The sequence below is a fragment of the Streptomyces sp. V3I8 genome, from assembly GCF_030817535.1.
Taxonomy (GTDB): domain Bacteria; phylum Actinomycetota; class Actinomycetes; order Streptomycetales; family Streptomycetaceae; genus Streptomyces.
Genome location: NZ_JAUSZL010000002.1, coordinates 5,186,200 through 5,243,870, shown reverse-complemented (window position 1 = coordinate 5,243,870; position 57,671 = coordinate 5,186,200). Strand labels below are relative to the sequence as shown.

The following is a 57,671-nucleotide window of genomic DNA, read 5'->3' as shown; positions in this document are numbered from 1 at the left end:
AACGCCGTGCCCTCCCCGCCGGACACCAGCGCCCCGGTGTTGCAGTGCGTCAGGATCCGGTGGTTCCCGCCGGGCAGCAGCTCGTCGAGCAGCGCCAGCCCGTGCACGGCCATACGCGCGCTGGCCTCGGCGTCTTCCCTGTGGAGCGCCCGCGCGGCAGCCAGCGCGGCCTCGGCGGCCCGCTGCTGGTCGCCGCCGGCCCGCAGGACGGCGAGGTGCGCCTCCTGGGCCCGGCGCACTCCGTACGCGAGGTTCACCGCGGTGGGCCGCGCACTCGAGAGCGCGGCCGCGGCGTCCTGGACGTCGAAGCCCCGGACGGCGGCGAGCGCGACCCCGTACGCCCCCGCGATGCCGAGCAGCGGGGCCCCGCGCACGGCGAGCGAACGGATCGCCTCCACCAGCGCGGGCGCGTCGGTGCACACCAGCTCGACCTCTTCGGCGGGCAGCCGGGTCTGGTCGAGGAGGACCAGCACGGGTCCCTCCGGCGGCTCGTCCCAACGGATCGCGGGTGTCCCGATGAGCCGGTTGTCCTCGTGGAACTGCGCGTACTGATCAGCCATTCACTCAGTCTGCCCCGTACGGGCCGGACAATTGAAGGTGTGCAGCCCATACTGCGGCCGGTCACTTCCCGGCCGCACCGTGGCACGATGGCAGCCAACCTGCCGCCGCGACCGCGGACGGGCACCGTGAAGGAGCGACGATGAACGACACTCCGGGCTGGGCATCGCCCGGATCCGCCTCCTCCGACGGGCAGAACGGACAGGACGGACAGGCCGGACAGGACCCGGCGGCTCCCGGCCCCGTCCGGCCCGCGGACCGGCCCCGTCCCGCGGAGCCCGCGGAGCCCGCGGACGGGACCAACCCGTCCGGTCCGGGCCCGAAGTGGTCCAAGGAGCAGCCCCCGCCCGCCCAGTGGCCCTCCCCCGGCGCCCCCCAGGACACCCCGCCCCAGGCCCCGCCACCGCCCCAGCCCGGCCCGGGCCGGGGCGGACAGCCTCCCGGCGGCCCCGGCGGATACGGACCTCCCGGCGGCTACGGCGGCTGGGGCCAGGCCCCGGGCGGCCACCCCGGCTGGAACCAGGGTCCAGGCGGCCACCCGGGCTGGGGCGGCGGCTGGGGCGGTCCCCCGCCCGCGGCCAAGCCCGGCGTCATCCCGCTCCGCCCGCTCGGTGTCGGCGAGATCCTCGACGGCGCGGTGTCGACCATGCGTACGCACTGGCGCACGGTCCTCGGTATCTCGCTGACCGTCGCGGTCATCACCCAGATCGGCGTGATCCTGCTCCAGGGATTCGTCCTGGACGACAGCGCGACCGCGGACACGCTCGACGACCCCAGCGCCACCGCCGAGGAACTGACCCGCGCCGTCGGCACCACCCTCGGCAGTTCCGGCGTCGTCCTGCTGATCACCCTGCTCGGCACCATCGTCGCGACGGCCCTGCTCACGACCGTGACCAGCCGTGCCGTCCTCGGCAGGTCGGTGACCACCGGCGAGGCCTGGCGGGACGCCCGGCCCCAGCTGCTCAAGCTCTTCGGCCTGACCTTCCTGCTCCCGCTCATTGCGGTCGGGATCGTCGGCGTGGGCACCCTGCCCGGCATCCTCCTGGGCCTCGCGGGCGGCGGCGACGGCGCCGTCGCGCTCGCCGTCCTCGGTGGCCTCGCCGCGGGCGTCGTCGCGCTCTGGCTGATGATCCGCTTCTCGCTGGCCTCGCCGGCCCTGATGCTGGAGAAGCAGAGCGTCCCGAAGTCGCTGGGCCGCTCCGCGAAGCTGGTCCGCGGCTCCTGGTGGCGGGTCTTCGGCATCCAGCTCCTGGCCACGATCATCGCGAACATCATCGCGTCGATCATCGTGATCCCGTTCACCTTCCTCGCCGCCGCGCTCAGCGGCGACGGCATAGGCGGCTTCCTCGACGGCGGCTCCGGCGACCTCGGCTGGACGTTCCTCGTCGTCAGCGGTATCGGCTCGGTGATCGGCTCCATGCTCACCTTCCCGATCACCGCCGGAGTCAGCGTCCTGCTCTACATCGACCAGCGCATCCGCCGCGAGGCCCTCGACCTCGACCTGGCCCGCGCGGCCGGCGTCCAGGGATACGGCTCCGGCACTCCCGGACCGACCCCGGGGAGCTGACACCGTGGGTCCGGCGGGGGGAGTTCTCACAGCGATACCGGCATGGCCGCGCCTCGGCGACGCGATCGTGCCGGCGCTGTCGCGCGCCGACGGCGAACCACCGGTGACCGTCCCGCGCGATCCCGCACGGGAGGCCGCCCGGGACGAGCTGTCGAAGCGGATGTACCACGAGAACGATCCCAGCCTGTTCCAACGGGCCCTGAACGCGTTCTGGGAATGGGTCGGCAGACTCCTCGACGCCGCCTCCTCGGCGACCCCCGGGGGCGGGCTCGGCCTCCTGGTCGTCGTCCTGGCGGCCGTAGCGCTCGTCGGTGCCCTCTGGTGGCGCCTCGGCACCCCCCGCAGGAGCCCCACGTCCGCCGCCCCGCTCTTCGACGACCGGCCGCGCAGCGCCGCCGAACACCGCGCGGCCGCCGAGGCGCAGGCGGCCCGGGCCCACTGGAACCAGGCCGTCCAGGAACGCATGCGCGCCGTCGTCCGCTCCCTGGAGGAACGCGCCCTGCTCGAGCCGCGCCCCGGGCGCACCGCCGACGAGGCCGCCGCCGAAGCGGGCCGCACCCTCCCGGCCCACACCGACCGGCTGCGCGCCGCGGCACGGGACTTCGACGACGTGACGTACGGCGGACGAACGGCCACGCCGGAGACGTACCATCGCCTCGCCCGGCTCGACGGCGACCTGGAACGCACCAGGCCGGTCCTCACGAACAGCAGCACCGGTGCCGGTGCCGGCACGGCCCGCGGCGCCCACCAGGAGGCCGCCGAATGACCTCCGGGACCACCACCGCCCCGCCCCCGGCCGCCCTGCCGCCCACCTCCGACTCGCCCACCGTCCGCCAGGTGTGGACCCGTTCGCGCGGTGTCCTGCTCGCCCTCGTGATCCTCCTGGCGGCCGCCGTCACCATCGCCGTCGTACGCTCCGGCACGCAGCACGGCAGCCTCGACCCCCGCTCCGCCGATCCCTACGGCAGCCGCGCCGTCGCCGAACTGCTCTCCGACCGGGGCGTCTCCACGCGCGTGGTCACCACCCTGGACGCGGCGAGCGCCGCGGCCGGCTCCGACACGACCCTGCTGATCGCCCGCCCCGACCTGCTGACCGGCCGTCAGCAGGACAGCCTGCACTCCGCGTACCGGAACTCCGGCGGCCGCACCGTCCTCGTCGCCCCCGGCACCCCGTCCGTCGGCACCCTCGCCCCCGGGGTCGAAGCCGACGCCACCCCCAGCTACGACTCCGCGCTCCCGCCCGGCTGCGCCCTGCCCGCCGCGCGACGAGCGGGCACCGCGGACACGGGCGGCCTCCGCTACACGACGGATGCCCCCGACGCCGACTCCTGCTACCCCAGCGAGGGCCTGCCCACCCTGCTGCGCGTCCCGGCAGCCGAAGGCAACGGCGACACCGTCGTACTCGGCGCCCCCGACCTCCTCCAGAACAACCGGCTCGACGAGCAGGGCAACGCCTCCCTCGCCCTCCAACTGCTCGGCTCCCGCCCCCATGTGGTCTGGTACCTCCCCTCGCTCTCCGACGACTCGGCGACCGACGCCGGCGACAGCGGCTTCCTCGACCTGATCCCCTCCGGCTGGCTCTGGGGCACGCTGCAGCTCTTCTTCGCCGCGGTCCTCGCCGCCCTCTGGCGCGCCCGCCGCCTCGGTCCGCTCGTCCCCGAACGGCTCCCCGTCGCGATCCGCGCCTCCGAGACCGCCGAGGGCCGCGCCCGCCTCTACCGCAAGTCCAACGCCCGCGACCGGGCCGCCGGAGCCCTGCGCTCCACCACCCGCACCCGACTGGCCCCCCTCGCCGGTGTCTCCCCCGCCCAGGCGCACACGCCCGAAGCCCTGCTCCCCGCCCTGTCCGCCCGGCTCCGCCGGGAAGGACAGTCCCTGCACGCCCTCCTCTTCGGGCCGCCGCCCCGCGACGACGCGGCCCTCGTCGCACTAGCCGACCAACTCGACGCCCTCGAAAGAGAGGTACGCCGTCCATGATGGCCCCGACCACTGACAACGCCGGGAACACCGGGGATCCGGGCGCCGCCCGCGCCTCCCTGGAGGCCCTGCGCGCCGAGATCGCCAAAGCCGTGGTCGGCCAGGATCCCGCCGTGACCGGTCTCGTCGTCGCCCTGCTCTGCCGCGGGCACGTCCTGCTGGAGGGAGTTCCCGGAGTGGCCAAGACGCTCCTCGTCCGGGCCCTCGCCGCGGCACTGGAACTCGACACCAAGCGCGTCCAGTTCACCCCCGACCTGATGCCGAGCGACATCACCGGCTCCCTCGTCTACGACGCCCGCACCGCGGAGTTCTCCTTCCAGCCCGGCCCGGTCTTCACGAACCTCCTGCTGGCCGACGAGATCAACCGCACCCCGCCGAAGACCCAGTCGTCCCTCCTGGAAGCGATGGAGGAGCGCCAGGTCACGGTCGACGGCACCGCCCGCCCGCTCCCCGAGCCGTTCCTGGTCGCCGCCACCCAGAACCCGGTCGAGTACGAGGGCACGTACCCCCTGCCGGAAGCCCAGCTGGACCGTTTCCTCCTGAAGCTGACGATCCCGCTCCCCTCCCGCCAGGACGAGATCGACGTCCTCACCCGCCACGCCTCGGGCTTCAACCCCCGCGACCTGCGCGCCGCCGGTGTACGCCCCGTCGCGGGCCCGGCCGACCTGGAAGCCGCCCGCGCGGCCGTCGCCAAGACCACGGTCTCCCCCGAGATCACCGCCTACGTGGTCGACATCTGCCGCGCCACCCGCGAATCGCCGTCCCTGAACCTCGGCGCGTCCCCCCGCGGCGCGACCGCGCTCCTGGCGACGGCCCGCGCCTGGGCCTGGCTGACCGGCCGCGACTACGTCATCCCCGACGACGTGAAGGCCCTCGCGCTGCCGACCCTGCGCCACCGCGTCCAGCTCCGCCCGGAGGCCGAGATGGAGGGCGTGACCGCCGACTCGGTCATCAACGCGATCCTCTCCCACGTCCCCGTCCCCCGCTGATGGCGCTCACCGGCCGCGCGGCCCTCCTGGCGGCCCTCGGCACCCTCCCCGTGGGCATCCTGGAACCCGGTTGGACCGGCATCCTCGCCGTCAACGCCCCCCTGGCCCTCGCCTGCGCCTGCGACTTCGCGCTCGCGGCACCGGTACGCGGCCTCGGCCTGACCCGCTCCGGCGACACGTCCGTACGTCTCGGTGAGACCGCCGACGTCACCCTCACCGTCACCAACCCGTCCGGCCGGCCCCTGCGTGCCCGCATCCGCGACGCCTGGCCCCCCAGCAGCTGGCAGCCCGGCACGGAGGTCGCCGAGTCCCGCCACCGGGTGACGGTCCCCGCGGGCGAACGCCGCCGTGTCACCACCCGTCTGCGCCCCACCCGCCGCGGCGACCGCCGAGCGGACCGCGTGACCATCCGCTCGTACGGCCCCCTCGGCCTCCTCGCCCGGCAGGGCAACCACAAGGTCCCCTGGACGGTACGCGTCCTGCCGCCCTTCACGAGCCGCAAGCACCTGCCCTCGAAGCTGGCCCGCCTGCGCGAGCTCGACGGCCGCACCAGCGTCCTGACCCGCGGCCAGGGCACCGAGTTCGACAGCCTGCGCGACTACGTCCCCGGTGACGACACCCGCTCGATCGACTGGCGTGCCACCGCCCGGCAGTCGAGGGTCGCGGTACGCACCTGGCGCCCCGAACGCGACCGGCACATCCTCCTGATCCTCGACACCGGCCGCACGGCCGCGGGCCGGGTCGGCGACGCCCCCCGCCTGGACGCCTCCATGGACGCGGCACTCCTCCTGGCGGCCCTCGCCTCCCGCGCCGGCGACCGGGTGGACCTGCTCGCGTACGACCGCCGCGTACGCGCCCTGGTGCAGGGACGAGCCGCGGGCGACGTCCTTCCCTCGCTGGTCAACGTCATGGCCCACCTCGAACCGGAACTCGTCGAGACGGACGCCCGCGGCCTCGCCTCCACCGCGCTCCGTGCGGCCCCGCGCCGCTCGCTGATCGTGCTCCTCACGACCCTGGACGCGGCCCCCATCGAGGAGGGCCTTCTTCCGGTGCTCTCCCGCCTCACCCAGCGCCACACGGTCCTGGTCGCCTCGGTCTCCGACCCGCACATCGAGCGCATGGCCACGGCGCGGGGAAACGCAGAGTCCGTGTACGAGGCGGCCGCCGCGGCCCAGGCCCAGGCGGAACGCCACCGCACCGCCGAACAACTGATGCGTCACGGCGTCACAGTCGTCGACGCGACACCGGACGACCTGCCGCCGGCGCTGGCGGACGCATATCTGGCACTGAAGGCAGCAGGCCGACTGTGAACAAACAGGGAGAGCCCTTCACGTCATGGGCTTTCCCTGCAAACCCCGAAACGCAAGAAAGCCCCCGCACCGAAGTGCGGGGGCTTTCTCGTAAAAATAGTTCGGCGGCGTCCTACTCTCCCACAGGGTCCCCCCTGCAGTACCATCGGCGCTGTGAGGCTTAGCTTCCGGGTTCGGAATGTAACCGGGCGTTTCCCTCACGCTATGACCACCGAAACACTTTGAAACTCTGATTCAAACACCCGCACCACACCCCCCGTGGCCACACTAAAAGGGGTATGGGGTTGTTCGTGGTTTCAGAACCAACACAGTGGACGCGAGCAACTGAGGACAAGCCCTCGGCCTATTAGTACCGGTCAGCTCCACCCCTTGCAGGGCTTCCACATCCGGCCTATCAACCCAGTCGTCTACTGGGAGCCTTAACCAATCAAGTTGGTGGGAATACTCATCTCGAAGCAGGCTTCCCGCTTAGATGCTTTCAGCGGTTATCCCTCCCGAACGTAGCCAACCAGCCATGCCCTTGGCAGGACAACTGGCACACCAGAGGTTCGTCCGTCCCGGTCCTCTCGTACTAGGGACAGCCCTTCTCAATATTCCTACGCGCACAGCGGATAGGGACCGAACTGTCTCACGACGTTCTAAACCCAGCTCGCGTACCGCTTTAATGGGCGAACAGCCCAACCCTTGGGACCGACTCCAGCCCCAGGATGCGACGAGCCGACATCGAGGTGCCAAACCATCCCGTCGATATGGACTCTTGGGGAAGATCAGCCTGTTATCCCCGGGGTACCTTTTATCCGTTGAGCGACGGCGCTTCCACAAGCCACCGCCGGATCACTAGTCCCGACTTTCGTCCCTGCTCGACCCGTCGGTCTCACAGTCAAGCTCCCTTGTGCACTTACACTCAACACCTGATTGCCAACCAGGCTGAGGGAACCTTTGGGCGCCTCCGTTACTCTTTAGGAGGCAACCGCCCCAGTTAAACTACCCATCAGACACTGTCCCTGATCCGGATCACGGACCCAGGTTAGACATCCAGCACGACCAGACTGGTATTTCAACGACGACTCCACACGGGCTGGCGCCCGCACTTCACAGTCTCCCAGCTATCCTACACAAGCCGAACCGAACACCAATATCAAACTATAGTAAAGGTCCCGGGGTCTTTCCGTCCTGCTGCGCGAAACGAGCATCTTTACTCGTAGTGCAATTTCACCGGGCCTATGGTTGAGACAGTCGAGAAGTCGTTACGCCATTCGTGCAGGTCGGAACTTACCCGACAAGGAATTTCGCTACCTTAGGATGGTTATAGTTACCACCGCCGTTTACTGGCGCTTAAGTTCTCAGCTTCGCACACCCGAAAGTGCACTAACCGGTCCCCTTAACGTTCCAGCACCGGGCAGGCGTCAGTCCGTATACATCGCCTTACGGCTTCGCACGGACCTGTGTTTTTAGTAAACAGTCGCTTCTCGCTGGTCTCTGCGGCCACCCCCAGCTCAAGCAGCAAGTGCTCTCACCAGTGATGGCCCCCCTTCTCCCGAAGTTACGGGGGCATTTTGCCGAGTTCCTTAACCATAGTTCACCCGAACGCCTCGGTATTCTCTACCTGACCACCTGAGTCGGTTTAGGGTACGGGCCGCCATGAAACTCGCTAGAGGCTTTTCTCGACAGCATAGGATCATCCACTTCACCACAATCGGCTCGGCATCAGGTCTCAGGCTATGTGCTGTCCGGATTTACCTGGACAACGCCCTACACCCTTACCCCGGGACAACCACCGCCCGGGATGGACTACCTTCCTGCGTCACCCCATCACTTACCTACTACAGGTCTGGACCGTCGGCTCCACCACTTTCCTTTCCCCGAAGGGTCCGGAACGGCTTCACGGACTTAGCATCGCCTGGTTCGATATTTGACGCTTCACAGCGGGTACCGGAATATCAACCGGTTATCCATCGACTACGCCTGTCGGCCTCGCCTTAGGTCCCGACTTACCCTGGGCAGATCAGCTTGACCCAGGAACCCTTAGTCAATCGGCGCACACGTTTCTCACGTGTGTATCGCTACTCATGCCTGCATTCTCACTCGTGAACCGTCCACCACTAGCTTCCGCTGCGGCTTCACCCGGCACACGACGCTCCCCTACCCATCCGTACTCCCGTTGGGGATATGTGTACGAATGACACGACTTCGGCGGTACGCTTGAGCCCCGCTACATTGTCGGCGCGGAATCACTAGACCAGTGAGCTATTACGCACTCTTTCAAGGGTGGCTGCTTCTAAGCCAACCTCCTGGTTGTCTGTGCGACTCCACATCCTTTCCCACTTAGCGTACGCTTAGGGGCCTTAGTCGATGCTCTGGGCTGTTTCCCTCTCGACCATGGAGCTTATCCCCCACAGTCTCACTGCCGTGCTCTCACTTACCGGCATTCGGAGTTTGGCTAAGGTCAGTAACCCGGTAGGGCCCATCGCCTATCCAGTGCTCTACCTCCGGCAAGAAACACACGACGCTGCACCTAAATGCATTTCGGGGAGAACCAGCTATCACGGAGTTTGATTGGCCTTTCACCCCTAACCACAGGTCATCCCCCAGGTTTTCAACCCTGGTGGGTTCGGTCCTCCACGACCTCTTACAGCCGCTTCAACCTGCCCATGGCTAGATCACTCCGCTTCGGGTCTTGAGCGCGCTACTGAATCGCCCTATTCGGACTCGCTTTCGCTACGGCTTCCCCACACGGGTTAACCTCGCAACACACCGCAAACTCGCAGGCTCATTCTTCAAAAGGCACGCAGTCACGACCCACAGAGTAAACTCTGTGAGCGACGCTCCCACGGCTTGTAGGCACACGGTTTCAGGTACTATTTCACTCCGCTCCCGCGGTACTTTTCACCATTCCCTCACGGTACTATCCGCTATCGGTCACCAGGGAATATTTAGGCTTAGCGGGTGGTCCCGCCAGATTCACACGGGATTTCTCGGGCCCCGTGCTACTTGGGTGTCTCTCAAACGAGCCGTTGATGTTTCGACTACGGGGGTCTTACCCTCTACGCCGGACCTTTCGCATGTCCTTCGCCTACACCAACGGTTTCTGACTCGTCTCACAGCCGGCAGACTGTGAAAGAGAGATCCCACAACCCCGTATGCGCAACCCCTGCCGGGTCTCACACACATACGGTTTGGCCTCATCCGGTTTCGCTCGCCACTACTCCCGGAATCACGGTTGTTTTCTCTTCCTGCGGGTACTGAGATGTTTCACTTCCCCGCGTTCCCTCCACACACCCTATGTGTTCAGATGTGGGTGACAGCCCATGACGACTGCCGGGTTTCCCCATTCGGAAACCCCCGGATCAAAGCCTGGTTGACGGCTCCCCGGGGACTATCGTGGCCTCCCACGTCCTTCATCGGTTCCTGGTACCAAGGCATCCACCGTGCGCCCTTAAAAACTTGGCCACAGATGCTCGCGTCCACTGTGCAGTTCTCAAACAACGACCAACCACCCATCACCCCCGGACTACTCCGGAGTGCACTGGGGCCGGCACTGAAGGCAACCTTTACGGCCATACCCTCAGACACCCAACAGCGTGCCCGACACCCCCGACCCCCAGATCAGCTTTCCACGCCCCGAAGGACAGTACTTGCAGCCTGAGCAGACTGAGAATGCCGAATAATCAACGTTCCACCCTTGAGCAACCAGCACCGGACATTCGCCGATGAACTGGCCTCTGGACCGTCAGGTAAACCTGCCGGCCAAGAAATGCTCCTTAGAAAGGAGGTGATCCAGCCGCACCTTCCGGTACGGCTACCTTGTTACGACTTCGTCCCAATCGCCAGTCCCACCTTCGACAGCTCCCTCCCCACAAGGGGGTTGGGCCACCGGCTTCGGGTGTTACCGACTTTCGTGACGTGACGGGCGGTGTGTACAAGGCCCGGGAACGTATTCACCGCAGCAATGCTGATCTGCGATTACTAGCAACTCCGACTTCATGGGGTCGAGTTGCAGACCCCAATCCGAACTGAGACAGGCTTTTTGAGATTCGCTCCACCTTGCGGTATCGCAGCTCATTGTACCTGCCATTGTAGCACGTGTGCAGCCCAAGACATAAGGGGCATGATGACTTGACGTCGTCCCCACCTTCCTCCGAGTTGACCCCGGCAGTCTCCTGTGAGTCCCCATCACCCCGAAGGGCATGCTGGCAACACAGAACAAGGGTTGCGCTCGTTGCGGGACTTAACCCAACATCTCACGACACGAGCTGACGACAGCCATGCACCACCTGTCACCCGACCACAAGGGGGGCCGTATCTCTACGGCTTTCCGGGCGATGTCAAGCCTTGGTAAGGTTCTTCGCGTTGCGTCGAATTAAGCCACATGCTCCGCTGCTTGTGCGGGCCCCCGTCAATTCCTTTGAGTTTTAGCCTTGCGGCCGTACTCCCCAGGCGGGGAACTTAATGCGTTAGCTGCGGCACCGACGACGTGGAATGTCGCCAACACCTAGTTCCCACCGTTTACGGCGTGGACTACCAGGGTATCTAATCCTGTTCGCTCCCCACGCTTTCGCTCCTCAGCGTCAGTAATGGCCCAGAGATCCGCCTTCGCCACCGGTGTTCCTCCTGATATCTGCGCATTTCACCGCTACACCAGGAATTCCGATCTCCCCTACCACACTCTAGTCTGCCCGTATCGTATGCAGACCCGGGGTTAAGCCCCGGGCTTTCACATCCGACGCGACAGACCGCCTACGAGCTCTTTACGCCCAATAATTCCGGACAACGCTTGCGCCCTACGTATTACCGCGGCTGCTGGCACGTAGTTAGCCGGCGCTTCTTCTGCAGGTACCGTCACTTTCGCTTCTTCCCTGCTGAAAGAGGTTTACAACCCGAAGGCCGTCATCCCTCACGCGGCGTCGCTGCATCAGGCTTTCGCCCATTGTGCAATATTCCCCACTGCTGCCTCCCGTAGGAGTCTGGGCCGTGTCTCAGTCCCAGTGTGGCCGGTCGCCCTCTCAGGCCGGCTACCCGTCGTCGCCTTGGTGAGCCACTACCTCACCAACAAGCTGATAGGCCGCGGGCTCATCCTTCACCGCCGGAGCTTTCAACCCCCACCCATGCGAGTGGAAGTATCATCCGGTATTAGACCCCGTTTCCAGGGCTTGTCCCAGAGTGAAGGGCAGATTGCCCACGTGTTACTCACCCGTTCGCCACTAATCCCCACCGAAGTGGTTCATCGTTCGACTTGCATGTGTTAAGCACGCCGCCAGCGTTCGTCCTGAGCCAGGATCAAACTCTCCGTGAATGTTTTCCCGTAATCGGGACAACACCATGAGAGCGGAACAGTCGACCGGAATAAGGAAGACTGTTCACAGCGTCCTCGCTGATGCGCCTACCAGGCGTTAACCCGGCAGGACTTTTTCAAAGGAACCTCCACCCGCCACCAAACGGTGACGGACGGGGTATCAACATATCTGGCGTTGATTTTTGGCACGCTGTTGAGTTCTCAAGGAACGGACGCTTCCTTCGTACTCACCCTCTCGGGCTTTCCTCCGGGCTTTTCCCTTCGTGTTTCCAACCTTACCAGATCCGTTTTCCGTTCCGTTTCCGGTCGGAATTCATTTCCGGTGGCCAGTTGGTAGGCCTTGCCTTATTTGATTGCCTTGCGGCTCTCTTTCGGCGAGTCCGACTTTATCAGAAGTTTTCGACCGGCCTGACCGGCCATTCGTTTCTGATGTATCGGAAGGTGCTTCACCGGAATTGCATTCCAGGAAGCTGACAGATGCTCACTGCCACCGCCGAGCTTGTCCAGCTCTAGGCAACTGTTCGAATCTACCGCCCCACACGTCCCGTGTCAACGGTTTTTGTGGGGCGAGGAGGAGACTAGCAGCCTGACGGGTGTGCCTGCACATCAGGCGGCGGTCGGCACGGAAGCGCTGCGTTCGGCCTCCTCGACGTCGCCCGTCTCCCCGGCCCGTACGGCACGGCCGCCCAGCACGTAGACGTAGGCGAGGAAGAGCAGCTCGGCGGCTGTGCCGATGCCGATGCGGGCCCAGGTCGGGAGGCCGGACGGGGTGACGAAGCCTTCGATGGCGCCGGACACGAAGAGGACCAGGGCGAGTCCCATCGCCATGCCCAGGGCGGCACGCCCCTCCTCCGCGAGAGCCGCACGACGCGTACGCGGGCCCGGGTCGATGACGGTCCAGCCGAGGCGCAGACCGGTGCCGGCCGCCACGAAGACGGCCGTCAGCTCCAGGAGCCCGTGCGGGAGGATCAGGCCGAGGAAGGTGTCGAGGCGGCCCGCCGAGGACATCAGGCCGAGGCCCACGCCCACGTTGAGCATGTTCTGGAAGAGGATCCAGACGACCGGCAGGCACAGGAAGCCGCCGAGTACCAGGCACATCGCGGCCGCCTGGGCGTTGTTCGTCCACACCTGCGCCGCGAAGGACACCGCGGGGTGGCTCGAGTAGTACGTCTCGTACTCACCGCCGGGGCGCGTGAGTTCCCGCAGCTCGGCGGGGGCCGCTATCGAGGACTGGACCTCGGGGTGCGTTCCTATCCACCACCCCAGGAGGACGGCGAGGGCCGTGGACAGGAGCGCCGTGGGCACCCACCAGTGGCGTGACCGGTAGACCGCGGCCGGGAAACCATGGGTGAGGAAGCGGGTCACATCACGCCAGGAGGCACGGCGGGTGCCCGTCACGGCACTGCGCGCGCGGGCCACGAGCTGGCTGAGGCGGCCGGTGAGCTGTGGGTCCGGGGCACTGGACTGGATCAGTGAGAGATGGGTCGCCGTGCGCTGGTACAGGGTGACGAGTTCGTCGGCCTCCGCGCCGGTCAGGCGACGCCGGCGGCCGAGGAGCGTGTCGAGGCGGTCCCATTCGGCGCGATGGGCGGACACGAAGACGTCGAGGTCCATCGGGTTGGCTGCTCCTCGGCTGCTCGTCGTGTGGTCAGCTTGTCGCACTGCGGCGCGATGTGTCTCAGCTTGGCAGACTGGCTGGTCTCAAGGCAGTTCGGGGAAGGACGGCGGGCGTGAGCGAGCTTGTGACGGGCGAGGCGGTGGCGTTGGAGCTGCGGCCCGCGAAACTGCCGAGCCGGGTACTGGCCGTGGTGCTGGACCTGACGGTGGCGGTGATCGCGTATGTCGTGGTGCTGGTCGTCCTGGTGCTGTCGACGGCCGCTCTCGACGAGGCCGCGCAGGCTGCCGTGTCGATCGCCGCGTTCCTCCTGCTGCTGGTCGGCGGGCCGATCGCGGTGGAGACGCTCACCCACGGGCGTTCGCTCGGAAAGCTGGCGTGCGGGCTGCGGGTGGTGCGGGACGACGGCGGGCCCATCCGGTTCCGGCACGCGCTGGTGCGCGGGGCGGTCGGGGTCGTGGAGATCCTGATGACGTTCGGCGTCGTGGCGTGCGTCGCGTCGCTCGTGTCGGCGCGGGGACGGCGGCTCGGTGACGTGTTCGCCGGGACCCTGGTCGTACGGGAACGGATACCCGCCGGGCGTACGTCGTTCGTTCCCCCGCCGCCGCCGTGGCTCTCGGGGCGGTTCGCCGAGCTCGACCTGTCCGCTGTGCCGGACGGGCTGTGGCTGGCCGTCCGGCAGTATCTGACGCGGATGCAGCAGTTGGATCCGCAGGTCGGCTGGGCGATGGCGCAGCGGCTCGCGGCCGATGTCGCCGAACGCACCGGGACCCGGCCGCCGCCCGGTGTTCCGCCGGCGGCCTTTCTGGCGGCCGTGATGCAGGAACGGCAGGCGCGCGAGGCCCGGCGGGCGTTCGGCGGCGGGGCCGCCGGCGGTCAGGGCGGGTATCCGGGCGGGGGCCGTCCCGGTGCGCCGTACGGCGCGGTTCAGCCGCAGGGTCCGGCGTACGGGCCTGTCCCCCGGAATCCGGCCCCGGGGCCGTTCCAGGCACCGTCCCAGCCGCCGTTCGAGACGCCGGTCCACGCTCCGGCCCACCCGGTGGCTTCCCCTCCCGCAATACCCGCGATGCCTCCCGCCGCCCCTGCCACCGTGCCGGTCCCGCCGGTCGTGCGGGATGCCGGCGCGGAGCGTCCCTCCACCGGGTTCGCGCCGCCCGCCTGATCCCGTCGTCAGGCGAAGACCGAGGGCGGTGACTCAAGGTCCTCGAGCTCGATGCCGGGGGCCGAGAGCACCACGTCGCCGGCCAGGTGCACGGTGTGCTGCTCGCCGGTGTCCAGGGCTGTGACCTGGTACTCCTCCACGGTCAGGGGGCCGTTGTCAGTGGCGTGTGCTTCTCTCGTGAGCAGGGCCCAGGACTGGTCGAGGGTGCGCGGGGCGAGGACCGGGTCGGTGAAGGCGACGAGGCGTACACGTGTCGCGGAAGCACGGGGGGCAGGGGCGGCATGGGGAGCGCCGGGGGTATCGAGGGCGTCGGGGGTGTCGGGGGTGAGACGCAGCAGACGTGCGGTGGCGACGAGGAATGCGGGGGACGAGCCGGTGAAGGCGTGGGCGCGGACGTTGCCTTCGGTGGCGTGCTCGCCCGTGGGGTCGGTGCGGACCCAGGTGACGCCGTCGAGGGCGGCGGCGCGGATCTGCCAGCCCGAGGCGTGCAGTTCGAGGCGGATGGGCCGGCCGCGGTCGTCGAGGGCGAGGTCGACGGAGCCGGCGGGGGTGCCGGAGGGAGTGGACAGCTGCGAGACGTAGCGCCAGCCGGAGGGGCCGGGGGCGCAGTGGAACCGTTCCTCGGCGAGGGGGGTGTGGTCGTGCGGGTCATGGAGCGAATAACGGCCGCGGGGCATGGTGGCTCGGGTCCTCGATAGGGGGCAGGCCCCCGCCGGTGAGGGCGAGGGCCTGCTGACAACCGTCCGGTGAGCGCCGGGCTCAGTAGCGGTACTGGTCCGACTTGTACGGGCCCTCGACCTCGACACCGATGTACGAGGCCTGCTCGGGGCGGAGCGTCGTGAGCTTCACGCCGAGCGCGTCCAGGTGGAGGCGGGCGACCTTCTCGTCGAGGTGCTTGGGCAGCACGTAGACGCCGGTCGGGTACTCCTCGGGCTTGGTGAACAGCTCGATCTGGGCCAGCGTCTGGTCCGCGAACGAGTTGGACATCACGAACGACGGGTGACCGGTCGCGTTGCCCAGGTTCAGCAGGCGGCCCTCGGAGAGGACGATGAGGACCTTGCCGTCGGGGAACTTCCAGGTGTGGACCTGCGGCTTGACCTCGTCCTTGACGATGCCGGGGATCTTCGCGAGGCCGGCCATGTCGATCTCGTTGTCGAAGTGGCCGATGTTGCCCACGATCGCCTGGTGCTTCATCTTGGCCATGTCCGAGGCCATGATGATGTCCTTGTTGCCGGTCGTGGTGACGAAGATGTCGGCCTTGTCGACGACCTCGTCGAGGGTCGTGACCTGGTAGCCGTCCATCGCCGCCTGCAGCGCGCAGATCGGGTCGATCTCGGTGACGATCACGCGGGCGCCCTGGCCGCGCAGGGACTCCGCGCAGCCCTTGCCCACGTCGCCGTAGCCGAAGACGACGGCGGTCTTGCCGCCGATCAGGACGTCGGTGGCGCGGTTGATGCCGTCGATCAGGGAGTGGCGGCAGCCGTACTTGTTGTCGAACTTCGACTTGGTGACGGCGTCGTTCACGTTGATCGCCGGGAACAGGAGGGTGCCCTCGCGCTGCATCTCGTACAGGCGGTGGACGCCGGTCGTGGTCTCCTCGGTCACGCCGCGGATCTCCGAGGCGAGCCGGGTCCACTTCTGCGAGCCGCCCGAGATGGTGCGGTTGAGGAGCTCCAGGACCACCCGGTGCTCTTCGTTCTCGGCGGTGTCGGCGGACGGGACCTTGCCGTCCTTCTCGTACTGGACGCCGTTGTGGACGAGCATCGTGGCGTCGCCGCCGTCGTCCAGGATCATGTTCGGGCCGCCGGTGGGGCTGTTCGGCCAGGTCAGCGCCTGCTCCGTGCACCACCAGTACTCCTCCAGGGTCTCGCCCTTCCAGGCGAAGACCGGGATGCCCTGGGGGTTGTCCGGCGTACCGTCCGGGCCGACCGCGATGGCGGCGGCCGCGTGGTCCTGGGTGGAGAAGATGTTGCAGGAGGCCCAGCGGACCTCGGCGCCCAGGGCGGCCAGGGTCTCGATGAGGACGGCGGTCTGCACGGTCATGTGCAGCGAGCCGGTGACGCGGGCGCCGGCGAGGGGCTGCGCCTCGGCGTACTCCCTGCGGATCGACATCAGGCCGGGCATCTCGTGCTCGGCGAGCGTGATCTCCTTGCGGCCGAAGTCGGCCAGGGAAAGGTCGGCGACCTTGAAGTCCTGTCGGTTGGCGACAGTGGTCATGCGAGCTGCTCCTCGGGTTGGGCGAGGTCGGATTTCGGCTGGTCTGCGCGGCGGCGGGCACGGTGTGCGCCCACGGGGCACACGAATGCCCGGTGCCTTGCGCAGCGCAGTCCGTCGGAGGCCCTCTCTCCCTCGGCCGGCCCGCCTGGGCCGCCCGACCGCCATCAGCAGCGACGTCTGGCTCGGTTACGAATCTACACCGATCGGCGCAGTGGGCCCCAGTCCGTCGGTGAACAACCCGGGCGGATGTGCGGACTTCCGCCGGAGTCAGAGCCGGAGTCAGAGCCGGAACCGAAGCCGAAGCCGAAGCCGGAGCCGGGGACGGAGCCGGGGACGGCGAGGGCCCGCCGGATCGTCCGGCGGGCCCTGGTCGCGTACGGGTCGGTGTACGGGGGTCAGTGTGCGGCGGTCGGAGCGGGACCGCCCGGTGAGGCCTCCGGGTCCGCGCCCTTGGCGGCCTCGGCCCGGTTGTAGATGTCGGGCTCGAGGTAGATGACGCGGGCGATCGGGACGGCCTCGCGGATGCGGGACTCGGCGGCGTTGATCGCCGAGGCGACCTCGGCGGCCGTGTCGTCGTGCTGGACGGCGATCTTCGCGGCGACGAGGAGTTCCTCGGGGCCGAGGTGGAGCGTGCGCATGTGGATGATGCCGGTGACGGTGTCGCCGTCGACGACGGCGGCCTCGATCTTCCGGACCGCTTCGGTGCCGGCGGACTCGCCCAGGAGCAGCGACTTGGTCTCGGCGGCCAGGATGATCGCGATGGCGATGAGCAGGATGCCGATGCAGAGGGTGCCGATACCGTCCCAGACGCCGTCACCGGTGGCGAGGGCCAGGCCGACGCCGCCGAGCGCGAGGACCAGACCGACCAGCGCGCCCAGGTCCTCCAGGAGGACGACCGGCAGCTCGGGCGCCTTGGCGTGGCGTACGAAGTCCGTCCAGGACTCCTTGCCGCGCGTCTGGTTGGACTCCTTGATGGCCGTCCGGAAGGAGAAGCCCTCGGCGATGATCGCGAAGACGAGGACGCCGACCGGCCAGTACCAGTGCTCGAGCTCGTGCGGGTGCTTGATCTTCTCGTAGCCCTCGTAGATCGCGAACATGCCGCCGACCGAGAACAGGACGATCGAGACGAGGAAGGCGTAGATGTACCGCTCGCGGCCGTAGCCGAAGGGGTGCTGGGAGGTCGCCTCGCGCTGGGCCTTCTTGCCGCCGAGGAGCAGCAGGCCCTGGTTGCCGGAGTCGGCGAGCGAGTGCACGGACTCGGCGAGCATCGACGACGAACCGCTGAAGAGGAACGCCACGAACTTCGCTACCGCGATGGCGAGGTTGGCGGCGAGTGCCGCCACGATCGCCTTGGTGCCGCCTGACGCGCTCATGTGTTCCCGATGTCCCTTCGTCTGCCACTCGTCTGTCACCGGCTGCCCCGCCCGGCTGCGGTCAGGCTGCCGTTCCGCACTTTGCCTGCCCTTTGCGGTGGGCCATTGTTGCAGCCCGGGGCGGCCGTCGAGAGCCAGGCCGTCGCAGTCGTTCCGTCAGACCACGACCGTGGCGCGGAAAATCGTTCCGCTTCCGGAGACTTCCGCCTTCTCGCCCGCCGGTACGAAGACGGATCCGCCGGGGGCGAGGACCTGGTCACCGGCCCGTACGGAGCCCGTGGTGCACAGCAGGATCTGCGGGGTGGGGCGGGTGAGGTCGTGGGCGGGGCCGCCCTCCGGGAGCACGTACCGGGAGAGGCGGAACTCGTCGATGGGGGTCGCGTAGACCTCTTCGCCGTCCGGGGCGGCCTCGGGGCGCAGTACGCCCGGGTCGCCGGCCTCGAAGCGGACGATCCGCAGGAGTTCGGGGACGTCGACGTGCTTGGGGGTGAGTCCGCAGCGCAGCACGTTGTCGGAGTTGGCCATGATCTCGACGCCGAGGCCGTTCAGGTACGCGTGCGGGACGCCGGCGCCGAGGAACAGGGCCTCACCGGGCTGCAGTCGTACGTGGTTGAGGAGCATCGCGGCGATGACACCCGGGTCGCCGGGGTAGTGGTGGGCGATCGCGGCGTAGGGGGCGTGGGCGCCGCCGAGCCGGGCGCAGGCCGCGGCGGCCTCGGTGACCGTGGTCGCCATCAGCTCGGGGTCCGCAGTAAGTACTGCGGTCAGCACCTCGCGCAGCGCGGCCTCTTCCGGGCGGGCGTGCAGCAGGTCGACGTACGGCTTCAGGGAGTCGACCCCGAGGGCCGAGAGCAGCTCGGCGGCCTCCAGCGGGGCGCGGAATCCGCACAGGCCGTCGAACTCGGTGAGCGCGCAGATCAGTTCGGGCTTGTGGTTGGCGTCCTTGTAGTTGCGGTGCGGTGCGTCGACCGGGACGCCGCGGCGCTCCTCGTCCTCGTACCCCTCCCTGGCCTGGGTCAGGTCGGGGTGGACCTGGAGGGAGAGGGGGGCGCCCGCGGCGAGGATCTTCAGCAGGAACGGGAGGCGCGGGCCGAACCTGGCGACCGCCCCGGTGCCCAGTTCGCGCTCGGGGGCCGCGTCGATCACCTCGGTGAGGGGGCCGCGGGGGGTGAGCGAGGGCGCGCCCGGGTGGGCGCCCATCCACATCTCGGCCTGCGGTTCGCCGGTCGGCTCGGTGCCGAGGAGCCGCGCAATGGCCGTGGTGGAGCCCCAGGCGTAGGGACGGACGGTGTTGTCGAGGCGGTCCATGCTCTGTCTTCTTCTCCGTACGTGTGCTGGTACGTGTGCCGGCGCGCCGCGTACCGGTCGACGGGTTCCGCGGGGCGTCGGGCGGGATCAGGCCGTCGAGGCGAGCGCGAGGTAGACGGCGGCGAAGTCCGTCGTGGCGATCAGCTCGGCGAGCGTCACGAGGTCGTCGCCCTCCTCCGGTTCCAGTTCGCTGATCGGCGTGTCGTGGCCGAGGGCCAGCTCGCGGGCGGCCGGGGCGGCGGTGCGGCCGCCGGCCGGGCGGTCCCGCAGCAAAACCACGCGCGCGTGCAGGACCTGTGCGTCCTCGACGCGGTCGCGGAAGAAGTCGTCGGGGTCGGCGCCCGCGGCCAGCGTGCCCGCCAGGAGCACGCTGTGCGCGGCCAGCGCCTCCGGCAGTTCGGCGGTGAGCGCGGGGCGGCCGGCGAGCTCGGCCAGGGCGGCGACGAAGCGGCGGCCGGCCGGGCCCGCGGAGTCGCCCTCGGTCCAGATCACCGGGAGTGCCTCGGCGAGCTCGGAGGCAAGGGTCTTGGCGGGGTTGCTGTAGGTCGCGATGGCGGGGCCGCAGCGCTCGGCGACCCGGTCGAGGCGGTCGGCGACCTTCTGCAGGGCGTCGGGCGGAGCGGCCAGGAGGCCGGTGCGGTCGAGCAGCGCGAGCAGCGGGGTGAGCAGCGCCCACAGGGAGCCGGGCGCCGAGGCGGCGGCCGGGGCCTGCGGCTCGTAGGGGGCGGTCGCCATCGGTACGGAGAGGCCGTGGGCGCCGGCGACCGTGTCGGTGAGCGGGGCGCGGGGCGGGCAGACGGCGACGACGGTGAGGCCGCGCCGGTAGGCCTGCTCGACGAGGAGCGAGAGGCCGGGCTCGCTGCCGTCCGGGGTGGCGATCAGGAGCAGGTCCACCGGGCCCGCCCAGCCCGGGAGTTCCCAGAGCAGGGCGCCGGCGGCGGGGGCCACGCCGCGGGGGGTGAGGCGGGTGACGGGGCAGGCGGCGCCGGCGAGCGTGCCGAGCAGGTCGGCGACGCAGGTGGCGGCCAGGCCGGGGCCCGCGGTCAGGATGGCGCGCGGGCGGCCGTCGGGCTTGAGCTCGGCGATCCCGGCCTCGGTGGCGTGCCGGGCGGCGGTGCGTACGCGGGCGCCGGCCTCGGCGGCGCCGCGGAGCAGTTCCCGCCGGTCCGCGCGGGCCAGCGCCTCTTGGTCGTCGAGGAGTGATTCGTCGAACATGGCGAGCGGCCTCCGGGCACCTGGCGGGAGTGGCTTTGCGTGGTCGGCGGGAGGCTACGCGGGGCGGCGGGCCTCGTCCACGAGGAGGACCGGGATGCCGTCGCGGACGGGATAGGCCAGGCCGCAGTCCTGGCCGGTGCAGATCAGTTCGGCCTCCTGCTCCTTGAGGGGGGCGTGGCAGGCCGGGCAGGCGAGGATCTCCAGGAGGCCGGCTTCTAGCGGCATGTCGGGTCCCTTCGGGGGTGGGTGCGGATCACCGGGGATGTGGCCTGGTCAGGGTACCGCCGCGGGCCGGTGGGCACCGAGGGTGCTCGCCGCGGGTCCCCTGTCGTGCCTGCGCGCCCGCCCTCGGACGCCAGATGCCGGACGCCAGATGCCGGATGCCGGATGCCGGATGCCGGACGGTTCCGGGGGAGTCAGCCCCTGATGATCGCCAGTGCCTCGTCCCGGACCTCGGTCATCGTCGCCTCGTCGCGGGCCTCCGCGTTCAGGCGCAGGAGCGGTTCCGTGTTGGAGGGGCGGACGTTGAACCACCAGTCGGCGGCCGTGACGGTGAGGCCGTCGAGTTCGTCGAGGGTGACACCCTCGCGGCCCTCGTACGCCGTCCTGATCGCGGCGATGCGGCCCGCCTGGTCGTCGACCGTGGAGTTGATCTCGCCCGAGCCCGCGTAGCGGTCGTACTGGGCGACGAGCGCGGAGAGCGTGCCCTCCTGGCCGCCGAGGGCGGCCAGGACGTGGAGCGCCGCGAGCATGCCCGTGTCGGCGTTCCAGAAGTCCTTGAAGTAGTAGTGCGCGGAGTGCTCGCCGCCGAAGATGGCGCCGGAGGCGGCCATTTCGGCCTTGATGAAGGAGTGGCCGACGCGGGTGCGGACCGGTGTGCCGCCGTTCTCCCGGACGACCTCGGGGACCGACCAGGAGGTGATCAGGTTGTGGATGACCGTGCCCCTGCCGCCGTACCTGGCCAGCTCGCGTGCGGCGACCAGGGCGGTGACCGCGGACGGGGAGACCGGCTCGCCGCGTTCGTCGACGACGAAGCAGCGGTCGGCGTCGCCGTCGAAGGCGATGCCGAGGTCGGCGGACTCCTCGCGGACGCGCTTGCGCAGGTCGACGAGGTTCGCCGGGTCCAGCGGGTTCGCCTCGTGGTTCGGGAACGTGCCGTCCAGTTCGAAGTACATCGGGACGAGTTCGAGGGGCAGGCCGGCGAAGACGGTCGGGACGGTGTGCCCGCCCATGCCGTTGCCCGCGTCCACCACGACCTTCAGGGGGCGTATCGAGGACAGGTCGACGAGGCCGCGCAGGTGCGCCGCGTAGTCCTCCAGCGTGTCGCGCCGGCCGACCGTGCCCGGCGTCGCGTCCGAGGACGGGGCTCCGGAGTCGGTCCAGGACTCGACGAGCTCGCGGATCTCGGTGAGGCCGGTGTCCTGGCCGACGGGGGCCGCGCCCGCCCGGCACATCTTGATGCCGTTGTAGCGGGCCGGGTTGTGCGAGGCCGTGAACATCGCGCCGGGCAGGCCGAACGCCCCCGACGCGTAGTACAGCTGGTCCGTCGAGCAGAGGCCGATCTCGGTGACGTCGACGCCGCGCGCCGCCGCCCCGCGCGCGAAGGCCCGCGACAGACCCGGCGACGAGGGGCGCATGTCGTGCCCGGTCACGATCGCGGTCGCTCCCGTCACCTGGGCGAAGGCCGCACCGAACAGCTCGGCGAGCGTCTCGTCCCACTGGTCCGGGACCACTCCGCGTACGTCGTACGCCTTGACGAGCTGTGACAGATCAGCGGTCACGGCCAACCTTCCTGGAGTCCTCGACGGTGACCCCAAAAGTACCCGCCCGGGCCGGCACCGGGGCACGCGGGAGCCGGGGGGTCGCACACGGGCACCGGACACGGGCCGCGTACGGGTCCGCGCGGGCCGCATGCAGGTCCGCAGGGACCGCGTACGGGGTTACGGGAGCATCCAGTCCAGGACCGGCGAGCTCTGTCCGACGACGATCAGGCACATGACCAGCAGGAGTCCGAGGCTCCAGGGCAGCACCTTGCGCAGCAGGTCCCCCTCGCGGCCGGCGAGCCCGACCGCCGCGCAGGCGATCGTGAGGTTCTGCGGCGAGATCATCTTGCCGAGGACGCCGCCCGAGCTGTTGGCGGCCGCCAGGAGCTCGGGGGACAGGCCGGACTCCCTCGCCGCGGTCACCTGGAGGGCGCCGAAGAGCGCGTTGGCCGAGGTGTCCGATCCGGAGACGGCCACACCGAACCAGCCGAGGACGGGCGACAGGAAGGCGAGCCCCGCGCCGGCCGCCGCCACGAAGTGGCCGATCGTGGCCGCCTGTCCGGACAGGTTCATCACGTAGGCGAGCGCCAGGACGGAGGTGACGGTGAGGATCGCGAACCGCAGTTCGTGGACGGTGGCCGCCCATTCCCTGAGCGCCACGCGCGCGTGCACCCCGAGGACGACCGCCGTGCCCATCCCGGCGAGCAGCACCAGGGTGCCGCCGGTGGACACGGCCGGCCAGGTGAAGACGTTGCCGCCGACGGGGTCGCCGTCCGGGTTCACGACGTTCAGGAAGGGCCAGTCGAAGACGCGGGTCGCCTTCGCCAGCAGGTCCTTGACGGGCGGGATCTGGGCGATGGAGAAGATCACGACGATCAGCGCGTACGGGGCGTACGCGCGCAGTACCTCACGGCGCGGGTCCTCCTCGTCCAGGTCCTCGCTGCGGGTGCCCGTCAGGACCGCGGCCCGTACGGGTTCGGCGGCGGGCCTGCGCGCGTGCGGCACCGCCATCAGCGCGCCCGCTCCGGCCAGGGCGGCCCCGATGTCGGCGAGTTGGGGCGAGAGGTAGTTGGAGGCGGCGAACTGGGCCACGGCGAAGGCGACTCCGCACGCCAGCGCGGGCACCCAGGTCTCGCGCAGGCCCCGCCGCCCGTCCACCAGGAAGACCAGCACCAGGGGCACCACCAGGGCCAGCAGCGGGGTCTGACGGCCCACCACGGAGGCGACGGTGTCCAGGGGCAGGTCGGTGACCTGGGCCAGCGTCACGACCGGTGTGCCCATCGCTCCGAAGGCGACCGGGGCGGTGTTGGCGACCAGCGCGACCACCGCGGCGCGGACGGGGTCGAAGCCGAGCGCGACGAGCATCACCGAGCAGATGGCGACGGGCGCACCGAAGCCCGCGAGGGCCTCCAGGAGCGCGCCGAAGCAGAACGCGACGACGAGCGCCTGGATGCGCGGGTCGTCGGAGAGCCGTCCGAAGGAGCGGCGCAGGATGTCGAAGTGCCGGGTGCGGACGGTCATCCGGTACACCCAGAGGGCGTTGACGACGATCCACAGGATGGGGAAGAGGCCGAACAGCGCTCCCTGCGCGGCGCTGGAGAGCGTCTGGCCGGCCGGCATGCCGTACACGAGCGTGGCGACCAGGACGGCCGCCGCGAGGCCGATGAGGCCGGCCAGGTGCGCCTTCATGCGGACCCCGCCGAGCAGGACGAGGACGATGACGAGGGGCAGGGTCGCGACGAGCGCGGACAGACCGAGCGAGTCGGCCACGGGCTCGAGTTCCTGGACGTACACGGAGCCTCCCCCGGATTCCGCCATGCGGAAATCAATTTCTCATGGGCCGGGGAAAATGGTCGTGTCCGCGACAAGGGCGCGTCAATGGCCGTGCATCGTCGAATGAAACGCGCAGGGAGCACGCAGGGAACGCGTACGCAGAAAAGTCCCCTTCACGGGGCGGGCCTTGCGGAGCCGCGGCGCGTGCGCGCCGGGCTCAGGAGTCCGGGGAGCGCAGGACCCGCAGGTGGCCGCGGCGGGGCACATCCGTCGGGTCCGCGCCGCGGGCGCCGCCGTTCGCCCGCGCCGAACGCTCCGGCGGGCGGGCCGCCTCGCGGACCGCGTTGGCGAGTGCTTCGAGGTCGTCGCCGGTGGGGCGGGAGGGGGCGGAGGCGTCGGCGAGCCTGACGACCTCCCAGCCGCGCGGGGCGGTGAGGCGCTCGGAGTGCTCGGCGCACAGGTCGTAGCAGTGGGGTTCGGCGTAGGTGGCGAGCGGGCCGAGGACCGCGGTCGAGTCGGCGTAGACGTACGTCAGCGTCGCTACGGCGGGACGGCCGCAAGCGGTGCGCGAACAGCGACGTACAGGGCTCACGATGTTGGACGGTACCGCACTCTTGAACGGGCCGCGACGACCCACCCCCGGCCGCTCCGCCGTGTCGCCCTGTGACGCCCGCCACAAGGGCTCCCGGCGAGCCGTCTTGACCTGGGGGTACGCCTGTTGGCGAGATGCCGGACAAGCGCGCGAGTGATCGCGATTCGGTGTAAATCCTGTCAATCACCGTGCTTCCCGTGGTCCGTGAGGATACGGAAACGAGCCACAGCTTGGCCGGAACGGCCATTTCGCGCCCCGCCGGGGACGAGGGCCGTGCCGTCGACTGGACGTGTGCCATGTGCGGGCGGGCGCGGTGCGCGGGGATTACGCTTCGTCGGTGATGGACAACCCCGTACCGCCCCCTCCCGCCGAGCCCAGGCCCCGCCGTCGTGACCGACACGGGCGGGGCATGCGTGGACCGGTGGCACCGCCCCAGGTGCCCCTCTCGGCCAGCCGCGGCGAAGTCTTCGCCGATCTGGTGCAGGACTCCGTGGAACGGCTGGAGCGGCGGTGGCCGCAGCTCACCGAGATCGAGTTCATGGTGCTGGAGGTGCCCCGGTTCGGTCCCGCCGGCGACGACGGCTGGGGCGACGAGGCGGTGCCGCTGGGCGGCACGACCCCGGCGCACGAGGACCGGCCCGCGCGGGTCGTCGTCTACCGGCGTCCCGTGGAGATCCGTACCAAGGGACGCGACGAGCGGGCCGCGCTGGTGCACGAGGTCGTGGTGGAACAGGTCGCCGAGCTGCTGGGGCTGACCCCCGAGACCGTCGATCCCCGGTACGGCGAGGACTGACCCGGGGCGGGACCGGGCGTGGACCGGTCCGGGGGTCCGGACGTCCGGACCCCCGGCGGGCGCCTACTTCATCAGCACCGAGAGGTCCTGCTCCGCCTCCGGGACCTTCACCGTCCCCCGGTCGTCCGGGAGGGTCTGCACGGTGAACATCGGCACCCCGTCCTCGGGCGCCTCCAGCAGGCGCGCCGCGTGGACGGGACCGCCGGACAGCGGCTCCACCGTGAGCGCGTACATGCCCTTGAGACCGCTCGGCACGGGCAGTGGCACGTTCTGCGTGGTGCCGGCCTTGAGCTTGTACGTCTTCGAGGCCGCCGTGCCGCCGCCGCTGCCCGCGGAGGCCGTGACCCTGACCTCGGCGCCCCGGCCGGGGGCGGCCAGGGAGAGGGTGGAGCCCTTGGAGCGGTTGCCGGCCGCCGTCGCGCGGGCGCCCACCGCCGCCGTGGCCGGGATGAACGCCGTCTCCCGGCTGTCGCCCTTGCCGCGGACCACCCGCAGGGCCGCGACGACGGGGGCGGACTTCCCGGTCGGTGTCAGCACCAGGGAGCCCGCCTCGCCGCGCGTGACGTCGCCGAGGTCGACGGCGGCCGTCATGCCCGCCTTCACGTGCAGCGTCTCGTGTCCGGCGGGGGTGATCGACCCGGTCGGCGAGGCGAGCCGCACCTTGAGGTCGGCGTCGGCCTCACCGGGCGCGAAGGCGACCAGGCGTACGGAGGTGGCGTCCTTCGGGATGCCCGGCAGGACGAGGCTGTCCGCGGGGGCGGCGGAGGGGGCGAGCCAGTCGCCGCCGAGCGTGTCGTCGAGGGCCTGGACGGCGGCGGCCACCCGGCCGCTGCGGACCGTGACGTGCACGGTGAGGTCGGTCTCCGGTTCGTCGATGAGCGTCGACAGGAGCACCGACTCGCCGGCGTGCGGCGGGATCTTGATGCCCTCGCCGACCGTCGACTTGAGGGTCCCGTCCTTGCCGTACAGCTCGATGTCGGCGACGGCCGCGGAGTCGTCCGGGTTGGTCAGGTGCGCGTAGTCCGTACGCTCCTTGGCGGTACTGGCGCCCGGGAACCAGAAGTCCGTGTCGGGGGCCGAGCAGGCGGTGCCGAGCAGGCCGCGGCCGGTGCCCGCCTCGACCTGGGTGGTCTGCTGGACGGCCCAGCCGGGTGCGAACCGGCCCTCGGCCGTACCGAGGAGCGCGGGCGACTCGGCGCCGGAGGACTCGCCGGTGACCGGCTTCCCGGGCTCCTTCGACGTCAGGAAGGACTTCCCCTTCTTGCCGCCGGCCTCGCCGTCCGCCTCGTCATCTGTCTTGTCGTCCGTCTTGTCGCCCTTGTCGTCCTTCTGCGCGCCCGCGGTCACCAGCGCGGCCCCGCCGCCCGAGCCGGTGCCCTCGGTGACGGGCGTGAAGGACGTGTACGCCGTCTCGGCCAGGTCCGAGGTGCTCGGCACGGGGCAGAGCAGGCTGGTGCGCTCCACGGGCAGCTGTGCGGCCGCCTTCGCCGTGTCCGGGGCGGCCGTCCCGGGCTCCGACATCGAGGCGAAGCCGGTGACGGCGGCGAGCGCGGTCACGCCGGCGATCAGGGACACGGTGGTGCGGTTCACTGCTGGCTCCCGTCGGGGCGCTCACTGTCGGTGCCGTGCGACGGCTGTTGCTGCTGCTGTTGCTGTTGCTGTTGCTGCTGTTGCTGCGTCGGGTCGTACTGCGGGTCGTAGCCCTGCCCGTACGACTGCGACGGGTCGTAGCCCGCGTTCCCCTGGTCGTAGGCCGCGTACGGGTCGTAGGAGCCGGCCTGGTACGGGTCCGCCTGGTACTGCTGCTGCTCGTACGTGCCGGCCGGGTACTGCGGGGCGCCCTGGTACTGCTCGCCGCCGTAGGTGCCGTACTCCGCCGCGTACGTCGCCGAGTCCCACTCGTCGTAGGCCTGCTGCTGCGGGACCGCAGGCGCCGCGGGAGCCTCCTGCGGGGCGGGCGGGGAGCCGGGCGCGAACGCGTCCGGCTGCTCCTCCGGTGCCTGCCCGGCGCCTTCGGCCCGCTGGGTCTGCTCGGCCTCGGCCTCCGCCCGGTCGCGCAGGCGGCGGGCCCTGCGGCCGTCGCCCGACGCGGTCTCGACGGGTGCGGCGGTCTCCTCCTCGGGAAGGTCGTCGTCGACGTCGCGGCGCCGGCCCGGCAGCGCGAGGATCACGAGGAGGACGGCGAACGCGCCCTGTCCCCACAGCCGGCCGGTGTGGCTCAGCGGCGCTTCGAAGGTGACGTCCAGGCGGCCGGCCGCGGCGGGCAGTTCGAAGCCCTGCGCCCAGCCGTCGAGGGTGGTCCTGGTGAGCGGCTTGCCGTCGAGGGTGGCCGTCCAGCCCTCGTCGGCGGTGTCCGCGAGGCGCAGGACGCGGCCTTCGGCGCCGGCCGGAATCGTGGTGTGGAGTTCGACGGGGCCGGCGGCGATGGGCTGCGGGTCGCCCGATTCGGGGACGACGGCCGCGCGCGCGACCTGCCGGTCGACGCGCCACAGGGCGCTGCCGTCCTGCTGGCTCAGCCGGCTCAGGCCCGGTGTGGCGTCCAGGACGCGGCTGACCTCGCGGGGCGCGCCGTCGCGCACCAGGACGTACCGCACGGCGAAGCCGCCGAGCTGGTCGGCCTGGTCGGCTCCGGAGCCCGCCACGAGGTTGGCGACGACCTTGTCGAGCGTCTTGTTGTCGCCGTCCGCCGCGGCCAGTTCGGCGTCGCCGAGGCGGGCGCCGGAACCGCGGACGAGGGTGTAGCCGACCCGGACCGCCGAGTCGCTGTCGAGGACGAGCGTGCGGGCCTGGTCGCGGGTGCCGCTCTCCTCCGCGACGAACGCGGGCACCTGGACGGGGTCGCGCCGCTCCAGCGGGCCGTCCGCGCCGCGGATCATCCAGCCGGCGGCGATGAGCAGGGGTCCGGCGGCCGAGGCGAAGGCGATGAGCACGGCGACCGGCTGGCGCCAGCCGAAGCTCTGCTCGGCCACGCGCGAGCGTGCCCCGTCGGCGCCGAGCGCGGCGGCGGCGAGGAAGGCGAGGCCGTAGACGAGGGTGGCTGGCCCCGCCCAGGTGGAGCCGTTCGACAGGGCGGCGAAGACGAGCGACACCAGCGCGGCGGTCCAGGCGGCGTGGATGCCCAGCCGCCGTTCGGCGCGCAGCAGGGCGGCCACGGCGGCGCACACGATGCCGATGAGCATCAGCCCGCTGACCGTGCCGGGCCCGCCCGGGCTCGCGCCCAGCAGGTCGAGCGCGGAGGCCGCCCCCGACTCGTACTCCATGCCGGCCTCCTGGAAGAAGCCGAACGGGAGCAGGGAGAACGACCAGGGGGCGAGGACCAGCAGCGGGGTGCCGAGCTGGGCCAGGAACCGGAGCCCGTAGGCGGCGATGTCCGCGCGGCGCACGACCGCCAGGGCGAGGCCGAGCACCAGCGCGATGGGCCACACGATCGGCGTGAACGCGGTGGCCAGGGTCAGCAGCAGCGCGTACGCCCAGGTGGCGCGCCAGCTGCCGCGGCCCGTCGCCGAGGCGAGGCCGCTCGCCGCGACGCCCGCGCGCGCGATGAGGGGCAGCAGGACGGCGAGCACCGCGGTGCCGAGGCGGCCGCCCGCGAGGGCGCCGGTGGCGGCGGGCAAAAAGGCGTACGCGACGGACGCCCAGGCGCGCAGCAGGCGCGACTCGACCAGGGGCCGGGAGACGAAGTAGGCGGCGAAGCCGGCCAGCGGCACCGAGCCCACCAGGAGGACGGTGACGGCGAGACCGGTGGACCCGAACAGCACGCTCGCGAGCATCGCGACGAGCGCGAAGTAGGGCGGCGCGGTCTGGGTGCCGCCGGCGCCCACCGGATGCCAGGCGTCCAGGTAGCGCGCCCACAGTTCGGAGGAGTCCGTGGGAGCGGGCAGCAGCGCGCCGCCCGCGAGCGCGCCGCCGCCGAGGAGCTCACGGCAGGCGACGAGGGAGACGAGGAGGAGCAGGACGAAGACCATCGGCCCGGGCTTGCGGGCGACGCGCTTGAGGCGCGCGAACTGCTCGACCTGCAGGAAGTCCGCGTCGTCGCCGCCCGGTCCGGACTCCACGGCGCTGCCGTGGCGCCCGGCCGCGGTCAGCTCGGCGTCGGAGCGGCCCGCGAGGCTGCCGGCGACCTGCTCGACGGTGGCCCGGACGGTGGCCCCGGGGGGTGGGAACAGGGCGCGCAGTTCGTCCCTGCCGACCTGTGGGCCGCCCCGTCCGCGGCGGCCCGCGATGATGCGCTCGGGGCGCAGCAGGGTGCCCAGCAGGCCGCGGATCTCGTCGACCGCCTGTCCGGGGGCCTTGCCGACGAGGTACGCGACCGTGCGCAGCAGCGTGCCGAGGACGAGCCGTACGAGGACCCAGGGGAGCTGTGCGCCGCGGGAGTTGACGAGGAGGGTGTAGGCGGCGCCCGCCTTGTCGACCTTGTGCGGGGAGGCGGAGGTGCGGCCCACGCAGTCGACGGTGCGGCGCTCGCGGGAGGACGCCTCGGCGTGCCGCACGGCCGCTTCGGGGGCGACCAGGACGCGGTGTCCCGCGGCCTGGGCGCGCCAGCACAGGTCGATGTCGTCGCGCATCAGGGGCAGCCTGCGGTCGAAGCCGCCCAGCTCCTCGTAGACGTCGCGGCGGATCAGCATGCCGGCGGTGGACACGGCCAGCACGGGCTGGACGTGGTCGTGCTGGCCCTGGTCCTGCTCGCGCCGGTCGAGGCCGGTCCAGCGGCGGCCGCTGTTGGCGATGGTGACGCCGACCTCCAGCAGCTGCCTGCGGTCGTACCAGCCGCGCAGCTTGGGGCCGACGACCGCGACCTCCTTGCCGAGCTCCCGTTCCTTCTCCACGACGCGCAGCAGCTGGGCCAGGGCGTCGTGCTCGGGGGCGCAGTCGTCGTGCAGGAGCCACAGCCACTGCTCGGGCTCGCCGTGCGGCAGCTCCGGCATGTCGTACGCGTCGTCGCGCCAGCTGCGCGTGACCGGGTCCCAGCCGCTGGGGCGCTTCAGGTAGGGGAGGTCGTCCGGGGTCAGCACGCCCGCGCTGCGGACGGCCTCCTCGACGGCCTGGCCGAAGCCGGTGCGCCGGGCGAGGTGCAGCACCCGGTCGGCGCCGAGGGCGTCGGTGACCAGCTGGGCGGAGGCGTCCGCGCTGCCGGTGTCGGCCGCCACCGCATTCTGCACGGGGCGGTCCTGGCCGAGGAGCCCGGCGAGGGCGTCGGGCAGCCAGCGGGCACCGTCGTGCGAGACGAGCACGGCGGTGACCACGTGCCTCGGGAACTCGGGCGGGCGTCCGGGGTCGGACGCCGCCGAGCCGGCCGGGTCGAACGCTGCGGAGGCAGTGTCGTACTGACCTGCCGAATGGCTGTGCACGGACATCGAGGTACGGGCCCCGGTTCGCTGGACTGCGGTGGACGCCTGTGCCCTGGAGGGACCACGGGGCGTCCCGGACGGAGGCCCACACTAACGGCTGGACAACGGAGCGGCCCGCCGCCTGTGGATAACCCACTGACGACGGGCCGTTCGGTACGTATCGCTATACGGGGTTGTGCGGCGTTCGATCGGACCGCGACCGGAGGGCGATCGGGTCGCGATCGAGCCACGGTCAGACGGCGGCCTTCTTCAGGCGGCGCCGCTCGCGCTCGGACAGACCGCCCCAGATTCCGAAGCGTTCGTCGTTGGCGAGGGCGTATTCAAGGCATTCCGAGCGGACCTCGCAGGCGAGGCAGACCTTTTTCGCCTCCCGGGTGGAGCCGCCCTTCTCAGGGAAGAAGGACTCGGGGTCGGTCTGCGCGCAGAGCGCCCGCTCCTGCCAGCCGAGCTCCTCTTCGGCCTCGTCGACCAGCAGTTCCTGAAACAGCTCGGTCATGTGTGCCCCTCGTCCGTCTCGCGTCCCCGTGAATGCTGCCGCCACCGATTTCGGCTGAACGACACGAGTGAAATTACAAGTGCGCCGATCCGGGCCAGTCAAGCCGAGATCTGCTATTGGGCCTCTTATTCACTCTGCGGAACCAAGGCTATGCGGAAAGTGTTCAAATCGGCATAAACCCTGACAGCCGAAAGGGACCCGGTGGAGCACCGACTCCGCACAGGACGTGTACAGAGGAAGACGCCCAGGACTTCGATCTCGTTCCGACACGGCCGAGGGAGCGAGCCGGATCACCTGTGGATCGCGGGGATCGCACACGGACCAGGGGTCGCACCGCGGCTCGCGCGCCCGGTTGTGCGCCATGTGTCCCGGCAACCCCGTGCACAAACCTTTCGCCTCCGAGATGGACCGGATGAGGTGAAAGATCTCGCACAAACCGGACGTCAGGTTGACAGTGCGGGTGTGAACCGGTGTGCTGGTGGGCATGCTCGCGAACTTGGCACTCACCTCGACCCGCACCGCCGGGTCCCTCGGTGCTGTCCACGCTCGCTGTAGCTGTTGCTGTCGCAGCTGTTGAGCTCACCGCGCTCCCGCTGCCGCCGGGTCCTCCGGGACCGGTCGCCGGTCCCCTCGCCCGTACCAGGGCCCGCCCGCACCCGGGCACACCTCACGCCCGCGATCCGGGCGGCCGGTACGTGACATCCCAGACCTCCAGCACTCCCATCCGCCGAGGAATCCACCGCACCCCATGAACAGCGACAGCGACCTCCAGATCGCCGGCGACATCCTCGAAGTACCGCACCTGCTCCAGCCGCCGCGCGAGCATCCGGCCACCGTGTCCGAGTTCGTCGGCCTCGCCCGCTCCCTCGCCGCCGACCGCTCCCGGTGGGAGCACCTCGTGCGGTACGACGCGACCTCCCGCTGGTACCACCGCCTGCGAACCGGCCCCGGCTACGAGGTGTGGCTGCTGTCCTGGGTGCCCGGGCAGGGCAGCGGACTGCACGACCACGGCCCCTCCTCCGGCGTGCTCACCGTCCTGCAGGGCGCGCTCACCGAGCGCACCGAGCGGGGCACACGCGCCCTGGGCGCGGGCGCGCAGCGCGTGTTCGCGCCCGGCTACGCGCACGAGGTCGTCAACGACACGCTCGAACCCGCCGTCAGCCTGCACGTGTACCACCCGGGGCTGACCGAGATGCCGATGCACGGGGCCCACGCGGCCAGGTGCTCGGTGGCCGAGGTCCGGTAACCGGCTGACACGATGTCGTGGCCGCCTGCGAGACTGCATGCCATGCGCATTGTGGTTCTGGCAGGCGGCATCGGCGGTGCCCGGTTCCTGCGTGGTCTCCAGCGGGCCGCGCCGGACGCGGACATCACCGTCATCGGCAACACCGGGGACGACATCCACCTCTTCGGGCTGAAGGTCTGCCCGGACCTCGACACGGTGATGTACACCCTCGGCGGCGGTATCAACGAGGAACAGGGCTGGGGGCGCGCCGACGAGACGTTCCACCTCAAGGAGGAACTGACCGCGTACGGCGCCGGGCCCTCCTGGTTCGGTCTCGGCGACCGGGACTTCGCGACGCACATCGTGCGGACGCAGATGCTGAGCGCGGGATATCCGCTCAGCGCCGTCACGGAAGCGCTGTGCGACCGGTGGAAACCGGGCGTCCGGCTGATCCCCATGACCGACGACCGCGTCGAGACGCACGTGGCCGTCGAGGTGGACGGCGAGCGCAAGGCCGTCCACTTCCAGGAGTACTGGGTGCGGCTGCGGGCCTCCGTGGACGCGTACGCCGTGGTGCCCGTGGGCGCCGAGCAGTCCAAGCCGGCGCCCGGGGTGCTGGAGGCCCTCGCCGCGGCGGACGTGATCCTCTTCCCGCCGTCCAACCCCGTCGTGTCCGTCGGCACGATCCTGGCCGTGCCCGGCATCCGGGAGGCCATCGCCGAGGCCGGCGTGCCGGTCGTCGGCCTCTCCCCCATCGTCGGGGACGCGCCCGTGCGCGGCATGGCCGACAAGGTCCTGGCGGCCGTCGGTGTCGAGTCCACCGCGGCCGCGGTCGCCGAGCACTACGGCTCGGGCCTCCTCGACGGCTGGCTGGTCGACACGGTGGACGCCGGTGCGGTGGACCGGGTCAACGGGGCGGGCATCCGCTGCCGCGCCGTGCCGCTGATGATGACCGACCTCGACGCGACGGCCGCGATGGCCCGCGAGGCGCTGGCGCTGGCGGAGGAGGTGCGGGGCGCTTGAGCGAGGAGACGTCCCCCGGCGGACCCGCCGGGGAACTGCCCGTGGACACGCCCGGCTACCGGGTCTGGGCGCTGCCCGGACTGCCCGAGGTACGGCCGGGGGACGACCTCGCCAAGCTGATCGCCGCGGCCGGACCGGGACTCGTGGACGGGGACGTGCTGCTGGTCACCTCGAAGATCGTGTCCAAGGCCGAGGGACGCGTCGTCGAGGCGACGGACCGGGAGGCGGCCATCGACGCCGAGACCGTGCGGGTCGTGGCCCGGCGCGGGCCGCTGCGGATCGTGGAGAACCGGCAGGGGCTGGTGATGGCCGCCGCCGGGGTCGACGCCTCCAACACGCCCGCCGGGACCGTGCTGCTGCTGCCCGAGGACCCCGACGCCTCCGCGCGGACGATCCGCGACGGCCTGCGGGACGCCCTCGGCGTCGAGGTCGGCGTCCTCGTCACGGACACGTTCGGGCGGCCCTGGCGGACCGGGCTCACCGATGTCGCCATCGGCGCCGCCGGCGTGCGCGTGCTCGACGACCTGCGGGGCGGCACGGACGCGCACGGCAATCCGCTCGGCGCCACCGTCGTCGCCACCGCCGACGAGCTCGCCGCCGCGGGCGACCTGGTCAAGGGCAAGGCCGCCGGACTGCCGGTCGCCGTCGTGCGCGGGTTGTCCCACGTCGTCGGCGCGCAGGGTGCGGACGGCGCGGACGAGGGGACCCGGGCCCTGGTCAGGGGGGCCCGCGACGACATGTTCCGGCTCGGCACCTCCGAGGCCGTACGGGAGGCCGTCACCCGGCGCCGTACCGTACGGGCCTTCACCGACGAGCCGGTCGACCCCGGTGCCGTACGGCGTGCGGTGGCCGCGGCGGTGACCGCGCCCGCGCCGCACCACACGACGCCGTGGCGGTTCGTCCTCCTGGAGTCGGCCGGGTCGCGCACGCGGCTCCTCGACGCCATGCGGGACGCCTGGATCGCCGACCTGCAGCGGGACGGGAAGAGCGCGGAGTCCATCGAGAGGCGGGTGCGCCGCGGGGACGTGCTGCGCGACGCCCCGTACCTGGTCGTGCCGTGTCTCGTCATGGACGGCTCGCACACCTACGGCGACGACCGGCGCGACGGGGCCGAGCGGGAGATGTTCGTGGTCGCCGCGGGCGCCGGAGTGCAGAACTTCCTGGTCGCGCTCGCCGGGGAGCGGCTCGGGTCCGCGTGGGTGTCGTCGACGATGTTCTGCCGGGACGTCGTACGGGACGTGCTCGCGCTGCCGGCCGGCTGGGACCCCATGGGCGCCGTCGCCGTCGGCCACGCGGCCGAGGAGCCGAAGGCGCGGCCCGAGCGGGATGCGGGGGCGTTCATCGAGGTGCGGTGACCTGCGGGCCACGCCTAGTCTTCTGCCTGCGTCCCCCGGAGGGACACCTGAGCACCCGCGCGTCTGCGCACTTCCCGAAGGACCTCATCCGTGGCCGGACGCTTCGAACAGCGGACCACGCGTACGACCGTGCGCGGCGGGTGGGCCGGTGTGCCCTCGCCCCGGTCGGCGCCGCCCGCCGGCACGCCCGCCGGCGGGCGGACGCGCAGCTGGGTGCCGCCCTGGCCGCTCGATCTGCGGCTCGTGCTCGGGCCGTTGCGGCGGGGTCCCGCCGATCCGACCTTCTGCATGTCCGCCGACGGGTCCGTGTGGCGGGCCGGCCTCACCCCTGTCGGGCCCGGGACGCTGCGGGTGTCCGCCCGCGCGGGCGCCGTGCACGGGGAGGCGTGGGGGCCGGGCGCGGAGTGGCTGCTCGACCAGCTGCCCCGGATGCTCGGGGAGTCGGACGATCCCGGAGCCTTCGAGCCCCGGCACCGGCTGCTCGCGGCGGCCCGGCACCGGCGGCCCGGGCTGCGGCTGACGCGTACCGGGCTGGTGCTGGAGTCGCTGATCCCGTCGATCCTCGAGCAGAAGGTCACGACGGACGAGGCCTACCGGGCCTGGCGGGCGCTCGTCCGCAGGTACGGCGTGCCCGCGCCCGGGCCGGGGCCCGTCGACCGGCGCATGTTCGTGATGCCCGAACCGCGGGTGTGGGCGCTGATCCCCTCGTGGGAATGGCACCGGGCCGGAGTCGACGACAAGCGGGCGTCGACGATCCTGCGGGTCGTGCGGGTGGCCCGGCGGATGGAGGAGGCCGTGGCCCTCGACGCGGTCGCGGCGCGCAAGCGGCTCGAGGTGGTGCCGGGGGTGGGGCCGTGGACCTCGGCGGAGGTCGTGCAGCGCAGTCATGGGGCGGCGGACGAGGTGACCGTCGGGGACCTCAACCTGCCCGGGATCGTGGGGTACGCGCTGGCGGGGGACCGGAACGCGGACGACTCCGTCATGCTGACGCTGCTGGAGCCGTACGCGGGGCAGCGGCATCGGGCCGTCCGGTTGATCCTGCTGAGCGGGCGGACACCGGCCCGGCGGCAGCCGAAGCGGTCCCGCGGGGACATCGGAAGGTTGTGAGGGGCGGGTTTCCTCGCCCCCGCCGCCCCTTCCCGTCTTCCCGTCTTCCCGTCTTCCCGTCTTCCCGTCTTCCCGTCCCGATCCCGGGGGCTGCCGTCCCCGGACCCCCGCGACCGCGCTGCCGTCCGGTGTGCCGGACCTCACCGTCCCTGGTAGCGGGCCGACGTGGCACGGGCCGTGCCGAGCTTCGCGTAGAGCCGGCCACCCGGGCATGCGGTGGCGAACCCGTCCCGGTGGCCGGAGATGACGTTGAGCCGTACCTTCCTTCCCTTCCGGTACAGGTTCCCGCCTCCCGACGTGAGGTGGGTCTTGCCGCGCGGGTTCGCCCCGTAGAGGCCGAGCTTCCATGCCGTGAGCCGGGCGACGGCCTTCACCGCGGCGGCGGGCGGGTTCGCGGCGCCGAAACTCCCGAGGACGGCGATCCCCATGCTCTTGCTGTTGAAACCGCGCGTGTGCGCGCCCATCACGGGCTTGGCCACGCCACCGGCCCTGCCCTCGTAGATGGTTCCGCACTTGTCGACGAGGAAGTTGTAGCCGATGTCACGCCATCCGCTGCTCTTCACGTGGTAGCGGTAGATGCTGCGGATGACGGAAGAGGCTTGCGCGCAGCGGTAGTTGTTGCCCGACGCGCTGTGGTGGACGAAGGCGGCCTTCACCGTCTTCGTGTAGCTGAGGTTCCGCTCGCGGAGCCCTTCGTCGGCGCCCCAGCCCCGGCGGGTGACGATCCGCGGACGGGCACCGATGTACGGCTTCGCGCCGCGGGTGGCCGGCAGGTCGGCGCGTGTCTCCTTCCGGCCGAGGGCCGGGATCTCGGTGGCGCCGGGGGGCGCGGATTCGGTGCCGGGGTCGACCAGTTCGACGTGCAGGCCCCTGGGCAGGGGTTCGGCGCCGGCGGCCCTGCCGTCGGCGCCGGTCCTGCCGTCCGCCTCCCCCTGGACGCGGACTTCCACGCCGTCCGAGTCGCCCACCCACAGGGGGGCGGTGGAGCCCCGCACCCGGCCGGAGGTGCGTTCCGGGGTGCCGGGGTCGGCCGCGTGCTCGTCGTTGTGGACGTCCACGTCCTGCCAGGCGGACCAGTGCGTGGTGCCGAAGGCGCGGGTACGGACCTGGATCCGGCCGTGGAGTCGGCTGTCCGGGTCGTCCCAGACGACGCCCACGAGAGAGAAGTGCCGTACGTCCCGCCGGGCCAGGCCCTGCTCCGGGGCGGCCGCGGGGGGCACGGCGCGGTCGCCCGAGGGCGCGGGCTCGGACCGGGGGGTGCCGGGGGCGAGGGGGGCCAGTGGGAGGGACTGAGTGCTGCCCGGGATCGCGGCGGCGAGGTCCGGGGGCATCGCCGCCCCCGGGTGTGCGGGGCGGGCGTGCGCCGTTCGTCCGGTCACCCTCTCACCGGCCGGCGAGGGGGTGGCCGCGGCGTCCGAGGACAGGGCCGACGGAAGGGCCAGGGCGGCCGCGCATGTGACGGCGATCGAGGAAGCAAGGTGTCCGCGCATGCCCCTGATCCTGGACATAGTGTGACTTATCTGTCCATCCAGGAAGTGACGGTCCTTCGGCCGCGCTCCGCCGAACCGGTGCCCCTCGCCGTCCCGTCCGGGCCGCCGCGCGCGTACGCTTGCGTCCCGTGACCGCCACCGACCGCACCCCTGCCGACCTGCTGCGATCCGCGCTCGCCACGGATCCCGCGCGCCCCCTGGTGACCTTCTACGACGATGCCACGGGAGAACGGGTCGAACTGTCCGTGGCCACCTTCGCCAATTGGGTGGCCAAGACCGCGAATCTGCTCCAGGGCGAGATGGGCGCCGAGCCGGGGGAACGGGTGGCGCTGCTGCTGCCCGCGCACTGGCAGACGGCGGTGTGGCTGCTCGCGTGCTCCTCGGTGGGTGCGGTGGCGGAGCTCGGGGGTGACGCGGGGGCCGCCGATCACGTGGTCGCCGGGCCGGGGCGGTTCGAGGACGGGCTCGCCTGTTCCGGGGAGCGGGTGGCGCTGTCGCTCGCGCCGCTGGGGCGTCGCTTCGCGCGCGTGCCGGACGGGTACGCCGACTACGCCGTCGAGGTGCCCGGCCAGGGGGACGTCTTCCGGCCGTACGGACCGGTGGACCCGGAGAGTGCCGCGCTGGTGGTGGCCGGGGCGGAGCTGACCGGGGCCGAGGTGGTCGAGCGGGCGCGTGCCGGTGCGGCCGGGCTGGGTCTGACCGGGCCCGGGGCCCGGCTGCTGTCCTCCCTCTCCTACGACACGTGGGAAGGGGTGAGCGCCGGGCTGTACGGGCCGCTGGCCGCCGGGGGGTCCGTGGTGCTGTGCCGGAACCTCGACCGGCTCGGGGAGGACGCGCTGGCCAGGCGGGTCGAGAGTGAGCGGGTCACCGCGACGGCCCGCTGAAGCGTTTCTCGCCCCCGCCGCCCCTTCCCGTCCCGACCTCGGGGGCTCCGCCCCCGAACCCCCGTTGCGCAGTTCCCCGCGCCCCTGAAAAAGCTCCGGTCCCGGACCCCGCGCGCAGTTCCCCGCGCCCCTGAAAAGACTTCGGTACCGGACCCCGTGCGCAGTTCCCCGCGCCCCTGGAGGGGCTTTGGTCTCGCGAACCCCCGTTGCGCAGTTACCCGCGCCCCGAGGGGGACTTCGGTGTCGCCCGTTCGGCTCATCTCCCGGGGCCCCGTGGGCCCGGCCGCGTCATGGTCGTAGGAGCAGGCCCGGCGGGAGGAGGGGTGGCGTGGCGGCGAGCGGGAACGGTGGGACGTGCGGGCCCGGAGCGGGCGCCACCGCCAGCGGCGCCGGTGCCGCGCGGCGGCGCGGGCGGTGGCTGCGGTACACCGGGCTCGGCGCCGCCGTCGTGCTCGCGACCGCCGCCGGAGCCGGGTGGGCGGTGTACGAGAAGCTGGACGCCAACATCACGTCGGACGACGACACGGCCGCCGAACTCGCCCGGTACGAGAGGGAACGGCCCACCGCGCTGGTGCGCGACGCGCAGAACATCCTGCTGATCGGGTCGGACTCGCGGTCCGGGGACGGCAACCGCAAGTACGGCAGGGACCTGGGCACCGAGCGCTCCGACACCACGATCCTGCTGCACCTCGCGGCGAACCGGCGCAGCGCCACCGCCGTCTCGCTCCCCCGCGACCTGATGGTGGACATACCGGGCTGCCGGGGACGGGACGGCGCCCGCACCCGGCCGGTGTTCTCGATGTTCAACCGCGCCTTCCAGGAGGGCGGGCCCGCCTGCACGATCCGTACCGTCGAGAAGCTGACCGGCGTCCGCGTCGGCCATCACATGGTGGTGGACTTCCACGGGTTCGAGGACATGGTCGAGGCGGTCGACGGGGTGGAGGTGTGCCTGAAGGAGCCGATCGACGACCCCGCCGCCAAACTGCGGCTGCCCGCCGGCAAGGTGCGGCTCGACGGCGAGCAGGCCCTCGGCTACGTACGCGCCCGCAAGACGATCGGCGACGGCAGCGACACCGACCGGATGGACCGCCAGCAGCGGTTCCTGGGCGCGCTCGTCAACAAGGTGCGCAGCAACGACGTCCTGCTGAATCCGGCGAAGCTCTATCCGGTGCTGGACGCGGCGACGTCCGCGCTCACCACCGATCCCGGACTGGCGAACCTGCGGGGGCTCTACGACCTGGTGCGCGGTATGCGCGACATCCCCGTCGAACGGGTGCAATTCCTCACCGTGCCGCGGGAGTCGTACGCGCACGACGCCAATCGCGACCAGCTCGTGGAGCCCGCGGCGGGGAAGCTCTTCCAGCGGCTGCGCAAGGACGCGCCGCTGGAGGTGGCGAAGGAACTCCCCGAGAAGGAGCCCGGGGAACTCCCGGCGGAATCCGGCACGGAACAGACGGAACAGAGCGGCACCGGGTCCGTCGGGAGCGAGGAGGAGTACGACGGTTCGTACGACTTCGAGCGCTATCGGCCGAAAGAGAGCCCCGCACCCACTTTCCGCGGAAACACGGCCGCCGAGGATGTGTGCGGTTGACGCCCGGACACGCCTTACGGGTAAAGGGCGGATCAAGAGAGAGAACGTACGTTCAAAGAATTGGGTGGATTGCCCGGTTGTAGGGACGTGTAATTTGTCACCGTCGTCGTTTGACGCCGAAGTGGGCGGCTAGTGTGAGCGATCCGGTGCGTCCGGCCGCGGGGTGCGCCCCGGGGGCAGCGCGCCGGAGGACCGACTGACCGAGCGTCTTTTGAGGGGGAAAGACGCCGCGTGGCCCCGACGGAGGACTCAAGCAACCGTGGACGCGCAAGGCCGTGGGCGGGCGGACGATATCGACCCCGCAGACCAGTGGGTACTCAATCCGGACACCGGCGACTACGAATTGCGACTGCAGGCTTCCGCACCGCAGTCGACGGTCCCGGGCCCCCGCTCCCGCAGAGCGGCGGGTGCCGCCGCGCCCCCGCGCGGGCGCACCGCTCCCGGCCGGGAGCGCAAGGGAGTTCCCGAACAGGCGCCGGAACCAGGCGTTCCCGGACCGCGCAGACGGCGTGCGCAGCCGCAGGAGCCCCTGCCCGGCCGACGCAAGGGCCGGCCCAAGAAGTCGCGGGGCAAGAAGATACTGATCTGGACGGGCGGCACGCTGGCCTTCCTGCTGGTCGGGACGAGCAGTGCCGGGTACCTCTACTGGAAGCATCTAAACGGCAACATCACGTCCGTCTCCGACGACGGCGCGGGCACCGGCGGCTTCAGCAAGGACCGGGCGATCAACGTCCTGCTGGTGGGCACGGACAAGCGCACCGGCGACGGGAACAAGGGCTACGGCGACTCGGACAGTCCCGGGCACGCCGACACCACGGTGTTGCTGCACGTCTCCAAGGACCGTACGAACGCCACCGCGATGAGCATCCCGCGTGACCTGATCACCGACATCCCGGACTGCCCGACGGAGCAGGAGGACGGCTCCACCAAGGTCATCCCGGGCACGCTGAACACGCGCTTCAACGAGAGCCTGGGCCAGGAGGGCCGTACGCCGAGCTGCACGATGCGGACGGTCACGGCGCTCACCGGCATCAAGATGGACCACTTCATGATCGCCGACTTCAACGCGGTCAAGACGCTGACCACGGCGGTCGACGGCGTCGACATCTGCCTGGCCAAGGACATCGACGACAAGGACTCCAAGCTCAAGCTCTCCAAGGGCGAGCACACCATCCAGGGCGAGGAGGCGCTCGCCTTCGTCCGCACCCGCCACTCGGTGGGCTTCGGCGGCGACCTCAGCCGGATCGAGATCCAGCAGCAGTTCCTCAGTTCCCTGATGCGCAAGCTGAAGTCGAACGACACGCTCACCAGCCCGACCAAGCTCCTGAAACTGGCGGAGGCGGGCACCAAGGCGCTGACCGTCGACTCGAAGATCAGCAGCATCACCAAGCTCCGCGACCTCGGTATGGAGATGGGCAAGTTCCCCACCAAGAACCTGTCCTTCACCACCGTGCCGGTGGTCGACAACCCCGCCGAGAAGGTCAAGGCCACGGTGGTCCTCCAGGAGGCCAAGGCCAAGGAGATGTTCGCCCTGATCAAGGACGACGTCTCGCTCACGGCGGTCAAGCAGGAGAAGAAGAAGGAGAAGGCCGCCGAGGCCGCCCGGCTCAAGGGCACCAAGGCCGACCCCGCCGAGGTCCGCGTCCGGGTCCTCAACGGCGGCGCGGTCGCCGGTTCCGCCCAGGAGATGCTCAACTGGCTGCAGCTCGAAGAGGGCGTGACGAAGTCCGAGAACGCGGGCAACGCCGGCGCGACGCTGAAGAAGACCACCGTCGAGTACGCTCCCGACCAGGCCGATCAGGCGCGCAGGCTCGCCGATCTCATGGGTCTGTCCGGATCGGCCATGAAACCGGGCAAGAGCGTGACCAACTCCCAGGGTCTGCCTGCGATCACGCTGACCCTCGGTGAGGACTTCAAGGGGGCCGGGGTCTCTCTGACCACTCCGTCGACGGCGCCGGAGGACGTCGAGAAGTCCACGGCGGACAAGGTCGAGTGCGCCAAGTGACGTAACAGGTCCGTCCTACGTCTTACAGGACGTAGGACGGACCTGTGTCAGGCGCAGGGTGGGGAGGCAGGGGACATGGCGCAGAGCAGTGTGCGTGGGGAGGGGGCTCGCCCACGTACCGCGCGGGCGGGGGACGACAGCCGGATCGACGGCTCCTCGCAGGCGGCGGAACGCAGCGGCGGCCCGCGGGCGCGGACCGCGCCCGGCGGCGGGAGCGACGACGGCGGGGACGGCGGCAGACCGGGCGGACGCCGGGGTGGCAGGCCCCGGCGCATACTCCGCTGGTTCGCGATGATCCTCGCGGTACTGATACTCGGGACGGCCGGCGCCGGATACCTCTACTACCGCCATCTCAACGAGAACATCGTCAAGGGCAAGCGCAACAGCGGTGAGTCCGGCGTCGAGAAGGCCGGGCCCAACTCGGACGGTCAGACGCCGCTGAACATCCTGCTGATCGGCTCGGACAGCCGCAACTCCGACGAGAACGTGAAGCTCGGCGGCAGCAAGGACCAGGTGGGCGCCAAGCCCCTGGCCGACGTGCAGATGCTGGTGCACGTCTCCGCGGACCGCAAGAACGCGTCCGTCGTCAGCATCCCGCGTGACACCCGGGTGAAGATCCCCGAGTGCGAGGACCCGGACACCGGCGACACGTACCCGGAGACGACCAACATCATCAACGCGTCGCTGCAGCGCGGCGGCGCCGGCTGCACCCTGGCCACCTGGCAGAACCTCACCGGTGTCTACATCGACCACTGGATGATGGTCGACTTCGGCGGCGTGGTGAAGATGGCGGACGCCATCGGCGGCGTCGAGGTGTGTGTCGAGGACAACGTGTGGGACCGTCCGCTGCCGGGCGTCCCCGGCGGTTCCGGTCTGAAGATGAAGGCCGGCAGCAAGAAGGTGAAGGGGAAGCAGGCCCTGCAGTGGCTGCGCACCCGGCACGCCTTCGAGAGCGACCTCGGCCGGGCCAAGGCCCAGCACATGTACATGAACTCGATGATCCGCACGCTGAAGGGCCAGAACGCCTTCACCGACAGCGGACGGCTGACGGGGCTGGCCGAGGCGGCCACCGAGTCCCTGGAGGTCTCCGAGGAGATCGGCACCGTCAAGAAGCTGTACGACCTGGCCATGAAGCTCAAGACCGTGCCGACGGACCGCTTCACGATGACGACCATGCCCACGGTGCCGGACCCGCTCGACGCCAACCACCTGATCCCCAAGCCGAAGGACGCGGACAAGGTGTGGTCGATGATCCGCGGCGACGTCGCCTTCGACAAGGGCGGCAAGAAGGGCGAGGGCGCCTCGGCGTCCGCGAGCCCGGAGCCGACCGGTCCGCCCGCGGCGCCCGCGGCGGACCTGGCGGTCACGGTCGTCAACGGCACGGCCGGTGACGGCAGTACGCAGGCTCCGGTGGGCAGCCGCGCCACGGCGATCGCGGGCGCCCTGCAGGGCGCGGGGTTCACCAGGGCCACCGCGAGCGCGCAGCCGGGGCCCAGCGCGCGGACGCAGGTGACGTACCCGAAGAGTTCGGGGGCGCAGGGCAGGGCCGACGCCCTCTCCGTGGCCAAGGCCGTCGGGGTGCCGAGCGGTCAGGTACGGGCCGTGGCGGACGCGGTCACCACCACGCTGACCATCGGCAGCGACTGGCGGGAGGGCACGTCCTACCCGAAGCAGTCCACTCCGGACGCCGGCGACCTGCCCGGCAGCGCGGACGCCCTCAACGGCTCGGAGAAGGGCTGCATGCCCGTGTACGCGCCGTACCGGTACTGAGACCGGCCGGGGAAGCTGTCCGGGAGCTGGCCGGCTCCCGCTCAGCTCTCGGTCAGGACCGCCGGACGGCGGGACGCGATGACCTTCCTGGCCAGCGCCTTCGGGCTGGTCAGGAAGCCCCAGCCCCAGGACATGTGCATGGTCGCCAGGGCCACCGGGATCCGCAGCCGCGCCCGCGGGGGCAGGCCCTTGCCCGCGGGCAGCGAGCCCGCCGCTATGGCGACGAGGTAGCCGGCGGGGACCAGGAAGCCCCACGGGGTCACCGCCGCGCCCACCACGAGCCCCAGGACGATCGCGCAGACCGCCGTCGGCGGGGCCAGGTAGCGCAGGTTGATGGAGCCCTCGTGGTAGCGCGCGACGACGTGGCGCCAGCGGCCGTAGTCCTTGTACTGCTTGGCCAGCGCCTGCATCGAGGGACGCGGCCGGTAGGAGACCCGCAGCTCGGGCGAGAACCAGATCAGGCCGCCGGCCTCCCTGATCCGGAAGTTCAGCTCCCAGTCCTGGGCGCGGATGAACTCCTCGTTGTAGCCGCCCTGCCGCTCCAGCGCCTCCCGCCGGAAGACGCCGAGGTACACCGTCTCCGCCGGGCCTGCCTGACCGCCGGTGTGGAAGGCCGCGTTGCCCACGCCGATCTTCGAGGTCATGGCGGCGGCGACCGCGTGCTCCCAGTCGTTCTCGCCCTCGGCGTGCATGATGCCGCCGACGTTCTGCGCGCCGGTCTCCTCCAGGAGGCGTACGGCGGTGGCGATGTAGTTCGGCGAGAGCATGCCGTGCCCGTCGACGCGTACGACGACCGGGTGGCGGGACGCCTTGATGGCGGCGTTCAGCGCGGCGGGGGTGCGGCCGGTCGGGTTCGGGACCGTGTGCACCCGGGGGTCCTCGGCGACGAGTTCGGCCGCGATCTCGTCCGTGCGGTCCGTCGAGGGACCGATGGCGATCACGACCTCCATCTCGCCCGCGTACTGCTGGGCGAGGATCGCTTGGACGGCTCCGCGCAGATGCCGTTCCTCGTTGAGGACGGGCATGATCACGGACACGGCGGGAAGCTGCACGGCGGGCTTGGCGTTCATCGCGGGTTACGTTACCGCGAACGGGGGACACGCAGGCGCGCCGCCCTGCCCCTGCATCGGTCGGCAGATCGTATGGGCCTACGGTGCTCACGGACCCCCACACCCGGCCGACGCGGAGGTGTCCGCCTTGCCCACCCCGCCCAGCCCTCCCGCTCCTTCCGGGCGCCGGCGACTCCTGCGGCGGCTCGCGCGGCTGTCCGTGCGGCCGTCCCTGCGGCGCGGCCGGCCGCAATGGAGCATGCGGATGGCCACCGCCCTGTCCGTGGTGGTGCTCGCGGCGGGCGGCGTCGGGCACGCGGTGGTCACCGGGCTCGACTCCGACATCGACCGGATCGACCCCTTCAAGGACATGAAGAACCGGCCCGCGCGCGGCCACGGCATGAACGTGCTCCTGGTCGGCACCGACGGCCGGGACCGCCTCTCGCGCGCTGACAAGGAGAAGTACCGGCTCGGCGGCGCCCCCTGCCACTGCACGGACACGGTCATGATCGTGCACCTCTCCGCGGACCGGGACCGGGCCAGCGTGGTGAGCCTGCCGCGCGACTCGTACGCCGAGACGCCCGAGCACACCGACCGGACCACCGGCGAACGGCACGGGGCGCATCCGGTCAGGCTGAACGCCGCGTACGCGGAGGGCGGGCCGCAGCTGACCGTGCGCACGGTCGAGAAGATGACCGACGTGAAGATCGACCACTACCTGGAGGTCGACTTCACCAGCTTCATGAAGACGGTCGACGTGCTCGGCGGGGTGCGGATCTGCACGGCCCGGCCCTTGCGGGACCCGGTCACCGGGCTCGACCTGGCGGCCGGGACGCACGACCTGAAGGGCGGGCAGGCGCTGCAGTACGTGCGCTCGCGGCACATCGACGGGGCGTCGGACCTCGGCCGGGTGCAGCGTCAGCAGCGGTTCCTGGCGGCGCTGATCGCGCGGGCCACGTCGTCCGGGGTGCTGCTCAACCCGGTCAGGTTCCGTGATGTCACACGGGCGGTGCTCGGCTCCGTGCGGGCGGACAAGGGTTTCGGGGCGGACGAACTCATCGGTCTGGGGCGCGCGATGCGGGCCTTCTCGCCGTCGTCCTCGGAGTTCACGACGGTCCCGATCGGGAACATGTCGTACCCCGTCCAGGGCATCGGCTCGACGCTGAAGTGGGACGGGAGGAAGGCGGGGCGGCTGTTCAGGACCCTGCGCGAGGACAGGCCGCTCGCCGCGCACCGGGTCCGGTCCAGGGTGCCGCGGGTCGAGGTCGCACCGCAGCAGATCCGGGTGCGGGTGGTGAACGGGACGATGACCGCGGGGCTGGGCGGACAGGTCGACCGCGCACTGGCGGGCACGGGGTTCCGGACGACCCGGGTGCCGGTGAACGCGCAGGACCGGTCGCTGCGGCAGACCGTCGTGCGGTACGACCCGGGGTGGGACCGGTCCGCGAAGTCCCTCGCGGCGGCTCTGCCGGGCAGCGGGCTGCAGGCAGTGCCGGGGCAGGGGCCGGTGCTGGAGGTGGTCGTGGGGGCGGACTTCAAGGAGGTCCGCAGGGTCCGGGCCGACGATCCCTCGCAGGGGGAGTTCGAGGCGGTGACGGGCGACCAGGTGATCTGCCCGTAGCCGGCCGGCGAACCATGGGTGGTTCCACCTCTGCGGGCCGGTGGGGGCCGGTCGCGCAGTTCCCCGCGCCCCTGACGGGGCCCGGCCCTCACCGGCCCGCTCCCGAGGGACGGCCTAGTCCAGGCCCTCCGCGGCGCGGCGCTCGCGGAGGTCCAGGATGGCCCGGCGGCGGGCCAGCCGGTGTTGGCGCCGGATCTGCGCCTCCTGGTACCGCCGCTCGTCGCGCTCGGTCTCCGGGCACACCGGAGGCACCCGGCGGGGCTTCCCGTCGGCGTCCACCGCGGCGAAGACGAGGTACGCCGACCCCACCTGCTGGGGCGGCGTCGACTCGTTCCAGCGCTCGGCGAGGACCCGGACACCGACCTCCATGGACGTACGCCCGGTCCAGTTCACCTGGGCCTTCACATGCACGAGGTCGCCCACGCGTACCGGTTCCAGGAACGCCATCTCGTCCATCGAGGCCGTGACGGCGGGCCCGCCGGAGTGCCGTCCGGCCACCGCCCCGGCCGCGTCGTCGACCAGCTTCATGATCACCCCGCCGTGCACCGTTCCCAGCAGGTTGGTGTCGTTGTGGCTCATGATGTGGCTGAGCGTGGTCCGGGACGCCGAGGTCGGCTTGCCCGGAATATCGGCTTCCGGGGCGGGGGCCTGCTCTGTCATGCCGTCCACCCTATGCCGGAAGGCGCAACGGGTGCTTTGCATCAGCTTGGCAACAGCCCTGACCCGATATTCCGAAGACCCTTGTATGCCACACAGTCGAGCACTGCACACTGGGTCGCATGAACGATTGGCCCCAGGGGCGATCCGGAGACAACGGTGGCGAACGCCATGGCTACGGCAGTGCGAGCACCCAGCCGGAGGGCGCCCGCGTGATGCGCCAGGTGCAGCGCGGTCCGGGCGCCGGCTCGCGCTCCTCCGCGCCCGCGCACGGGGTCCCGCCGCAGCAGGGGTACACCGACGGCCACGGTGACGACGACTACAACACGGGCCAGGTCTACGGCGGTGGCGGCCCGCAGGGGCCCGGCGGCCACGACGGCCGGCCCGGCCGCTCCGCGCCGAACTGGCGCCGGCGGATCAAGTGGATCTCCATCACCGTGGTCACGCTGCTGGTCGTGGTGTCCGTCGGCACGTACTTCTGGGCCGACTCCAAGCTCAACCGGGACGTCGACCTGTCGAAGGTCATCGACCGGCCGGACGGGGGCGAGGGCACCAACTACCTGATCGTCGGCTCCGACAGCCGTGAGGGCATGTCCGCCGAGGAGAAGAAGGAGCTCCACACCGGCTCCGCCGACGGCAAGCGCACGGACTCGATGATGATCCTGCACGTCGGCGGCAACGGGAACACCATGGTCTCGCTGCCCCGCGACTCGAACGTGACGATCCCCACCTTCGTGGGCTCCGAGTCCGGCAAGACGTTCAAGGGCACCGGCCGCCAGGTGAAGCTGAACGCGGCGTACGCGGAGGACGGCCCCGAGCTGCTCGTGCGGACCGTCGAGGCCAACACCGGGCTGCGCATCGACCACTACGCGGAGATCGGCTTCGCCGGCTTCGCGAAGATCGTCGACTCGGTCGGCGGCGTGGAGATCGACATCCCCAAGGGCGGCCTGAAGGACACCAAGTCCGGCGCCGACTTCGACGCGGGCAAGCAGACCCTGAACGGCCAGCAGGCCCTCGCCTTCGTACGGACCCGGTACGCGCTCGCGGGCAGCGACCTGGACCGTACGAAGAACCAGCAGAAGTTCCTCGCGGCGCTCGCCAACCAGACGGCGACCCCCTCGACGGTCCTCAACCCCTTCAAGCTGTACCCGACCCTGAGCTCCGGCCTCGACACCCTCACCGTCGACAAGGACATGTCGCTGTGGGACCTCGGCTCGATGTTCTGGGCCATGAAGGGCATCACCGGCGGTGACGGCACGTCCATGAACATGCCGATCTCGGGCAACACCGGCAACGGCAACCTCCAGTGGGACACAGCCAAGGTCAAGACCCTGGTGGAGCAGCTGAGGAACGACGAGAAGGTGACGGTCACGAGCGACCGGTAGGGACCGCGCCACCTGCTTCACGCACGCGAGGGGCCCCGGCAGCCGGTAGCTGCCGGGGCCCCTCGCCGTACGGAGCCCGCCGCGAGGCCTACGGCAGGTTGCGGGCCATCACGATCCGCTGAACCTGGTTGGTGCCCTCGTAGATCTGCGTGATCTTGGCGTCGCGCATCATGCGCTCGACCGGGTAGTCACGGGTGTAGCCGTAGCCGCCCAGGAGCTGGACGGCGTCCGTGGTGACCTCCATGGCGACGTCGGAGGCGAAGCACTTGGCCGCGGCCCCCTGGAAGGTGAGGTCCTTGTCACCGCGCTCGGACTTGGCCGCGGCCGCGTAGGTGAGCTGGCGGGCCGCCTCGATCTTCATGGCCATGTCGGCGAGCATGAACTGGATGCCCTGGAAGTCGGCGATCGGCTTGCCGAACTGCTTGCGTTCCCGGACGTACCCCTTGGCGTAGTCCAGGGCGCCCTGCGCGATGCCGAGCGCCTGCGCGGCGATCGTGATGCGGGTGTGGTCGAGCGTCTTCATCGCGGTGGCGAAGCCCGTGCCCTCCGCGCCGATCATGCGGTCGGCCGGGATGCGGACGTTGTCGAGGTAGACCTCGCGCGTCGGGGAGCCCTTGATGCCCAGCTTGCGCTCGGGGGCACCGAAGGAGACGCCCTCGTCCGACTTCTCGACCACGAAGGCCGAGATGCCCTTGGAGCGCTTGGTGGGGTCGGTCACGGCCATCACCGTGTAGTACTGCGACTCGCCCGCGTTGGTGATCCAGCGCTTCACGCCGTTCAGGACGTAGAAGTCGCCGTCGCGCACGGCCTTCGTCTTCATGCCGGCCGCGTCCGAGCCCGCGTCGGGCTCGGAGAGGCAGTAGGAGAACATCCCCTCGCCCTGGGCCAGCGGCGTCAGGTACTTCTTCTTCAGGTCCTCGGAGCCCGAGAGAATGACGGGCAGCGAGCCGAGCTTGTTCACCGCCGGGATCAGGGACGAGGACGCGCAGACCCGCGCCACCTCCTCGATCACGATGACCGTGGCCAGCGCGTCCGCGCCCGCGCCGCCGTACGACTCCGGTACGTGCACGGCGTGCAGGTCGTTGGCGGTCAGCGCCTCCAGGGCCTCGCGGGGGAAGCGCGCCTCCTCGTCCACCGCCGCGGCGTACGGTGCGATCTTCGCCTCGGCCAGTGCGCGGATCGCGTCCCGGAGCATGTCGTGCTCCTCCGACGGGCGGTACAGGTCGAAATCAGCCGATCCGGCCAAGGTCTCTCACGCTCCAAAGACGCAGTGGTACTGACGCTAACTACCGTTAAGTAACCAAAATTTTATGCGCCCGCCCCCACGAGCGATACGTGAGCTTGGCGACAAGGGGAGATCCTGCCCGGTCAAGGGCTCCGACACGCCGCGACTATGCTCTGTCCGCGCACCTGACGGCTACTTCCTGGAGCACCCATGGCCCTCAAGATCACGGTGATCGGCACCGGTTACCTCGGCGCCACGCATGCCGCCGCCATGGCCGAACTCGGCTTCGAGGTGCTGGGTCTGGACGTGGTGCCCGAGAAGATCGAGATGCTGCAGCGGGGCGAGGTCCCGATGTACGAGCCCGGTCTGGAGGAGCTGCTGCGCAAGCACGTCGCCGGCATCGAGGGGTCCAGCGGGCGGCTGCGGTTCACCATGGACTGGGCCGAGGTCGCGCGGTTCGGCGACGTCCACTTCATCTGCGTGAACACCCCGCAGAAGCACGGCGAGTACGCCTGCGACATGTCGTACGTCGACGCCGCCTTCGCCTCGCTCGCCCCGCACCTCACCGCTCCCGCCCTGGTCGTCGGCAAGTCCACCGTGCCCGTCGGGTCGGCCGACCGGCTGGCCCGTACGCTCGTCGAGCTCTCCCCCGCGGGTGAGGACGTCGAGCTGGCGTGGAACCCGGAGTTCCTGCGCGAGGGCTTCGCCGTCCAGGACACCCTGCACCCCGACCGCATCGTCGCCGGGGTGCGCGGCGAGCGCGCCGAGAAGCTGCTGCGCGAGGTGTACGCGACGCCGCTGACCGAGGGCACGCCCTTCGTGCTGAGCGACTTCCCGACCGCCGAGCTGGTGAAGACCGCCGCGAACTCCTTCCTCGCCACCAAGATCTCGTTCATCAACGCGATGGCCGAGGTCTGCGAGGCCGGCGGCGGCGATGTCGTGAAGCTCGCCGAGGCGATCGGCCACGACGACCGGATCGGGAAGAAGTTCCTGCGCGCGGGCATCGGCTTCGGTGGCGGCTGCCTGCCCAAGGACATCCGCGCGTTCATGGCCCGCGCGGGCGAGCTGGGCGCCGACCAGGCGCTGACCTTCCTGCGCGAGATCGACTCCATCAACATGCGGCGGCGCGGCCAGATGGTGGAGATGACGCGTGAGGCGCTGGGCGGCAGCTCTTTCCTGGGCAAGCGGATCGCGGTGCTCGGCGCGACGTTCAAGCCGGACTCGGACGACGTCCGGGACTCCCCCGCGCTGAACGTCGCGGGCCAGATCCACCTCCAGGGCGGCCAGGTCACGGTCTACGACCCCAAGGGCATGGACAACGCGCGCCGCCTCTTCCCCACCCTCGGTTACGCCGAGACGGCCGTGGACGCCGTCCGCGGGGCGCACGCCGTCCTGCACCTCACCGAGTGGCGCGAGTTCCGCGAGCTGGACCCGGCGGCGCTGGGCGAGGTCGCCACCGACCGGGTGGTGCTGGACGGCCGCAACGCGCTCGACCCCGCGGTGTGGCGGGCGGCGGGCTGGACGTACCGGGCGATGGGCCGCCCGACGGCCTGAGCCGAGGTCCCCCGACGGGCTGCCGGCTCTGCCCGTCCGCTTCGCCCGTCGGGCTACCTGGCCCGGTAGCGGCGCATCTTGGCGCGGGCGCCGCAGGACGACATCGAGCACCAGCGGCCGCGGCCCGCCGGGCTGCGGTCGTAGTACGCCCAGTGGCAGTCCGGCGCCTCGCAGGCCTTGAGCCGCAGCCAGGTGCCGGCGGTGTGGGCCTCCGCGACGGCCGCGGCCACCCGGGAGGCCAGCGGGCCGGGGTCGGCGGGCCGGAAGGCCGCCGAGCCGTCGGCCGCCGCGACCGTGACGACGAGCGGCGCCGACGCGAGCAGGTCGTCGAGCGGCCGCACCCCGCGGTGCGCCGGGTGCCCGGCGTGCGCGAGGCACACGACCCGCAGCGACTCGCGCAGTTCGCGCGCGCTCCGTACCGAGCCGTCGTCGTCGCCGATCCCGAACCGGGCCCGCCCCTCGGCCGTGTCGAGCGCGTCGGCACCCGACTGGATGTCGAGGGTGTTCACCAGGGACTGGACGAGGACCAGTCCGCCGGGTGCGGGCGTGCGCTCACTCATGTCCGTGACGTTACCTCCGGCGCCGAGCTGACGGTGACTGCCGCCCGCCGCCCCCTTGCACGGTTACCCCCGATGGGGCAGCATGCGGTAACGGTTACCGCATGAACCCACCAAGGGGTAACGAACCGAGGAGGAGCAATCATGGCTCTCGCCAAGCTGGGCGCCGTCGTCCTGGACTGTCCCGACCCGCGCGCGCTCGCCACGTTCTACGCCGGGGTGCTGGGCGGCACCGTCGAGGGTGACGGCCGCTGGGTGGACCTGAGGCTGCCGGAGGGCGGGACGCTGGCGTTCCAGGCCGCGCCCGGTCACGTACCGCCGAAGTGGCCCGCGCCGGACGACTCGCAGCAGTTCCACCTGGACGTCACCGTGGAGGATCTGGACGCGGCGGAGAAGGAGGTGCTGGCGCTGGGCGCGAAGGTGCTCGACGCGCAGGACCGGACGCGCACCTTCCGGGTCTACGCCGACCCGGCCGGCCACCCGTTCTGCCTCTGCGCCTGCTGAGGTCCCTCTCCGCGCCCGCCGGTGACCGGCGGTCAGCCGTCGAGTTCGGCGATCCTCGCCGTGGAGGGCTCGCGGCGCAGCCGGACGGCGCGGGCGGTGAAGTCGGCCGTACGCAGGACGCGCTGGAGGTTGCCCCAGGTGAGCAGCGCGAGGTCGGTCTCGGACCAGCCGCGGCCGAGGAGTTCGGCGACGAGCAGCGGATAGCCCGCGGCGTCCGCGAGGTCCCGCGGGTGCGCGGCTCCGGAGTCGTACGTCCCCGAGAGGCCGACGCACTCGGGTCCCGCGAGGTCCCGTACGTGGTCGAGGTGGTCGGCCACGTCCCGGACCGAGGGGCCCGTCTGCTCGGCGGTCAGCGGGACCAGGCACAGGCCCTTGGCCGCGCCGAGCGCGACGAGCAGGTCGTCGGGGAGGTTCGCCGGGTGCGGGCGCAGGGCGCGGGCGGCGGAGCGGGTGCACACGACCGGGGCCTTGGAGATGGTGAGGGCGCGGCGGAGGGTCGCGTCCGAGGCGCCGGAGAGGTCGGCGACGACGCCGGTGCGGTTCATCTCGCGTACGACCTCCTCGCCGAACCGGGTCAGTCCGTTCTCACCGGCCCAGGACACCCCGGACAGGGTGAGGACCCGCAGGCCGAGGGCGTGCAGCGAGCGCAGGATGCCGAGCGAGTCGTCCAGCGCGGCGGCGCCGGCCGGGCCGAGCAGCACGGCGACCCGGCCGCAGTTCCTGGCGTCGGTGAGCTGCGCCGCGCTGTGGGCCAGGCGCAGGCCCTCGGGGTGGGCCTCCACCACGGTCCTGACCAGGTCGAGCTGTTCCAGGGTGGCCCCGACGGCCCGTCCGCCGACGAGTCCGTCGGGCAGGTGCAGCGAGCAGAACAGCGCGCCGACGTGCCCTTCGCGCAGCCTCGGCACATCGGTGTCGACCGCGCTGTCGCCGTTCTCGAGGTCGTACCAGGAGAGGTGCCGCAGGGCCCGCGCCAGACCGCTGTAGCCGTCCGCGACGGGGTGGGCGGCGAGGAGGGCGCGGGCGCGGGTGAGGGGGTCGGCCTCGGCACCGGCCGCGCGCGCGTCGCCGATTCCGGCGGCCCCGGCGACGATCTCGGCCTCGCCCCCGGCTTCAGCCCTGGGCCCCGTTCCGGCTTCGGCGACGAGCGGCTCGAACGCGCCGAAGGGCTCGGGCCGGTCCAGCGCGCCGGCCTCGGCGGTGGTGTGCAGTTCGTCCTGCAGATCAGCCATGGCGGGGCTCCGGGGTCCGGTGGTGCGACAGGTGGTCCCACCGTCCCACGCCGGCGCACGGGGGTCGCGCCGACTGAACCGTTCGAGCGACTCCGCCACCCGGCCCCGCGAGGGGCGCGGGGAACCGCGCGGCCAACCCCCACCGCACCCGCACCCGCACCCGCGCCCTCACACCGTGCCCGCCGCACACCGTCCCGCCCGCACCCTCACACCGTGCCCGCCGCACACCCTCCCGCCCGCACCCTCACACCGTGCCCGCCGCACACCCTCCCGCCCGCACCCTCACACCGTGCCCGCCGCACACCCTCCCGCCCGCACCCTCACACCGTGCCCGCCGCACACCCTCCCGCCCGCACCCTCACACCGTGCCCGCCGCACACCCTCCCGCCCGCACCCTCACACCGTGCCCGCCGCACACCCTCCCGCCCGCGCCAGCAGAAACTCCCGCTCCCGTCCGTTCCGCGCAAGCGAGGCCGCCCGCGCGAACTCGGCGGCGGCCTCCCCCGTACGCCCGAGCCGCGCCAGCAGGTCCCCCCGCACACTGGGCAGCAAGTGGTAGTCTCGCAGCGCCGGTTCACCCACGAGCGCGTCCACGAGTGCCAGCCCCGCCGCCGGCCCCTCGGCCATCGACACGGCGACGGCGCGGTTCAGCTCGACCACCGGGGACGGCGCCCGGACGGCGAGCAGACCGTACAGTGTCGCGATCCGCCCCCAGTCGGTCTCCTCGTACGTGTGGGCGTGCGCGTGACACGCGGCGATGGCGGCCTGCAGAACGTACGGCCCGGGCACACCCCCGACGCCACCCGCGGCACTCGCGCCGCCCGACCCGCCCGAGGAGGCGGCCTCCGCCCGGTCGAGCGCGGCGAACCCCCGCCGGACGAGGACCCGGTTCCAGCGCCCCCGGTGCTGCTCGGCGAGCAGCACCGGCTCCCCCGCGGGACCCACCCGCGCGGCCGACCGCGAGGCCTGCAGCTCCAACAGCGCGGCCAGCCCGTGCACTTCGGGCTCCTTGGGCATCAGCCCGGCCAGCACGCGAGCGAGCCGCAGGGCGTCCTCGCAGAGTGCCGGACGCAGCCAGTCGTCCCCGGCGGTGGCCGCGTACCCCTCGTTGAAGATCAGGTAGATGACCTCCAGCACGGAACCGAGCCGGGCCTCGCGTCCGGGCCCGTACGGCACCTCGAAGGGCACGCCCTTCGCGGCGAGCGTCCGCTTGGCGCGCACGATGCGCTGGGCGACAGTCTTCTCCGGTACGAGACAGGCGCGGGCGATCTCGGCGGTGGTGAGCCCGCCGAGCAGCCGCAGGGTGAGGGCGATGCGGGCCTCGGCGGACAGCACGGGGTGGCAGGCGGTGAAGACGAGCCGCAGCAGGTCGTCGTCGATGCCGTCCGGGTCGGCGGGCTCGTCGACATGGCCGTGCCCGTACCCGTGCGGCGCGGAGGTCTCCAGGTCGCGCCCCATCTCGGCGAGCTTGCGCGCGTACCGCTCCCGCCGCCGTACGAGGTCGATCGCCCGGTGCTTGGCGGTGGCCATGAGCCAGGCGCCGGGGTTGCCAGGCACCCCGTCCCGGGGCCACTGCTCCAGCGCCGCGACCAGCGCGTCCTGGGCGAGCTCCTCCGCGATCCCGACGTCGCGCACGATGCGGGCGACTCCGGCGATGATGCGGGGCGACTCGATGCGGAAGACGGTGTCGACGGTCAGGTCGGGATCGGGATCGGGACTCGGGCGGCCCGCCGGGCCGGGGGTGTCGGGTGTCACGCTCCCCCATGAGACACCCCGGGCCCCGTCAGGCCAAGGCTCAGCCCTCGACGATCTCCCGCACCTCGCAGGTCACCGTCCAGTGGGCCTCGTGGATCTGCAGGAACCGCTTGGACCACTCGACCGCCTCGGCCCGGTCCCTGGCCTGCAGCATCATGTACCCGCCGACGACCTCCTTGGTCTCGGTGAACGGCCCGTCGGTGACGGACAGCGCGCCGCCCTCCCAGCGCACCCGCGCGCCCTGCCCGGTCGGCGTCAGCCCGGAGGTGTCCAGCAGCACTCCGGCCTTGGTCATCTCCTCGATCAGCTCCCCCATCCGCTCCATGAGCGCGTCGCTGGGGCCCTCGGCGGGCGCGTTCTGCTCGTCGATACGGATCATCGAAAGGTAGCGGGGCATGACGACTCCCTGAGTCCTGGTGTACGGGGACGGGGCTCGCCCCCGCCTCTCACCCGAGCGTCGAACACGGCTCCCGGGAATCGACACGCCCGCCGGTCCTTCTCCAAAATTCCTTCAGGACTCCTCGGGGGCGCCTCCGTCCCGCCGTGCCTACGCCCTCATCTCAGCGACTCCCACAGCTTCCCCGCCTCCGGTTCCTCCGCCACCACGCGGTTGGGGTCGTACGGGGCCGGGACCACCGGCATCGTCACCGTCTCCGTGGTGGTGGAGGAGAGGGACTTGAGGCTCTGGCCCAGGTTCATCAGTTCGGTCAGGGAGTTGAGGCCGGTGTCCGTGGTGAGGCTGCTCGTGAGGGCGTCGGCGACCTTGTAGAGGCGGGTGGGGCTGGTCAGGAGGTCGGTGGCGGAGACCTGGTCCAGGAGCGCCTTCACCAGTTTCTGCTGGAGGCCTATGCGGCCGAGGTCGCTGCCGTCGCCTATGCCGTGCCTCGTACGGGCCAGCGCCAGGGCGTCGGTACCGTCCAGGTGGTGGGTGCCCGCGTCCAGTTCGAGGTGGCTGTCCTCGTCGGAGATGTCCTCCTCCGTCGTCACCGTGACCCCGCCCAGTGCGTCCACCAGGTCCGCGAAACCGGCGAAGTCGATCTCGATGTAGTGGTCCATGCGGACGTCCGTCATCGCCTCCACCGTCTTGACGGCGCACACCGGCCCGCCCAGCGAGTACGCGCTGTTGAACATCACGCCGTTCGCCCGCGACGTCGTGCCGCCCGAGGGCAGCGGGCAGGAGGGGCGGGTGACGAGGGTGTCGCGCGGGATGCTCACCACGGTCGCCTGCGAACGGCCCTCGTCGACGTGGAAGATCATCGCCGTGTCGGAGCGGGCGCCCTCGCTGCTGCCGCCGCCGAGCGCCTTGTTGCGCTCGCCGCCGCGCGAGTCCGAGCCGAGGACCAGGATGTTGAGCGCGCCGCTGGGCAGGGGGCTCTCGGAGGCCGTCGGGGTCGTCATCGCCCTGGCCGGGCGGTTGTCGCCGAGCGCGCTGTCGATGTCGACGCTCTTGATGTTGTGGTTCAGGTGCCAGTAGGCCCAGGCGGCCCCGGCCAGGGAGACGACGAGTGCGCAGCCGGCGACGACGCCCGCCGCCCTGAACAGCCGTGACCGGCCCGACCACCACGGCCGCCGTCCTTCGCCGGGTATCGCGGCGTCCTCGCCCCCGGACCCGTCTTCTCCGCCCACGCCAACGCTCACAGGGAGAACGTAAGTCCGAATTATTACAAGGAACAACAACTTCGCGGCTTTACTTCGGAAACTCTCAGATTTCGTTCAGAATTCTCAGCCCGGGATCTTCGAAACTTTCGACTCGGCCGGCGGGGCCGTGCTGCTGCGGACCACCAGGCTCGTGGCCAGTTCCACCCGGGTCGCCGCCGAGGGACGCTCCGAGCGGCCCAGGTCCAGGACGAGCCGGGCCGCCGCCTCGGCCATCTCCGTGAGCGGCTGGCGCACGGTGGTGAGCGGCGGGCCGACCCAGCGGGCCACCGGCAGGTCGTCGAAACCGACGATGCTGAGGTCCTCCGGCACGCGCAGGCCCAGCTCACGGGCGGCCTCGTACAGGCCGAGGGCCTGGAGGTCGTTGCCCGCGAAGACGGCGGTCGGGCGGTCCGGCAGCCTCAGCAGTTCGAGCCCCGCCCGGTAGCCGCTCTCGTGGTGGAAGTCGCCGGTGCGCACGAGCGCCGGGTCGGCCGGCAGCCCCGCCGTGTCCAGCGCGGCCCGGTACCCGTCGAGCCGGGCCCGGCTGCACATCATCCGCGAGGGCCCGCTGATCACGCCGATGCGCCGGTGCCCGAGGTCCGCCAGATGCCGGGTCGCGGCGAGTCCGCCCTGCCAGTTGGTGGCACCGACGGACGGCACGTCGTCACCGGGGTCGCCCGCCGGGTCGACCACCACGA

General features: G+C 71.3%; 43 protein-coding genes and 3 rRNA genes (2 of these 46 only partly in view). 19 read left to right on the top strand and 27 right to left on the bottom strand.

What is annotated here, in order from left to right:
• Positions 1-560 carry the start of an S-methyl-5-thioribose-1-phosphate isomerase gene (gene mtnA, locus QFZ75_RS23435; protein ID WP_307539837.1) on the bottom strand. 586 nt of this gene lie to the left of the window's left edge, so the window shows 560 of its 1,146 coding nt (coding positions 1-560); the start codon lies at positions 558-560; the stop codon falls past the left edge of the window.
• 140 nt (positions 561-700) lie between these two features.
• On the opposite strand from mtnA, the gene QFZ75_RS23430 reads away from it, so the two are divergent.
• From QFZ75_RS23430 to QFZ75_RS23410, 5 genes are read left to right on the top strand one after another with little or no spacing between them, the layout of a single operon-like run.
• Positions 701-2,125 carry a glycerophosphoryl diester phosphodiesterase membrane domain-containing protein gene (locus QFZ75_RS23430; RefSeq protein WP_307539835.1) on the top strand — a complete coding sequence of 475 codons (1,425 nt, stop codon included), beginning with the start codon at positions 701-703 and terminating at the stop codon, positions 2,123-2,125.
• Positions 2,126-2,129: 4 nt separating this feature from the next.
• Entirely contained in the window at positions 2,130-2,891 is a 762-nt protein-coding gene (locus QFZ75_RS23425) for a DUF4129 domain-containing protein (RefSeq protein WP_307539833.1), read from the top strand.
• Positions 2,888-4,102 carry a DUF4350 domain-containing protein gene (locus tag QFZ75_RS23420; protein WP_307539832.1) on the top strand — a complete coding sequence of 405 codons (1,215 nt, stop codon included), beginning with the start codon at positions 2,888-2,890 and terminating at the stop codon, positions 4,100-4,102. The genes QFZ75_RS23425 and QFZ75_RS23420 overlap by 4 nt, the downstream gene beginning before the upstream one ends.
• Positions 4,099-5,091 carry a MoxR family ATPase gene (locus QFZ75_RS23415; RefSeq protein WP_307539831.1) on the top strand — a complete coding sequence of 331 codons (993 nt, stop codon included), beginning with the start codon at positions 4,099-4,101 and terminating at the stop codon, positions 5,089-5,091. Before QFZ75_RS23420 ends, QFZ75_RS23415 begins: the two co-directional genes overlap by 4 nt.
• A complete protein-coding gene (locus QFZ75_RS23410; protein ID WP_307539829.1) occupies positions 5,091-6,401 on the top strand; it encodes a DUF58 domain-containing protein in 1,311 nt (436 codons plus the stop codon). Before QFZ75_RS23415 ends, QFZ75_RS23410 begins: the two co-directional genes overlap by 1 nt.
• 99 nt (positions 6,402-6,500) lie before the next feature.
• Here QFZ75_RS23410 and rrf read toward each other — a convergent pair.
• The 4 genes from rrf to QFZ75_RS23390 all read right to left on the bottom strand — a co-directional run bounded on the left by rrf (position 6,501) and on the right by QFZ75_RS23390 (position 13,308).
• Positions 6,501-6,617, bottom strand: a 5S ribosomal RNA gene (gene rrf, locus QFZ75_RS23405).
• 110 nt (positions 6,618-6,727) lie between these two features.
• A 23S ribosomal RNA gene (locus tag QFZ75_RS23400) occupies positions 6,728-9,851 on the bottom strand.
• Between the two features lie 315 nt (positions 9,852-10,166).
• Positions 10,167-11,694 (bottom strand): 16S ribosomal RNA (locus QFZ75_RS23395).
• Together the 16S, 23S and 5S rRNA genes form the textbook arrangement of a ribosomal RNA operon.
• A 606-nt stretch (positions 11,695-12,300) precedes the next feature.
• Positions 12,301-13,308 (bottom strand): stage II sporulation protein M, encoded by a 1,008-nt coding sequence (locus QFZ75_RS23390; protein ID WP_307539827.1) that lies wholly within the window; start codon positions 13,306-13,308, stop codon positions 12,301-12,303.
• A 116-nt stretch (positions 13,309-13,424) separates the two neighbouring features.
• Here QFZ75_RS23390 and QFZ75_RS23385 point away from each other — a divergent pair, with 116 nt between their 5' ends.
• Positions 13,425-14,471 (top strand): RDD family protein, encoded by a 1,047-nt coding sequence (locus tag QFZ75_RS23385; RefSeq protein ID WP_307539825.1) that lies wholly within the window; start codon positions 13,425-13,427, stop codon positions 14,469-14,471.
• Between the two features lie 8 nt (positions 14,472-14,479).
• Here the strand turns inward: QFZ75_RS23385 and QFZ75_RS23380 are convergent, their stop codons facing one another.
• From QFZ75_RS23380 to QFZ75_RS23340, 9 genes are all read right to left on the bottom strand, one after another.
• Positions 14,480-15,148, bottom strand: coding sequence for a hypothetical protein (locus tag QFZ75_RS23380; RefSeq protein ID WP_307539823.1), 669 nt, complete (start codon positions 15,146-15,148; stop codon positions 14,480-14,482).
• A gap of 82 nt (positions 15,149-15,230) precedes the next feature.
• Positions 15,231-16,688, bottom strand: coding sequence for an adenosylhomocysteinase (gene ahcY / locus QFZ75_RS23375; RefSeq protein ID WP_307539821.1), 1,458 nt, complete (start codon positions 16,686-16,688; stop codon positions 15,231-15,233).
• Positions 16,689-17,083: 395 nt separating this feature from the next.
• Entirely contained in the window at positions 17,084-18,061 is a 978-nt protein-coding gene (locus QFZ75_RS23370; RefSeq protein ID WP_307539819.1) for a cation diffusion facilitator family transporter, read from the bottom strand.
• A 156-nt stretch (positions 18,062-18,217) separates the two neighbouring features.
• The gene (gene manA, locus QFZ75_RS23365) at positions 18,218-19,369 is read right to left on the bottom strand and encodes a mannose-6-phosphate isomerase, class I (RefSeq protein ID WP_307539817.1); all 1,152 of its coding nucleotides are present in this window, start codon (positions 19,367-19,369) and stop codon (positions 18,218-18,220) included.
• A gap of 87 nt (positions 19,370-19,456) precedes the next feature.
• Positions 19,457-20,584 (bottom strand): SIS domain-containing protein, encoded by a 1,128-nt coding sequence (locus tag QFZ75_RS23360; RefSeq protein ID WP_307539815.1) that lies wholly within the window; start codon positions 20,582-20,584, stop codon positions 19,457-19,459.
• A gap of 54 nt (positions 20,585-20,638) precedes the next feature.
• Entirely contained in the window at positions 20,639-20,809 is a 171-nt protein-coding gene (locus tag QFZ75_RS23355; protein ID WP_015659983.1) for a Trm112 family protein, read from the bottom strand.
• A gap of 191 nt (positions 20,810-21,000) precedes the next feature.
• Entirely contained in the window at positions 21,001-22,365 is a 1,365-nt protein-coding gene (locus QFZ75_RS23350; RefSeq protein ID WP_307539811.1) for a phosphomannomutase/phosphoglucomutase, read from the bottom strand.
• A gap of 159 nt (positions 22,366-22,524) precedes the next feature.
• Positions 22,525-24,141, bottom strand: a complete 1,617-nt coding sequence (locus QFZ75_RS23345; protein ID WP_307544719.1) for an L-lactate permease — start codon at positions 24,139-24,141, stop codon at positions 22,525-22,527.
• A 196-nt stretch (positions 24,142-24,337) separates the two neighbouring features.
• Positions 24,338-24,757 (bottom strand): DUF3499 domain-containing protein, encoded by a 420-nt coding sequence (locus QFZ75_RS23340; RefSeq protein WP_307539809.1) that lies wholly within the window; start codon positions 24,755-24,757, stop codon positions 24,338-24,340.
• A 295-nt stretch (positions 24,758-25,052) separates the two neighbouring features.
• Here QFZ75_RS23340 and QFZ75_RS23335 point away from each other — a divergent pair, with 295 nt between their 5' ends.
• On the top strand, positions 25,053-25,505 hold the full coding sequence (locus QFZ75_RS23335; RefSeq protein ID WP_307544717.1) for a metallopeptidase family protein: 453 nt from the start codon (positions 25,053-25,055) through the stop codon (positions 25,503-25,505).
• A gap of 63 nt (positions 25,506-25,568) precedes the next feature.
• Here the strand turns inward: QFZ75_RS23335 and QFZ75_RS23330 are convergent, their stop codons facing one another.
• From QFZ75_RS23330 to QFZ75_RS23320, 3 genes are all read right to left on the bottom strand, one after another.
• Entirely contained in the window at positions 25,569-27,095 is a 1,527-nt protein-coding gene (locus QFZ75_RS23330) for a DUF5719 family protein (RefSeq protein ID WP_307539807.1), read from the bottom strand.
• A complete protein-coding gene (locus QFZ75_RS23325) occupies positions 27,092-30,859 on the bottom strand; it encodes a glycosyltransferase (protein ID WP_307539806.1) in 3,768 nt (1,255 codons plus the stop codon). The genes QFZ75_RS23330 and QFZ75_RS23325 overlap by 4 nt, the downstream gene beginning before the upstream one ends.
• A 226-nt stretch (positions 30,860-31,085) precedes the next feature.
• Positions 31,086-31,349, bottom strand: coding sequence for a WhiB family transcriptional regulator (locus QFZ75_RS23320; RefSeq protein ID WP_053723761.1), 264 nt, complete (start codon positions 31,347-31,349; stop codon positions 31,086-31,088).
• Between the two features lie 748 nt (positions 31,350-32,097).
• On the opposite strand from QFZ75_RS23320, the gene QFZ75_RS23315 reads away from it, so the two are divergent.
• The 4 genes from QFZ75_RS23315 to QFZ75_RS23300 all read left to right on the top strand — a co-directional run bounded on the left by QFZ75_RS23315 (position 32,098) and on the right by QFZ75_RS23300 (position 36,059).
• Positions 32,098-32,595, top strand: a complete 498-nt coding sequence (locus QFZ75_RS23315) for a cysteine dioxygenase family protein (RefSeq protein WP_307539804.1) — start codon at positions 32,098-32,100, stop codon at positions 32,593-32,595.
• Positions 32,596-32,637: 42 nt separating this feature from the next.
• Complete coding sequence (gene cofD, locus QFZ75_RS23310) at positions 32,638-33,597, top strand: 2-phospho-L-lactate transferase (protein WP_307539802.1); 960 nt, start codon at positions 32,638-32,640, stop codon at positions 33,595-33,597.
• A complete protein-coding gene (locus QFZ75_RS23305; RefSeq protein ID WP_307539800.1) occupies positions 33,594-34,952 on the top strand; it encodes a coenzyme F420-0:L-glutamate ligase in 1,359 nt (452 codons plus the stop codon). The genes cofD and QFZ75_RS23305 overlap by 4 nt, the downstream gene beginning before the upstream one ends.
• 90 nt (positions 34,953-35,042) lie before the next feature.
• Entirely contained in the window at positions 35,043-36,059 is a 1,017-nt protein-coding gene (locus QFZ75_RS23300; RefSeq protein ID WP_307539798.1) for a DNA-3-methyladenine glycosylase, read from the top strand.
• Positions 36,060-36,199: 140 nt separating this feature from the next.
• Here QFZ75_RS23300 and QFZ75_RS23295 read toward each other — a convergent pair whose 3' ends face one another.
• Positions 36,200-37,549 (bottom strand): peptidoglycan recognition protein, encoded by a 1,350-nt coding sequence (locus QFZ75_RS23295; protein WP_307539796.1) that lies wholly within the window; start codon positions 37,547-37,549, stop codon positions 36,200-36,202.
• A gap of 128 nt (positions 37,550-37,677) precedes the next feature.
• Between QFZ75_RS23295 and QFZ75_RS23290 the strand changes: the two genes are divergently transcribed.
• From QFZ75_RS23290 to QFZ75_RS23275, 4 genes are all read left to right on the top strand, one after another.
• Positions 37,678-38,433: a TIGR03089 family protein gene (locus tag QFZ75_RS23290; RefSeq protein ID WP_307539794.1), complete on the top strand. Its 756-nt coding sequence runs from the start codon at positions 37,678-37,680 to the stop codon at positions 38,431-38,433.
• Positions 38,434-38,761: 328 nt separating this feature from the next.
• Positions 38,762-40,024, top strand: a complete 1,263-nt coding sequence (locus QFZ75_RS23285) for an LCP family protein (protein WP_307539792.1) — start codon at positions 38,762-38,764, stop codon at positions 40,022-40,024.
• A 259-nt stretch (positions 40,025-40,283) separates the two neighbouring features.
• Positions 40,284-42,029, top strand: a complete 1,746-nt coding sequence (locus tag QFZ75_RS23280) for an LCP family protein (protein ID WP_307539790.1) — start codon at positions 40,284-40,286, stop codon at positions 42,027-42,029.
• 75 nt (positions 42,030-42,104) lie between these two features.
• Positions 42,105-43,799, top strand: a complete 1,695-nt coding sequence (locus tag QFZ75_RS23275) for an LCP family protein (protein WP_307539789.1) — start codon at positions 42,105-42,107, stop codon at positions 43,797-43,799.
• A gap of 41 nt (positions 43,800-43,840) precedes the next feature.
• Here the strand turns inward: QFZ75_RS23275 and QFZ75_RS23270 are convergent, their stop codons facing one another.
• Positions 43,841-44,869: a glycosyltransferase family 2 protein gene (locus QFZ75_RS23270; RefSeq protein ID WP_307539787.1), complete on the bottom strand. Its 1,029-nt coding sequence runs from the start codon at positions 44,867-44,869 to the stop codon at positions 43,841-43,843.
• Positions 44,870-45,107: 238 nt separating this feature from the next.
• On the opposite strand from QFZ75_RS23270, the gene QFZ75_RS23265 reads away from it, so the two are divergent.
• Positions 45,108-46,469, top strand: coding sequence for an LCP family protein (locus QFZ75_RS23265; RefSeq protein WP_373466057.1), 1,362 nt, complete (start codon positions 45,108-45,110; stop codon positions 46,467-46,469).
• 114 nt (positions 46,470-46,583) lie between these two features.
• On the opposite strand, the gene QFZ75_RS23260 is transcribed toward QFZ75_RS23265, so the two are convergent.
• Positions 46,584-47,129, bottom strand: coding sequence for an acyl-CoA thioesterase (locus QFZ75_RS23260; protein ID WP_307539785.1), 546 nt, complete (start codon positions 47,127-47,129; stop codon positions 46,584-46,586).
• Positions 47,130-47,248: 119 nt separating this feature from the next.
• Here QFZ75_RS23260 and QFZ75_RS23255 point away from each other — a divergent pair, with 119 nt between their 5' ends.
• Entirely contained in the window at positions 47,249-48,511 is a 1,263-nt protein-coding gene (locus tag QFZ75_RS23255; RefSeq protein ID WP_307539783.1) for an LCP family protein, read from the top strand.
• Positions 48,512-48,599: 88 nt separating this feature from the next.
• Here the strand turns inward: QFZ75_RS23255 and QFZ75_RS23250 are convergent, their stop codons facing one another.
• On the bottom strand, positions 48,600-49,757 hold the full coding sequence (locus tag QFZ75_RS23250) for an acyl-CoA dehydrogenase family protein (protein ID WP_307539782.1): 1,158 nt from the start codon (positions 49,755-49,757) through the stop codon (positions 48,600-48,602).
• A gap of 189 nt (positions 49,758-49,946) precedes the next feature.
• Here QFZ75_RS23250 and QFZ75_RS23245 point away from each other — a divergent pair, with 189 nt between their 5' ends.
• Positions 49,947-51,290, top strand: coding sequence for a UDP-glucose/GDP-mannose dehydrogenase family protein (locus tag QFZ75_RS23245; protein ID WP_307539780.1), 1,344 nt, complete (start codon positions 49,947-49,949; stop codon positions 51,288-51,290).
• A 53-nt stretch (positions 51,291-51,343) separates the two neighbouring features.
• Here the strand turns inward: QFZ75_RS23245 and QFZ75_RS23240 are convergent, their stop codons facing one another.
• The gene (locus QFZ75_RS23240) at positions 51,344-51,850 is read right to left on the bottom strand and encodes a CGNR zinc finger domain-containing protein (RefSeq protein WP_307539778.1); all 507 of its coding nucleotides are present in this window, start codon (positions 51,848-51,850) and stop codon (positions 51,344-51,346) included.
• 141 nt (positions 51,851-51,991) lie between these two features.
• Here QFZ75_RS23240 and QFZ75_RS23235 point away from each other — a divergent pair, with 141 nt between their 5' ends.
• On the top strand, positions 51,992-52,351 hold the full coding sequence (locus QFZ75_RS23235) for a VOC family protein (protein WP_307539776.1): 360 nt from the start codon (positions 51,992-51,994) through the stop codon (positions 52,349-52,351).
• A gap of 32 nt (positions 52,352-52,383) precedes the next feature.
• Here QFZ75_RS23235 and QFZ75_RS23230 read toward each other — a convergent pair whose 3' ends face one another.
• The 5 genes from QFZ75_RS23230 to QFZ75_RS23210 form a co-directional block, all read right to left on the bottom strand.
• A complete protein-coding gene (locus tag QFZ75_RS23230; protein WP_307539774.1) occupies positions 52,384-53,580 on the bottom strand; it encodes a dipeptidase in 1,197 nt (398 codons plus the stop codon).
• A 396-nt stretch (positions 53,581-53,976) separates the two neighbouring features.
• Positions 53,977-55,335, bottom strand: coding sequence for an RNA polymerase sigma factor (locus QFZ75_RS23225; protein WP_373465926.1), 1,359 nt, complete (start codon positions 55,333-55,335; stop codon positions 53,977-53,979).
• Between the two features lie 40 nt (positions 55,336-55,375).
• Entirely contained in the window at positions 55,376-55,732 is a 357-nt protein-coding gene (locus tag QFZ75_RS23220) for a YciI family protein (protein WP_307539773.1), read from the bottom strand.
• Between the two features lie 158 nt (positions 55,733-55,890).
• Entirely contained in the window at positions 55,891-56,973 is a 1,083-nt protein-coding gene (locus QFZ75_RS23215) for an LCP family protein (RefSeq protein ID WP_373465925.1), read from the bottom strand.
• Between the two features lie 84 nt (positions 56,974-57,057).
• Positions 57,058-57,671, bottom strand: partial view of a LacI family DNA-binding transcriptional regulator gene (locus QFZ75_RS23210; RefSeq protein WP_307539771.1) — the 3' portion only. Its footprint extends 439 nt past the window's final position; only the last 614 of its 1,053 coding nucleotides appear in the window; its start codon lies beyond the right edge, outside the window — the gene reads right to left on this strand; it ends in the stop codon at positions 57,058-57,060.

Coding starts and splice junctions, on each gene's coding strand:
- QFZ75_RS23430 (WP_307539835.1), top strand. CDS start 701: ATGAACGACACTCCGGGCTGGGCATCGCCCGGATCCGCCTCCTCCGAC.
- QFZ75_RS23420 (WP_307539832.1), top strand. CDS start 2,888: ATGACCTCCGGGACCACCACCGCCCCGCCCCCGGCCGCCCTGCCGCCC.
- QFZ75_RS23415 (WP_307539831.1), top strand. CDS start 4,099: ATGATGGCCCCGACCACTGACAACGCCGGGAACACCGGGGATCCGGGC.
- QFZ75_RS23410 (WP_307539829.1), top strand. CDS start 5,091: ATGGCGCTCACCGGCCGCGCGGCCCTCCTGGCGGCCCTCGGCACCCTC.
- QFZ75_RS23390 (WP_307539827.1), bottom strand. CDS start 13,308: ATGGACCTCGACGTCTTCGTGTCCGCCCATCGCGCCGAATGGGACCGC.
- QFZ75_RS23380 (WP_307539823.1), bottom strand. CDS start 15,148: ATGCCCCGCGGCCGTTATTCGCTCCATGACCCGCACGACCACACCCCC.
- ahcY (WP_307539821.1), bottom strand. CDS start 16,688: ATGACCACTGTCGCCAACCGACAGGACTTCAAGGTCGCCGACCTTTCC.
- QFZ75_RS23370 (WP_307539819.1), bottom strand. CDS start 18,061: ATGAGCGCGTCAGGCGGCACCAAGGCGATCGTGGCGGCACTCGCCGCC.
- manA (WP_307539817.1), bottom strand. CDS start 19,369: ATGGACCGCCTCGACAACACCGTCCGTCCCTACGCCTGGGGCTCCACC.
- QFZ75_RS23360 (WP_307539815.1), bottom strand. CDS start 20,584: ATGTTCGACGAATCACTCCTCGACGACCAAGAGGCGCTGGCCCGCGCG.
- QFZ75_RS23355 (WP_015659983.1), bottom strand. CDS start 20,809: ATGCCGCTAGAAGCCGGCCTCCTGGAGATCCTCGCCTGCCCGGCCTGC.
- QFZ75_RS23335 (WP_307544717.1), top strand. CDS start 25,053: ATGGACAACCCCGTACCGCCCCCTCCCGCCGAGCCCAGGCCCCGCCGT.
- QFZ75_RS23325 (WP_307539806.1), bottom strand. CDS start 30,859: ATGTCCGTGCACAGCCATTCGGCAGGTCAGTACGACACTGCCTCCGCA.
- QFZ75_RS23320 (WP_053723761.1), bottom strand. CDS start 31,349: ATGACCGAGCTGTTTCAGGAACTGCTGGTCGACGAGGCCGAAGAGGAG.
- QFZ75_RS23315 (WP_307539804.1), top strand. CDS start 32,098: ATGAACAGCGACAGCGACCTCCAGATCGCCGGCGACATCCTCGAAGTA.
- cofD (WP_307539802.1), top strand. CDS start 32,638: ATGCGCATTGTGGTTCTGGCAGGCGGCATCGGCGGTGCCCGGTTCCTG.
- QFZ75_RS23295 (WP_307539796.1), bottom strand. CDS start 37,549: ATGCGCGGACACCTTGCTTCCTCGATCGCCGTCACATGCGCGGCCGCC.
- QFZ75_RS23275 (WP_307539789.1), top strand. CDS start 42,105: ATGGCGCAGAGCAGTGTGCGTGGGGAGGGGGCTCGCCCACGTACCGCG.
- QFZ75_RS23270 (WP_307539787.1), bottom strand. CDS start 44,869: ATGAACGCCAAGCCCGCCGTGCAGCTTCCCGCCGTGTCCGTGATCATG.
- QFZ75_RS23265 (WP_373466057.1), top strand. CDS start 45,108: ATGCGGATGGCCACCGCCCTGTCCGTGGTGGTGCTCGCGGCGGGCGGC.
- QFZ75_RS23260 (WP_307539785.1), bottom strand. CDS start 47,129: ATGACAGAGCAGGCCCCCGCCCCGGAAGCCGATATTCCGGGCAAGCCG.
- QFZ75_RS23255 (WP_307539783.1), top strand. CDS start 47,249: ATGAACGATTGGCCCCAGGGGCGATCCGGAGACAACGGTGGCGAACGC.
- QFZ75_RS23245 (WP_307539780.1), top strand. CDS start 49,947: ATGGCCCTCAAGATCACGGTGATCGGCACCGGTTACCTCGGCGCCACG.
- QFZ75_RS23240 (WP_307539778.1), bottom strand. CDS start 51,850: ATGAGTGAGCGCACGCCCGCACCCGGCGGACTGGTCCTCGTCCAGTCC.
- QFZ75_RS23235 (WP_307539776.1), top strand. CDS start 51,992: ATGGCTCTCGCCAAGCTGGGCGCCGTCGTCCTGGACTGTCCCGACCCG.
- QFZ75_RS23230 (WP_307539774.1), bottom strand. CDS start 53,580: ATGGCTGATCTGCAGGACGAACTGCACACCACCGCCGAGGCCGGCGCG.
- QFZ75_RS23220 (WP_307539773.1), bottom strand. CDS start 55,732: ATGCCCCGCTACCTTTCGATGATCCGTATCGACGAGCAGAACGCGCCC.